Genomic DNA, 57,671 nt, shown 5'->3' on the forward strand with positions numbered 1-57,671 from the left:
ATCCTGCCATTTTCACTTTGTAAACATACCAATAATTTTGTCCATTATTCCACCCATATTTGCTTCAGCTTGAGTATACTCTATTTTACCACCGTGCAAGATTAGTTTAATATCTGATCCAGGTAATATATTAACAAATTTACTACCAACAACTCCACTGCTAGTGATCAGAGCTGAACTATCAATTGGCAATTTTATGTCTCTGCTTATACACATGTCGATTCGTGCTACGTAGGTAGCTTTGTCAAGTGATACACCAGTTATGCTTCCAACGTCCACACCAGAGATCTTGACACTATCACCAACTCCTATACCGTTAGCGTTAGCAAAAAGACCATATATTTTATTGCAATCCTTATAGTTTTTCTTTATGTAAGATAGCTTATCAATAGCAAAGAAAATCAGAAAAATAGTGAAAATTAATACAAATAATCCAGCGGTTATTTCAAGTATATTTGACCTTCGCATCTTTAGTTATCAGGACTCCAGCTTTTATAGTAATTTTTCACTTTTTGGTTTGGATAGTATGCACCTTTTGTACCCGTTAAATTAGGAGTATGTTTTACTTTTCTTTTTTTATTATTAACTGGTACTACATTATCAGTATAGTGAAGCCATATATGCCATTCCGGAGGCACTGTTGTAGGCTCAGAGACACTGCTATACATAACCCACCTTTTTCCTTTACTTGATTCATAGTAAGAATTTCCATTTTCATCTCTTCCTACAAATTTATCTTCTCTTCGTAATAGGCGTTTTATTGCGTTACAAATTTTAGATAACATAAGGGTATTAAAACAAAAAGTATTATATATACTAATACTTTAACGATATATTAACAACAATTTAATGCAATTACCAATTTTACAAGTTATTATCCCAATAATTGCATCAATGTTTTGCTTTCTTGCCAAGAAACACAAGGTATCTTGGTTTATTTCTTTTATTGCAACAACAATCACTCTTATCATTTCATCAATACTACTCATTAAAACATATAAAGGCGAAATTATAACTTATCACCTTGGGGATTGGGCTCCCCCGTACGGCATAGAGTTAAGAATCGACGTGTTGAACTCCTTGATTCTAACTTTGGTGAATTTTATAGCGCTGATTAGCGTGCTTTATAGCTTTTATATTAACGAAAAAGAAATTAGCAAAAACAAAATCACTGGTTTTTACTCTCTATTTCTACTGTGCTTAAGCGGACTGTTCGGGATTCTGGTAACAAACGACATATTTAACCTTTACGTTTTCTTGGAAATTTCATCTCTTTCTTCTTATGTATTAGTTTCAATGGGAAGGGATAAAAAAGCCTTGGTTGCAGCATTTGAATATCTAATTAGTGGAACAATAGGTGCAACATTTTATTTATTTGGCATCGGGCTCTTGTATTCAATGACTGGAACGCTCAATATGTCTGACATGGCTGAAAGAATAGTTCCATTATACGATAACAACATCATAAAACTTGGCACGTTGTTCATTTTTGTTGGTCTCTCAATCAAAATGGCACTGTTTCCATTAAGCAGGTGGCTGGTTAATGCATATAGTGAGGCGCCAAGTTTCATTAGCATATTCTTTTCAGGCACAGTGACAAAAGTGATGATATATGTTTTCATCAGAATCTTTTATACTGTTTTTCATCAAAATTTTTTCTTGTTTAAGCCGCTACTGGACAATGTGATAATTATCCTCGCACTTTGCGCTATTGTATTTGGGTCGATATTTGCAATAACCGCAAAAGACATAAAAAGACTGCTTGCTCACTCTAGTATTAGCCAAATTGGTTATATAATTTTAGCACTGAGTTTTAACTCAAAAACAGGTGTATTTGCAGCAATTCTTCACATAGTAAACCACAGCATAATAAAAACATCTTTATTTATGGCTGCAGGATGTATTTCTTACAAATTTGATACAACAAAAATAGAGAATTTATCGGGACTCAAGAAATCAATGCCTTATACAGCACTTGCGTTCACTCTACTCAGTTTAGCATTAATCGGTGTGCCTTTAACAAATGGCTTTGTAAGCAAGTGGTATATAATGAAAGCAATTATCGAATCTCGCGCGTGGATTTCCCTGATAGCTTTTGCTGCCGGTTCTTTTCTTGCACTAATATACATGTGGAAGATGGTAGAGAAAATGTATTTTGAAAATGATGCAACGTCACGCACTAGAATGACACTAGGCAAAATTAATGATGTGCCATTTCCTATGCTTTTCTGTCTATTGTTTATGGCAGCTTTAACAGTAGTAACTGGAATATATAGCACTCCAATTCGGTTAGTAGTTGAGAAGTTGGTTTTTTGATTTTTATCTTTGTTTCATATTTTACTATACTTTAAGGTTATAAGGTCTTTATTGTGGGTAGGCTGAAGAAGATTCATTGGTTATTAGTCATTAACGTGATAGCGCTGTTTTGCGTTGGCATTGTTGTTCAATACTCTTCTGCTGGAGGAAAGTGGGTGCCATTTGCGATTCACCAACTGGTCATATTTTCCTTCTTTTTCCTACTCGCTATAGCTATGTCATTCATAGAGCTAGATTTTTATTTGAAGTACGCCTACTTTTTTTATATAGCAGCAGCGATTTCACTATTAGCAGTAAATTTTTTTGGCTCACACATAATGGGTGCAACAAGGTGGATAAGAATTGGATCAATTAGTTTGCAACCATCAGAATTTGCAAAAGTAGGCTTAATACTTGCGCTTGCTCGCTATTTTGATAAGCAGAGTATGTATAAAATGATGGAATTTAAAAGATTGCTTAAGGCACTTATAATTATTTTCTTACCCGTGTTCTTGGTGTTAAAGCAACCTAATTTAGGCACAGCTATGATAATGTTATTTATAGGGATATCAATTATATTCACAACAATAATAAAAAGATCTCATTCAGTAATATGTGGAACTCTTGGCATTTTTGCAGTACCGGCTATTTGGCCTTTTTTACGTCCTTATCACAAGCAAAGGATATTGTCATTTTTGGATTCATCAGTGGATCCACTTGGAATAGGTTATAATGCGCAGCAATCTCAAATAGCTATTGGTTCAGGAGGTTTGCTTGGTAAGGGCTTTGTTAACGGAAGTCAAACTCAACTTGGATTTTTGCCGGAGAAACGTACAGATTTTGCTTTTGCAGTGCTGAGTGAGGAATGGGGCTTTTTAGGTAGCATGGCTTTAATTTTGCTTTATACCTCATTACTTGGAGTAATTTTCTCTATCGCTTATAGGTCGAAAAATTATTTTTCTAAGTCGGTATCTATCGGCATTTTCGCCTTTTTTAGCGCTCATTTTTTTGTAAACATTGGAATGTCAATAGGCCTCTTGCCTGTGATAGGCGATCCACTGCCATTTCTTTCCTATGGAGGAAGTACAACTGCTGCAAGCTTGATATGCATAGGATTATTGCTGGCAATAAAAGCAGATGAACAACAAAATGCTTGTATTTTACCTATGCTAAAGTAAAATTAAACTTTACTTAATAGTTTTTATGCTAGATGAAATGCGTGAGGAATGTGGGGTATTTGGCATAAGTTGCAACCAAAGTGCTGCTTTTAACTCTATACTTGCTCTCCACGCTTTGCAGCATAGAGGTCAAGAGTCTTTTGGCGTAGTAACCAGTAACAACGATAAGCTGCACTCTTATCACTTTCAAGGTCAAGTGAGCAGCGTATTTGATGATATAGATGAAATAAAGAAATCCTTACCTGGAGATTGTGCAATAGGTCACGTTCGATACTCAACAAGTGGTAATAAGTTTGGAGTGCAGCCCATGCTTGGCAAAAGTGGCAAATTTGGGGATTTTGCCATAGCACATAATGGTAATTTAATTAATATTTCTCCAATACGCGAACAATTAATTAAACAAGAGTGCGTTTTTCAGTCAGATATTGATACAGAAGTAGTAGTGCATCTGACAGCAAGCGGTGAAAAAGATAGCTTCTTAGAGAGTTTTATATATGCATTAAAGCAAATACAAGGTGCTTATTCTTTTGTGGCAATCAATCAAGAAGTAGTTATTGGAGTACGTGATCCGTCTGGAATCAGGCCTCTTGTTTTAGGGAAGTTAAACGGTTCTTATGTTCTTGCATCTGAAACTTGTGCTCTTGATATAGTAAATGCAGAGTTTGTTAGAGAAATAGAACCAGGTGAGTTAGTCACCATTGATCGAAATGGTAATCTAGCTTCAGCATTTCCTTTCCCACAGCAAAAATCAAGTTTTTGTATTTTTGAATACGTTTATTTTTCAAGACCAGACAGCATAATGGAGAATAGGTCCATATATGATATAAGAAAAGAAATAGGAAGAATACTTGCAGAAGAGAGCCCACCAAAAAACAATATGGATATGGTTGTACCAATACCTGATTCTGGAATACCTGCAGCTATTGGATATGCAAAGCATTCAGGGTTACCTATGGAACTGGGAATAATTCGTAATCATTACATAGGAAGAACTTTTATACAACCAACCGCTGAAGTACGTAAAGTTAGAATAAAATTAAAATTCAATGCTAATAAGCACATTTTGAAAGGTAAAAACATAATTTTAATAGATGATAGTATAGTGCGTGGTAGTACGTTAACAAATATAATAGTTATGTTAAAGGATGCAGGAGTAAAAGAGATTCACCTCAAAATTTCAAGCCCACCAATTAAGCATTCTTGTTTTTATGGAATAGATACGCCAGAGTGCAAAGATTTAATTGCTGCAAATAAATCTGTAGAGGAAATTAAGGAAGTTATAGGAGTAGATAGCCTAGCCTTCTTGAGTATTGATGGACTATATCAGGCTGTTAAAGCAGAAAAGCGTAACAATGCTACACCACAATATTGTGATGCTTGTTTCACTGGTGATTATCCGATTGGCAAATAGTCTACGCAAGGTCTTAAGTTTAGAAAATCTTAAACCGCCAAAATTTCTCTTGGCCTTTACTAATTCCGATTCTCGGGGTGCAAATATAATCTGGTTTGAGGTAAGATTCATAAACACAAAATTCGTGGCTTATAGTAAGGTCCTGTTTGTTATGTTCTTTTGTAATATTTAATCTTTTACACAATATTCCTGGCCCACCTAAATTTGCCTCAAGCGGTTCAATGAGCTTTAATCCCCGTATTAACACTGCTGCTGGGAACCCTTCTGCTTCTGTTACAATATTTAAACAGTAATACATTCCATATATAAAGTACACATATGAAAACCCCGGCATACCAAACATTACTGAGGTTCGGTTAGTATAACCCTTAGCTGCATGACAAGCTGGGTCACTCATTCCTATATAGGCTTCAACTTCGGTTATTATTCCACTAAAGTTAGAAAATTTCAGCATCTTTCCTAGTAACTCCCCGGCTACAACCAAAGTTGGCCGCTCGTAGAAATTTCTTGGTAGTATTGTGTTGCTCATCATAAAAGTATAAGTTACTTGCAGATGCAAGCAACTTATACTGAATTTTCACTACTTTACCTATTTTGAAGCAGCAGGAGCTTGATGCTTTTGTGATGCGCCGCTCAAGTCTTCTACATTTGTTGAATGCTGCTCCAAAAATTTTACTTCTTCAGAGCTTTGTTGTAATTGTGTTTGTGGCAATTGTGATGCTAACACTTCATGTAAAGGCTTTGCTTCATATTGCCTTCCTACTTTTACTTCTTTATGTGCAGCTAATTGCTCCATAGTAACACCATTACCCTCAATAAGTTCTACGGAGCCATTATCATGAATATTAATTTTAATATTACATTCTTTTCCTTGAGCATTCCACTTTAAAGTCATTTGATATGACCCATTAGCTACTTCATAAATTCTTGTTCCATGTTCATCAACCCGGCAACGTAGCCCCCTTGCTTTACTTTGAGGTAGCAATAATGTAATTGCTTTCACGCCATATTGTTTACACAAATCGTTATTTAGAATGTCACTCATGCTTATTTCTTTTGTATTACTACCTATCGCAATTCTTACGGCAGGCTCAATAATATTATCTTCATTTTTGCTTTCTTTAAGTTTTATAAATTCTATATCATTATTTTCTATATTTTTAGATATCTCTTCTTTAATTTGTTCAGCAATTTTGCCTATAATGTTCTTACCACCATATTTATTCTCATCCCGAGCAGTATATGTACATATACCATTACTATCCTTATGAATATAAGGTTTTGGTTTCTTTTTATTAGTGGTATTAGTAGAAGTGTTGTTCTGCATTATTAAGAGTGACGTATTTAGGTACATTCTCATCTAGTGTTGATTTAGGTACATTTTTAGTATCCGAAATCGAATTATTATCAGAAGGACTGATATTTAGATTAGAAGAAGTTTCAATTAAAGATACAGTTTCAGTGCTATTAGTTAACATATATGCCTCCATTATTTTTAATATATAAATGTTAGCATATAGATACCACGCCAATTAGTCAATATAAATTATGATGTTTAATGTTGAAAGCTCAAATACTCCTTTGCTTGATCGGTTAGAACGCGCCCTCTTGGTGTGCGCTTTACAAAACTAATTTTGATTAAATAAGGTTCTACTGTTTCTTCAATATTGCCAACATCTTCGGATAGCGCAATAGATATGGTGTCAATTCCAACAGGGCCTGAAGTGTTGAATAAAAATCTTAGATAATTCATATCAAGTTTATTGAGTCCCATTTTATCTACACCCAATTTTAGTAATACAGAATCAGCGACTTCATAAGTAATTTTTTTATCATCTTTCACTTCAACAAAATCCCTTATTCTTCTGAGTAACCTCAAAGCAATTCTTGGAGTGCCGCGCGCACGGCAGGCAATTTCCCGCGCAGCACCCTCTTCAATTTCAGCAGAAAGAACTCTTGCGCCTCTTTTTATAATATTAACCAGCTCCTCAAAGGAATAAAACTCAAGATGCAAAGGAATGCCAAAACGATCTCTGAGTGGCGCAGAAAGTAATCCAAGCCGTGTTGTTGCTCCAATTAGCGTAAATGGTGGTAGATCTATCCTTAAAGTGCGAGTAGATGGACCTTCACCTACTAATATGTCCAAGCAAAAATCTTCCATAGCAGTATATAAAACTTCTTCGATGCTGCGATTTAATCTATGGATTTCGTCGATAAATAGAACATCTTTTGCATTTAAAGTGGTAAGCACTGCGGCCAAATCTCCAGCTTTACTAAGTAAAGGACCAGAAGTTGCGCGAAAGCTAACTCTTAATTCTTTAGAAACAATTTGTGCTAAAGTTGTTTTGCCAAGCCCTGGAGGACCGTACAATAAGACGTGATCTAAAGCTTCAGTTCTCGTCTGTGCAGCGTTTATAAACACTTTTAAATTTTGTATTAAGTCTTTTTGCCCGACAAAATCATCAAGTTGCTCAGGCCTGATGTTGATATTGCGCACATCTTCAGTATATTCTTTACCGCACGATATTGATTTCATAATGTTAAGAGCTCCTTAAGCGCTATGCGAATAATATCCTTAGTGTCCAGATTTGACGATTCGTCTTGTATTTTCTTTATCGTATCATAAGCTTTCATTTTTTCATATCCAAGATTGATCAATGCTGAAAGGGCATCTTCATTAATTGGATTAAAGTTATTGTTATTTATTTCTAGTTTACTTACTTTGCCACTCAATTCAGTGATGATTCGATTTATGAGTTTCAAGCCAAGTCCACTCATCTTGAGTGCTACTTTATCTTCATTCATAATTGCCAAAAATAGCTGTTCTGGAGTTAATTTACTCAAAATTGACATTGCAGTTTTATAGCTAACGCCGCTTACTTTGACAAGCAACCTCAAGCACTGCTGTTCTTCTTTGCTTATAAAACCATATAGCTGAGCGACATTTTCTCTGTTATTTGCATAGGTTTCGATAAGTAATTTAACTCTACTTCCGATGGAACATGCATTTAAAGTTTTGGCTGAAAGATACACCATATAGCCAACATCATTCACATTCAGGATTATGTGATCACTGCGCACTTCATCAACTATTCCGCTTAGATTTCCTATCATTTTTAGCACTGTATAGGGTTCAGTTTAAATACTCCTGGATCTTAGGTCAAGCAAACGAACATTATAACAGGGAAACGTGGCTAAAAAACCACTTGACAAACTCCGCCAGCCCCCTTATCATAAACACTGAAGCTATTTATTTATCTTCTCTGTACAGATTAAATGACAAAAAAACTCACGTATCTGGCGTATCATGTTTAATTTTTTGCACTATGTGCACCTTATGTCTTATAAAATTTCTACCTACATAAGCTGAAACGCGCTTATAAAGCGTTTAAAACATAAAAAAACGCCAACTTAAAAAATGGATAGTGAATAACTAGCTAACCTAGGGTTTCTTTTGCCTTTTTTTCTGTTTAGTAAATTTCTTAACGTTTATAATTTAGATTAGTTGCGGTTTAAAAGTAGCTGAATCGCGGTTATTAAGTGTTTAGAATAAAAAAACGCCATACTTGAAAGTATAATGTAAGTAATTAGCCAATCATGGGGCTTTTTTTGCCTTTTTTTTCGTTTGGTAAATTTCTTAATGTTTATAGCTAAACGACAACCGTCATCCCGCTGCTTGTTAGCGGGATCTATGCTAAGAGATACCGCGGATGAATCGCGCGGTATGACGGTTCGTGGTGGCATCTCGTCATCCCGCTACGTGTTAGCGGCTAAGAGATACCGCGGCGGTATGACGTCTTAGCCATAGATTACCTGATCTCACCATCTTTCCGGTTGTTTTATACATAATTCTCGGATTTTGAAAGTTCACTTTGAATAAATTGCTCATATTCTTTATCCTCTAGTTCTTCAAAAATCTCAGGATAATGTTTACTGGAACGAGTAATTATTGAAATTAGCTCTTGCTTTGTTTTTCTTAGTAAAACCTTTCAAAGAGAGTCTGTTCATCTGGGCGCGCAGACGATCGATACTCCTTTCTATCAAGTGCAACCAAAGCAAAACCTGTTGCAGCCATATGCTTACATGGACCATAATACACAAATGCAGGACAGGAACATGTTCCACTCAAAAGAGGACCATCGTGCTTTAGTGTTACTCGATATACATTTGATCCAACTACCTTTGATTTAGCTTGAGATTCATTAACAGATATAATCTGTACCTTTCTTTTGTCAAAATAATCCCTTCCTCTGGAGCGGTAGGGTTCTTTGATAAGACCTGTGATATCTTTATAATACCATACGCGTCAAGTTAAGGAAATAAAGGTATGAAAGAGATAGAATAATAAGGTATAAGTTCTCCCAGATATACTTTTAGTGAGAGAACCAATGAATAAAATAACTTGCTTATCAAAAAAGCTCAAAGAATTTTTTAATGAAAAAGCAGAGAAAATCTCAATTACAACAAGGTTTATAAAAAGAAAGAGAAAGCTAAAAGGTTCATCATTCGTAAAAGCCATGGTCTTGGGTAATATAGGAGTTGATAATTGTAGCGTAGAAACAATGTGTCAATTACTAAACGAGGACTCGATAGATATAACAAAACAAGGTTTGGATTTTAGATTTACTGAAGAAGCAGTGGAATTTATGAAAAGGATGTATAATGAATCTGTGATTCTCTTTAAAAATATCTTGCAAGTTGATTGCAAAATCTTACAGCAATTTAATAGTGTTAAATTATTGGACAGTAGCTATATTACTCTACCTAACAGTATGGAAGAGATGTATAAAGGTTATGGTACTAGCTACAGTGGCTATGAAAGCAATACTAAGTCTGGAATAAAGTTACAATTAGTTTTCGACTACATGAATCAGATAATAGACCAACTTAATTTAACGGAGGGGGTAAGATCAGACCAGGGATATAGGAAACATTTAAGTAATATATTAAGCAATGATTTGCTAATATCTGATCTCGGTTATTTTGTGCCAAGTTCTTTTAAACAAATCAATGAAATAGGAGCTTATTTCATAAGTCGTTATAAATCCGATACCAACATATATGATGTAGAAACAAATCAAAAAATGGAGTTATTAGAATGTTTAGAGGATAAGTTATTTTTAGAAAACGAGGTATTGTTAGGAAAAGAAGCAAAAATTAGAGTAAGAATTATATGTCAGAAACTAACTGAAGAACAGTCTATGGCCAGAAGAAGGAAAGCTAATAGATTAGCAAGATCGCAGGGATATACATCCTCTAAAAGAAATCAAAAATTGTTGAACTGGTCAATATTTATAACTAATGTTCCAGAAAATAAAATTAGTGCTGAGCAAGTATTAACGATTTACAGAGTAAGGTGGCAAATTGAGTTATTATTTAAATTGTATAAAAGCCATATCAGGCTTGATAAGCTAAAAGGAAAGCCATGCAGAGTATTATGTGAACTATATGCTAAATTGTGCGCAATTCTTATATTTCGCGGCATAGTTGGTTGCACAGAAGTGAAAAAGAATACAGAACTTAGCTTAACAAAGGCATTTATTGAGCTAAAAAGGCGGGTTAGAGAGTTATTTTTAGTATTAACCAAAATTAATAGTTTAAAAGCATTTCTTAAAAAACTCACTATAACTTGGTCGCGATTTTCATTAAAAGACAAACGTAGAAGGGCTAGAGTATCCACTTTAACCTCTCTAAATTTGCTCACAATCTCTTAACTTGACGCGTATGCTTTATAATACAGTCTCATTTTTACCTCCTTTAAAACCCTCAATTTTCTAATATATCCTTTCTTCCATAAAAATTTATTAACTCACCACGACTTTTATATGGCCCTGCGGACAATTTTATAGTGCTATAGCTAACTCAAGAAAGGTTTCCCTACGTCATACCGCGATTCATTCCATAACTGTATGAACATTCATTTTTGAAGGTAAATTGCACAGCAAATGGTGTCATGAAAGTAGCTGACACTGGAATCCAGCCTTGCCGTAATCTCATCAAGAACGTTGTGTTTTAACATAAAACGGCTACTTTTATACTTACCAACTTAATAAAATTCCTGGATCCCAGTGGGCTTTGTTGCATCGCTCTTCGGATAGTAGGTAACGCACAATAAATTTATGAAGCTATCTCAAATTTAGCCATACCAATATCAGTGAACTTATTGAGCAAATAGCATTTAACAAGTAGTTCCTTCTCTCTATTTGTCTCAGATTTATTCCTAAAACTAAACCCGAATGTTTGTTTCAGTCGCGAGAAAAAACTTTCTATATAAGATCTTTTTCCATAACTCATCTCTTTTTTCCACTTCTTTATACCATCTTCATCATATGACTTTATGAGCTTGACTGCAGAATTTCTCTCAGCCATATAGTCTAACTTTGGATGCTCTGCTGCGTTGTTTTTCGGAGGAATTTTCGTTTTTATACCATATTGATTACACAGCTTATAGAGCTTTTCTCTGTCATATGCCCTATCTGCATATAGTACTTTTATGACATACTGAAAATCGACTTCTTTTAGCAAATCACAAGCTCCATAGTGATCAGCCGTTACTGTATTTTACAGCTATGGCTTTTTTGCTGTTTGTATTCAACATTACATGCAATTTTCTTGTCTGTTCATAGCTGCGATACTTTCTATCTTCGCTATTTTCTTTGCTATGACCAGGAGTGTTGTTGTATATACTAATTCCTGTACTGTCTATAGCAATTTCGATATCTTCCATATTATTTTCTGCAATCATTGATCTTAATATTGAGTTTCTTAAACCTTCTTGATGATTGTGAATAGCTGATAACTTGCAAATTTTTCCCAATTTGCTCAAGGTATCCTGCTATAAACCCAACTGTTTGCCTCAGGCCTATTCTAAATAAACAAGTTATTATGTGCACCAAAATTACAACTTTATCGCTATAAATATTGTTGCCACCTGGTATTTTTGGACCATTCTCGTACCACTTTTCTATGGCTTCGTTGATATAATGAAAAATATTTCCTCTTTTTTCTAGAAATTTGTTATATTCGCTATGGTTACTGACCCTCATTTTTTGTGGCATATTTTTTCTTTCAAGGTTAAATGGCTATTTTATAATGAATTTTGTCAGTAGCCACCAGATTTTTTCAGTTGCTATGCAACAAAGCCATCCCAGTGTCAAGCACTGGGATGACAAGAAGAGGGTACTTGGATAAGAGGCATTGCCCTCCTGGTAGGCCCAAATTGCAATGTCCGTACAGTTATGGATTCATTCGCGGTACAGATTCCGCTAATGAGTAGCGGAATGACGAATTTGTTGTTTTTCAAATTGTAGGTAAACCTAAGCCACTTTAGCTATATATAATAGAATTTCGCTTTCTACTATCTTTCCAGTTGTTTTATACATAATTCTCGAATTTTGAAAATTTGCTCCATATCTAATTTCTCACTTGTATAAAATTTGTTTTCTTACTTCGAGACCTAATCTACCACAACTTTTATATGGCGTTTCTTTCCTGCAGATAATTTTATAAATGGCTGATCTTTAAAGCTTTCGAAATTTATTACATGATCAATATTGTTTACAACATTATCATTAATCTTGCATCCGTTGCCCTGTATTAAACGCTTTGCAGCGCCTTTTGAAGGTTCAAAACCGGTGTCATGTAGTAGGTCTACTAAGGATATGCCGCTTGCAACTTGTTCTTTTTTTATGATGTAATCAGGAAGTAGTGAGCTATCTTCATTCTCAAAAGCAGAAATTGCAGCAAATTGTGCAAGTTCCGCTTCTTTGTCACCATGACATATTTTTGTCACTTCTGTTGCCAAGACCTTTTTTGCTTCATTTATTTCTTGATCCTTTAAAGACTCTAATTTTCTAATCTCATCAATTGGCACATCAGTGAGCAATCTTAAAAAACGTCCAACATCTTGATCATCAACGTTGCGAAAATATTGCCAGTAGTCGTAAGGCTTTAGCATATTATCATCAAGCCACACTGCTCCACTTTCAGTTTTGCCCATTTTTTTTCCTTGTGCATTTAATAAAAGAGGCATGGTAAGGCCAAATAGCTCAGGTAAATTCAACTTTTTTCCAAGTTCAATTCCGTTTACTATATTTCCCCACTGGTCTGACCCTCCAATCTGCAGACGACAATCATATTTTTTGTTTAATTCAATAAAGTCGTAAGCTTGCAATAGCATGTAATTAAATTCCAGAAAGCTTAAGGTTTGCTCTCTATCCAGCCTGGTTTTCACACTATCAAAACTTAGCATACGATTTACAGAAAAATAAGCTCCTATATCACGCAAAAAATCTATGTATTTTATGTTATCCAACCAATCTGCGTTATTTACTATCATTGCACCAGTCTTGCTGTCATTAAAAGACACCATTTTCTCTAATATTCTCCTTATACTGGATGTATTTTGATTGATGTTCTCTACAGGCAAGATGCTTCTTGCTTTATCTTTGAAGGATGGGTCACCAATTTTTGTTGTGCCACCTCCAAGTAAGACTATCGGCTTATAACCAAATTTTTGTAGGTGACAGAGCATCATAATCTGAATTAGGTGACCAGCATGAAGACTTGGTGCTGTGCAATCAAACCCAATGTATGCAACTATATAATTGCTCTGCAATAATAATTGATCTAGTCCTTCAATGTTTGTGCATTGGTATAGGTACCCTCTTTCTTGGATGAAATTTAAAAATTCAGATGCGTGTTTCATTTTATAAACCCCAGTCTATCCTGTCATTAATGCTGAAGGTAACCCTAATAGAGAAGCCAGTGCCCAGACACTGGAACTTAATTATAAACAAGCACACTATACAACGTTTTCGATGAAATTGCATGAAAAACTGGATTCCAGTGTCAGCTACTTTCATGACACCACTACCTGTGCAGGAGTTGCCTTCAAAATTACAACGTTTGTGCAGTTGTGCACCAGCTATCCAGGCAATCAGTTCCATAACTCTTCTATTTTATAATACTCCCTTACTTCCGGCCTGAATATGTGAACCATTATGCCTTGAAAATTCAAAACTACCCAATTGCCTTCATCCATACCTTCTACATCTATTTTATCATGTGGCTTGAGGCTTTTTATTACGTGCTCAGCTAAAGCTTTAACGTGACGGCTTGAATCACCAGATGCAATAATCATATATTTTGCAATAACGGTTTTATTCTGCACATCAAAAGTTACTATATCATGACCTTTATTTTGATCTATTATCTCTTCAATTGTACTTCTTATCGATTCCATATCGCTAAGCATTGTTTACAGGTTATATGATTCATTTATAATTATATACTCAAAATTTCTAAATATGAACTATTTTCAACGCAACTACTTGTTAAAGGTATTACCTGCATCTATTTTATCATCATGTTTTTAGCATGTACAATGTATATACTTTTTATATAATTGAAAATAGCTTTTTACTAGTATTCATTATGGGCAAGACTCTCATCTACTTAATCGGCTTTCCAGGCAGTGGTAAGTTTACTACTGCAAAGGAACTGTGTAAAATCATTGGTGCAGTAATAGTAAGCAATAATCTATTCAATAATATTATATTTGATATTGTTAAATTACAAAACGCTGAAGTTCCAGATGACCTATGGGAAAAAATTTTTGCAGTTAGGGAAAATGTATTAGCAATACTGGAAAAACACTACGTAAAATCAAAACATTATATATTTACAAATGAATTGATAGAGGGTGATCCCTATGACCAAAGATTATATAACTCAGTGGTAAATTTAAGTAAAAAAATGGACATGGAAATTTTTTCTGTAGTATTACATTGTAATAATGAAAAACTAGTAAGACGTGTCCAATCAGAAGAGAGATATCAGGAAAATAAAATTACTGATCCGGATTTTGCTATAAAGAAAATTGAAGGGAAAAGGCTATTTATACCTGAGGGTTCGCTTGAAATTGATAACTCGAACTTGAATGCAAAGGAAGTTGCAAAGAAAATTGTTGAAGAGATGAAGAAAGAAAAAAATGGAAAATTAATTAAAACTTCTGTAACAAATCATTTAAAAACAGAGCGTACTCGTGGTTGAGCAGAAAGATAAGTACCGTCCTTGTGTTGGCATAATGCTATTTAACAGACAAGGACATGCCTTTATTGGAAAACGCTTTGATAGCGATTCTTACTGGCAGATGCCACAAGGAGGTGTTGATGATGGTGAGGAACTGGAACAAGCAGCGTTACGTGAGTTGCTAGAGGAGGTTGGTACTAATAAAGTAAAGGTTATAACTAAAAGCAAGGATTGGATATACTACAACTTGCCTGAAGAAGTTATACCAATATGCTGGAATGGAAAATATTCTGGTCAAAAGCAAAGGTGGTTCTTAATGAAGTTTTGCGGAGAGGATGAGGACATTGATATTAATTATACTGGTCATCCAGAGTTCAAAGAGTGGCGTTGGCAAGGTATAGATAGTTTAGTAGCCAGTGCTATATCATTTAAAAAAGAAGTTTATAAAACAGTGATAGAAGAGTTTTCTTCTATAATAAAAGCCTCAACAATAAGCTCATGATAGTAGATTCTCATTGCCACTTGATTTATTTTTCTGACGATGAAATACCAAAAGTAATTTCAAGGGCAGAGCAAAATGGTGTAAAGGTTTTGCATAACATATGCGTAAGCATTGACGATGTTCCTAAGTTATTAAAAATTTCTTCATCCTATGATCAGGTCTACTCCTCTGTTGGTATACATCCGCTTGATGCTGCTATAGAAAACGGTGAGTGTATACATGTTGATGAATTAGTTGAATTTACCAAAAATCAAAAGGTAATTAGTATCGGTGAAACCGGGTTAGATTTTTATAAATCTGACAACAAAGACAATCAGAAAAAAAGTTTTGCATTACATATAGAAGCGTCAAGAATAACTGGACTACCTTTAGTTATTCACACAAGAAGCGCTGATAATGAGATGATCGATATGTTAAGGTCAGAAATGAAAGCCGGTGCTTTTAGTGGAGTAATGCACTGCTTTGCTTCCTCTAAAGAACTTGCTGATCAATCTATAGATTTGGGGTTATATATTTCATTTTCTGGAATTATTACTTTTAAAAATGCGAGCTTACTCAGAGAAATTGCACAAAATGTACCACGCGAGCGTGTTTTAGTCGAAACTGATGCACCATATCTATCACCTGAGCCTTATAGGGGAAAAAAGAATGAACCAGCAATGGTGAAATACGTTGTTGATTGTTTGGCAGAGTTGTGGAATGAGTCACCAGAACAAGTAGCGAAGGTAACCACAAGCAACTTTTTTAGGCTGTTTGAGCTATAAAGAAGCTCTATAAAACCATTAATTTGCTTATGAACCTAAAGATTTCACCAGCTCTCTCACCGAGTTTACAGACTTATTAAACATTTCTTGTTCACTATCATTCATTTTAACTTCTAGGATCTTTTCAATTCCGTTTTTTCCAATAATTACAGGAACACCAATAAACAACTCTTCTACACCATATTCACCATTAAGGTAAGCAGCACATGGTAATATGCGCCTCTTATCTTTTAAATATGATTCTAACATGCATATAGCTGAAGATGCAGGAGCGTAGTATGCAGATCCAGACTTAAGCAGATCAACTATTTCTTTACCGCCATTGCGAGTGCGTTCAACTATTTCATCGACTTTTTTCTGTGTGATAAGACCCATATCGATAATTTGAGTAAGTGGAACTCCAGCAACTGAAGCACAATTGATTAGTGATACCATAGTGTCGCCATGTCCTCCAAGCACAAAAGCAGATATATCTTCAACTGAGATATTTAACTCACTTGCAAGAAAGTAACGAAAACGGGAAGAATCAAGCACTCCTGCCATGCCAACAATCATATTAGTTGGAAGGTTTGAAAATTTATGCACCACTGAAACCATGGCATCCAAAGGGTTGGTAACCACTATTACAAACGCGTTTGGAGAATATTTTTTAATATTTTCGCCAACCTCCTTCATTACTTTAGCATTGGTTTGCAGGAGGTCATCCCTGCTCATTCCAGGTTTTCTAGCGATGCCAGCGGTTATTATAATTGCATCGGAGTTTTTTATATCTTCATACCTATTTGTGCCAGTAATATTGACATTAAATCCATCAATAGGGGATGATTCTGCTATGTCGAGTGCTTTACCTTGTGGTATTCCATCACTAATATCAAGTAAAACAACATCACCGAGTTCCCTTAGTGCAATCATATGGGTGAGAGTTCCACCGATATTTCCTGCACCGATTAAAGATATTTTTTTTCTTTGTACTGTCATTTTCTACTCCTTTGTATTTACTTTTATGGTTTTACCTTCCCAAGGCGATAAGCTATCAAACATACGAAAATCTTGCGGTAAATCTATAGGATTATACACAACCTTTTTTGTCTCTATATCATATCTTACTTCCTCATAACCAGTGAGAGGGAAATCTTTTAACATTGGATGACCTTTGAATCCATAGTCTGTTAGAATCCTACGCAAATCAGGGTGATCAGAAAACTCTATTCCATACATATCAAACACTTCACGCTCAAACCACAAAGCCGTACTAAATATCTTCGCTACACTTGGAGGCATGTCGCTTTCACATAACTGAAGCTTTATGTGTACTCTAATATTATGCACAATGCTGAGCAGATTGTATATTAGCTCGAAACGCTTCTCTCTATTTGGATAGTCAACCCCAAAAATATCAACTAATAGTTCAAACCTACACTTTTCATCATCACGTAGAAAGAATAGGTACTTTTCAATTTCATCTAAAGTTGAATATATTACAATAATGCCATCATCTTTTTGAATGCACTCGCATTTGGTCTTTTTTTGTATATACTTTGCAGTTTTATCCATTCCGAGTCCGTTTTATTTTGTTTTGTAGGCATAGCATTCCATATAGCAACGCCTCAGCGGTTGGTGGGCATCCAGGGACATACACGTCAACTGGCACAATTCTATCACAGCCTCGGACTACTGAATAAGAGTAATGGTAATAACCACCACCATTTGCACAACTTCCCATGGAAATAACATACTTCGGGTCTGCCATTTGATCATAAACCTTGCGCAATGCTGCTGCCATTTTATTAGTTAGTGTGCCAGCAACAATCATCACATCTGATTGACGTGGGCTTGCACGAAACATTATACCATATCTATCAAGATCATAACGGCTGGATGCAGTATGCATCATCTCAACTGCGCAACATGCAAGACCAAATGTCATTGGCCACAATGAACCAGACCTTGCCCAATTCATTACATAATCTGTTAAATCACCAAATTTAGTGACAAGAAACCCTTCTTTTTTATAACGACCCCAGTCATCATTAGATAGAATTTGATTTGTCATAAACTACTCCCACTCTAATGCACCTTTACACCATTCATAGATAAAACCTATAGTGAGTATTGCAAGAAATACCATCATAGACCAAAATCCACCATAGCTTATCTTAGATAAAGAAACAGCCCAAGGAAAAAGAAAAGCAATTTCTAAGTCAAATATTATAAATAATATTGAAACTAGATAAAATTTAATGTCAAAATTTTTTCTTGCACTGGATAGTGGATTGAAGCCACACTCATATGTGGAAAGCTTTTCACCATCTGGCTTACTCACTGCAAGAAACATAGGCAATATACCTAAAGCAAAAGATACTACAATTGATACGCAGATAAAGATTACTATGGTTAAATATTCGCTCATTTAACAAAACATATAACACTATGAGTTTACATGCTTTCCTAACTTTTTACCACCTAAAATATGCACGTGAAAGTGTGGTACAACCTGCTCTCCATTTTCACCGTAGTTAGTGACTAATCTATATCCTGTTTTTTCTAGATTATATTTGTGTGCTATCTCTCTTACAGTTTTGAAGAAATCCGCTATTTCCTCTTCAGGAGCTTTTAGAATGAAATCATCATATGAAATATATTGATTTTTTGATATAACTAAAATATGAACTGGTGCGTCAGGGTACTTATCATGAAAAGCTAGTACATTTTCATTTTCATGTACCTTCTCACAAGGTAACTCACCTCTTAATATTTGAGCAAAGATGTTATCGCTATCATAAACTTCATTGCTCATATTTTAAGAGCGACCTTTCCCTCTTTCTTCGTTTTTCTCTACATTAGGTGTAGATAGTGGTTTTATCGCTTCACCAGAAGGATCTTCAAGATTTAAGGAGCTTACAAGTTCCCTTACTTTTACCATGTCCTGCTGTTCTTTCAAAAAGGGTTCTATTCCACTTACCCTTTTTCCAGTAATAACTCCTGGTTGTAAGTGATACATATCCCCAGGAACAGTTAGACTATGATGTCTTTCCTCTATTTTTTTAGCTTCACTCATAATACTCCCCTATAACTTATTTTTGCATTCCACAACTTTGCGACTTACCTGCTTTTATAGCTTCTTGCGCCCATTTTTTCTCACCTGAAGCTATAGTTTCTGAAGGCTGACCAACATCAGACTTCACAACTTTGTCTGATGACTGCTTTTGATCATCATATTCCTTATACAATTTTTCTGCAATACCATACAGCAATTTTAAGTCTGTGTGAACTTTAAATTCTCCGCCAGTAATTTTTGCTAGCTTTTTAAGGTTGCCACCAACTCCTTCAGCTCCTTCAGCAATTTTTTCAAGAGCAAGCTCTTTTATTCTTTTCTCATCAATTCCTGGATTGTTCTTTTTGATGTCTTCAATTATTTTTTTAACATCAACTTCAATTACAACTTTGTTTTCTTCTTTAAAGATAGTTACATTTGGCAGGTTTTGCTTTATTTCACCTAATCGTTCCGGCGTCAAATAGGGTATATCCCCTGTCAGAGTCCTTGATGCTAAAAAAGTTACCTTTCCTGTTCCTTTCTTTTGCTCCATTATTTGGACACCAAGATCCTCACTAGCTTGTGTGGTTTCTATAGGTGGATCATATTCTTCAAGTGGGTTGCCAATAATAGAACGTCCGCCATTTTTTATGTCGTGCCGCATTTCATCCCAGGACTTAAACCAATTCTTTGGCCATATAGGGTACACTGCACCCTTGACTAGAACTTTTACACCTCTACCCAGAAAACTTCCTACTCCCGAAGCTGCATTACCAACTTTAGCTAGTATAGAAGTAGATTTTTCATTTTTTCCTGTGAACATACATACCTCCAAGGTACTTTCTACAACTAAATACATTTTAATTATAGACGAAAAAATTTAAACTTCTATATCCATTATAAGATAGAATTATAGGGATTGCAACCATTATTTGTACATTGTCTAAAACATGTAGTATTTTCGCTACTTTTATTGTTCAATTTATTATAAAGAATACTCTCTAAATTATGCTTAAATGGAGCACAAATAATATCATTGATGCAACTGGCGGAAGAGACGTAAATGGTTGTAATTGGATACATAGCTCAAATATTTCAACGGATACAAGAAGCATAAAAAAAGGTGATTTATTTATTGCACTCAAGGGAAAGAATTTTGATGGCCATAATTTTTTGCATGAAGCGTTTTTAAAAGGGGCAGTAGCTGCAATAGTAAGTGAGGGTAAATATAAAAATTTTCCTCTCGTTATTGTACAAGATACCCTGAAAGCTTTGCACGATATGGCATCATACTATATTAGAAATGTTCTTGTTGACGCTAAAGTTATTGCAATTACAGGCAGTGTCGGGAAAACTACTACAAAGGATATGCTGCACACTGTTTTATCGCAATATGGAGTGTCCCATGCAAACGAAGGTAACTTAAATAATAATATAGGATTGCCTTTGACAATTCTAAAAGCTCCAAAAAACTGCCAGTACTTAATCCTTGAAATGGGAATGAATAAAGCTGGTGAAATAAAAGAATTATCAAAGATTAGTAATCCGAATATTGCAGTTATTACCAACATCGAACCTGCACATACTGAAAATTTTTCATCACTATTTGACGTTGCACAAGCGAAGTTAGAGATTCTGTATGGTATGAAAAATAACGGTACTTTGATTTTGAACAGAGATAATAAATATTATGATTATCTCTCATCACATGCCAATAGAAATGTAATAAGCTTCGGTAAAGATAAAAATGCTGAAGTTTGTTTGTTGGACCTAATAAGAAATGATGACGGGCTAAATTTAAAAATCAGGCTGAGTGATAATCAAACTATAAACTGTAATTTACGTGTGCAAGGTGAGCATTTTGCTTATTCGCTACTTGTTGCAGCAGCAGTTGTGCAGAGCCTCGGACTTGATTTATCAAAATTACCACTTGCACTTAAGAATTTTAGTGTAACGAAAGGTAGAGGCAATATTCATAAGGTCAAATACAATAGAAAATATATACATTTAATTGATGACTCCTATAACGCCAGCCCTGCTTCGATGAAAACTGCGATAAAAACTTTGAGTACATATTCTAATCAGAGAAAAGTAGCTTTGCTTGGTGATATATTGGAACTTGGTGATGAAAGCATAAAATTTCATACAGATCTGGTTAAGGTTATCACAGAAAATAATGTAGATAAAGTTTATACAGTTGGTAAATTTATGTTAGAATTGCATGAGTTTTTGCCAGATAATATAAGAGGCACGCATTTTAATGATTCTAATCAATTGAAAAGTGATTTAGCTAACATTATTCAGAATAATGACGCAATTCTAGTTAAAGGCTCACGAGGAATGAAAATGGATCTTATTGTACGGGAATTCGTAATAAAATATTAAGCGAAATCATTGTATTAATTTACAGTAACAAATTATTAGGAACTTTAATTGTGATAAAACGTGTAATTATTTTTGGTGGAACGGGGTTTATAGGGAAACACATCGTAAGACGCTTGGCAGCAGAAGGATATTTAATAAAGATATTCACTCGTAATCAGGAAAAAGCTGCTTGTTTAAAATTGTGTGGCAATTTAGGACAAATATCAATATTTAAAGGCGATTTTTTTGATGAAAAATCAGTTCTGGATGGTATGGAAGAATGTGATGTAGCTATAAACTTAGTGGGAATATTATATGAAGCAAAAAAGCACGATTTTTACGCTGTTCACGTTAAAATAGCTGAAAGGATAGCAAAAGCTGCAAAAATGAAAAATGTACCTATGATGATACATTTTTCTGCTATGGGAATAGAAAATAGCAAGTTGTCAAAATATGCCAAAAGTAAATTGGAAGGTGAAAAAGCTGTAACTTCAGCATTTCAAAAAGCAATAATAATTAGGCCAAGCCTTGTATTTGGTAAAGAAGACAACTTCTTTAATAAATTTGCAAGATTAGCAACTATTCTTCCTTTCTTACCACTAATTGGCAATGGAACAACTAAATTTCAGCCAATATGTGTAACAGACTTAGCTGAAGTAGTATATCGTATTATCAGTTTTAATAAGCAAGACAAGAAAATTTATAACATGGGTGGACCAAAGGTTTACTCTTTCAAAAGCTTATTGAAGTTTATTCTGAATGTTACTAACAGAAAGTGTTTGTTGATCAATGTATCTTTTCCAATGGCAAAGTTAATAGCTTTCTTTTTAGAAAATAAAATTATTTCTATGCTGCTAAAACCAATAACCGGAGATACGAACCCTATGCTTACTCAAGATCAGGTGAAAGTTATGATGAATAGTTCAATCGAAAAGTCAGTTGACCTTGAAACAATGAAGGTTCGACCATTAGCAATTGAAAATGTGGTGCCAGAGTACTTGAAGATTTATAGAAAGTATTGATAAAAGAGTGTGCCCGGTGGGATTCGAACCTACGACCCACAGCTTAGAAGGCTGTTGCTCTATCCAGCTGAGCTACGGGCACACAACATATATAAAATGCTTCTTAGTACAAGTGAAGTCAAGTACTTCGTGTGAATATGATGTTTATCTTACAAAACCTTGTCATTGCAGTTGTGTGTCGCGCGCTACCGAAATTGGATGCGAGAAGTCTATTTATTTTAGAAAATATTATATAGAAAGTTGCTTGACAAACTCCGCCAGCCCCCTTATCATGAAACTGAAGCTATTGTATTTGCTTTCGCCAATCTGCAGATTAAAAGGTAAGGATTACTTAATGTATCGGCGTCTTATGTTCAATTTTTTGCAGTATATAGATACTGTATGTCTTTACAAAACTTCATCTACATCTAGATTTTTATCTAAATAAGCTGAACGCGCTTATAAAGCGTTACAAGACATCAAAAAATGCCAATACTCGACAGAGATAGTAAAAGACTAGCTAACTCGGGGATTCTTTGTCTTTTTTTCTGCTTAGTAAATTTCTTAAACATTTGCAGCGTAGGTTAGTTGCAATTAAAAGCGGCTGAATCTCGCTTGTCAAGCGTTTAAAACATAAAAAACGCCAATATTTTAAAGCGGATAATAACCCCAGGGTTTCTTTTGCCTTTTTTTTCATTTGGTAAATTTCTTAATATTTATAGCTAAACAACAACCGTCATCCCGCTACGTGTTAGCGGGATCTATGCTTTGAGATACCGCGAATGAATCGCGGTATGACGGTGTAGATGATGGTTAAGTAATTCGTCATCCCGCTGCTTGTTAGCGGGATCTATGTTAAGGTATAGTAGGGGATCTATGTTAAGAGATACCGCGAATGAATCGCGGTATGACGGTGTAATGATGGTTAAGTAATTCGTCATCCCGCTGCTTGTTAGCGCTTACTATTACCCACAAATAAAAACATAGTATTGTATTTACTCAAATAATTTAATTTTATTAACCTGAAAGCTTATTAGATTAAAATTATTAAACTAAGAGTTATAATTTTAGCAACTAAAAGCTGTAAATTGCACCATATAAACAGTTATTTCAAGCAAAAGTTATGCCATTAAGAGCTATGCAACAAACATTTATATTTGTGGGTAATAGTAAGTTGTTAGCGGGATCTAGAGATACCGCGACGTCTCACCTATAGCCTTCAGTGCTCCTTTTTTTGTCATCCCAGCGTCACGCGTTGGTTTCAACATTATATCATGAACTTTCTAAAATTCATTGAACTGTGCTTTCAAACGGTAGTGCCGGGGTGTGAGTATAACGGTTATCAGTATATAAAAGTCATAGCAGACAGGCTGGAAGCAGCGAGCGCTGGTGAAGTGAAACGAATAATATTCAATATGCCTCCGCGCTCGATGAAGTCCATGTGCATAAGCGTTGCGTGGCCCGCATGGATACTGGGAAACCAACCAACTGCGAGAATAATAGTTGCAAGTTATTCTCAGCGGCTCAGCGAAAAGCACTCGCTCGACACCAGGTGCGTGATGCAGTCTAGTTGGTATAGAGCGCTATTTCCAGAGATAGAACTATCCAAAGACCAGAATACAAAATATAAATTTCAAACAGTGCAGAGAGGATACAGAATCGCAACATCAGTTGGTGGAACACTAACTGGTGAAGGTGGTGATTTTATCATTGTGGACGATCCGCTCAGTTCTGCTCAAGCTTTGAGTGAAACGCTTAGAAAGCGTGCCACAAACTGGTTTGATCAGACTTTAGTAACCAGGCTGAACGATAGAAAAAAAGGAGTCATCGTTCTTGTAATGCACAGGCTACACCAGGAGGACTTAACTGGACACCTTCTCTCCAAGCCAAAAAACATATGGCATCATATTTGTTTGCCAATGATTTCTGAAAATAAGCAGGTTATTTATTCAATCAAAAAGCCAATACCTCCCGTTCCTATCATCCGAGTAGCTCAGCACTGTGCGACCAGGCGATTATATAATAAACCAGCGTCACCTGTAAGGATATTATATTCAAGAGAAGAAGGTCAGTTGTTATATCCCCTCGATGGAGGAAAAGAAGAAGTTGAGATAATAAAAGCTGAACTTGGGAGTTACGCTTTTGCTGCTCAATATCAACAAAACCCTCTGCCGCTTTCAAGTGGTATAATTAAACCAGAGTGGTTGAAACGCTATAAAAAATTTCCTGATAATCTCTCGCATATAACACAAAGTTGGGATACTGCGGTTTCAACAAGTAACATGAGCAACTTTAGTGTCTGCACCACCTGGGCAAAAATAGATAATAAATTCTATTTACTTGATGTATATCGCGCAAAGCTTGAGTATCCAAAGCTTAAAGAACAAGTTTTATCACTAGCTGCAAGATGGTCACCACACGCGATTTTGATCGAAGCCAAAACAAGTGGTCAGCAATTAGTACAAGAGCTAAAGACAAACAGTGATTTACCGATTATTGAAATAGTGCCACATGATGACAAACTCACTCGATTTTATCAAATTGTTCCGACTATAGAGTCTGGCAAGGTTTTTCTGCCGCACCAAGCAGTATGGCTGAACGATTTTGAGTATGAGATTTTAATGTTCCCAGAAACGCGCCACGACGACCAAGTGGATAGTACCGTGCAATATTTGCAGTGGGTGAGAAACAGTACCTCTAGGGTCGCAGCTTTACGGGCATTGTGATTTGAGAGCAATTTCCACAAGGGAGGATGTCATCCCAGCGCTCCTTTTTTTGTCATGCAAGTAGCTGACACTGGAATCTAGCTTCTCGTTGCTGCTGCGATCATATACTATTGTAATGAGCCTTCAAAGTCACTTAAAAATAGCAACGTCCAAGGGTTTTCTGAAAAGGTCCCACAACCCGGTTCGTAAAATTCACAAGAACCATTAAAATATTTTTTTACTTTTCATTGTATATTTCTCAACATATTATCTTTAAGTACTAAAATAATTAACAATATGGCATTATTAATAGTTGAATCACCTGCGAAAGCAAAGACAATAGGTAAATATTTGAGTAAAGAGTTCAAAGTAGCTGCATCCTTTGGACATGTGAGGGATCTTCCAGCAAAAAACGGCTCTGTCGATCCGGATAATGATTTTGCTATAAAGTATGAAACCATTGAAAAAGCAGAAAAATATATAAAAGAGCTAGTAAAAGCAGCAAGCAAAACATCAGATATATATCTTGCAACAGACCCAGACAGAGAAGGGGAAGCAATGGCTTGGCATGTGATAGAGACATTAAAAGAAAAGAAAGCAATCAATGATAAAAGCAACATTCATAGAGTAGTCTTTAATGAGATAACAAAAAGAGCAGTTCAAGAGGCTATAAAAAATCCACGTGAAATAAATATGGATTTAGTGCGTGCACAACAAGCACGTAGAGCTTTGGATTATCTAGTTGGGTTTAGTTTGTCACCACTGCTGTGGACAAAATTGTCGGGGAGCAAGTCTGCAGGACGCGTGCAGTCTGTTGCATTAAAGATTATATGCGAACGAGAAGATGAAATTAGTAAATTTATAACACAGGAGTATTGGAGCATAAAGGCAGAAATGCAAAATAGCAAAGATGAGGCTTTTTTTGCTATGCTAAGCCACTATGACAATAAAAAGCTAGAAAAATTTGATATTAAGAATGAAGAAGAAGCAAAGAACTTAGTCAGGGAGATTGAGTCAAGGCAATATGCTGTAAGCACAGTAGAACGCAAGCAAGTTAAGAGAAACCCACTTCCTCCGTTTATTACTTCAAGTCTTCAGCAAGATGCAGTGAATAAACTGTATTTTAATGTGAAAAGTGTTATGCGCATAGCGCAAAATTTATATGAAGGTATCGATATTGGTGGTGAAACTGTAGGGTTGATAACTTACATGCGTACAGATGGGTTTCATATTGCAGATGAGGCTATAAACTCAATTAGAGGGTCAATTAAGTCATTATATGGTGATAAATATTTACCGCAGTCTCCTCGTAAATATGTAAAAAAGGTCAAAAATGCTCAAGAAGCACATGAAGCAATTCGTCCAACTGATATAAGTAGAACGCCGGGTAGTATTAAGGATTATCTAACGCCAGAGCAATTTAAATTGTATGATTTAATCTGGAAAAGAACCATTGCAAGTCAAATGGAATCGGCGATCCTTGATCAAGTGGTAGTCGAAATTAGTTCTACTGACCAGAAAGTAATTCTGCGAGCAAGTGGATCAAGTATATTCTTTGATGGTTTTTATAGAGTCTATCAAGATAACATGGAAGCCGAAAATGAAGGCCTGCTACCTGCCATGAAGGAAGGGGAAGCATGCAAGCTGATTTCAGTTGAGCCAAAACAACATTTCACTCAACCACCACCTCGTTATAGTGAAGCAAGTATCGTAAAAAAAATGGAAGAAATCGGTATAGGTCGACCATCAACTTATGCAACAATTATTTCGGTATTACAAGATCGTGAGTACGTTTCATTGGATAGCAAAAGGTTTATTCCAAGCAGTCGTGGTAAAATCGTTACTATATTTTTAGAAACTTTTTTTCAGCGTTGTGTAGAGTATGATTTCACAGCACAAATGGAAGAAAAGCTTGATTTAATTTCAAATGGACATGCAGATTGGAAAAAAGAATTAGGCCACTTTTGGGTGCCATTTTTTGGTCATGTAAACTCTGTCAAGCAAATGACGCATGATGAAGTTTTCAGCGGCATTCACGATTTGGTAATCGATTGGTTTTGTTCAGAAGAAGGAAGAAAAGAGGTGAATACGAAATGCCCTGACTGCTTAGGTGGCATATTGAAATTGAACTTTGGAAAAGCCGGGGTGTTCCTTGGATGTTCTAACTATCCTGAATGCAACCATACAAAAGAAATTACGGGCAGTAACGACAATTCAGAATATCCAAAAAGTTTAGGTGTAGATGATATAACAAACCAAGAAGTGATGATCAAAAAGGGTCCTTTTGGACTTTATCTGGAGTTTAATAACGAGTTAAAAAAGAAAAAAACGGTTTCCATACCAAAAGATATAAATGTTAATGAGATTGATCTGAGCACCGCTACTCAGTTACTTTCCTTGCCAAAAGTAATCGGAGAACACCCTGAAACCGGAAAGGAAATAAAAATAGGCCTTGGGCGATTTGGGTACTATATTTTCTATGATGGTAAATACTTTTCTCTTAAGAAAAGCTCCAAAGAGGTGCTGAATACAGAATTGAGCGAAGTTGTACAAATTATTGCAAACAGTCCACGCAAAGAGTTAAAATCTCTCGGGGTTAATGAAAAGGGAAAAGAAGTTTTTATCTGCAACGGTAGGTACGGATTCTATATAAAATGCGGTAAAACAAACGTTGCTTTGGGCAAGAGTGCAGATATTGAAAGTATAGATTTGGAGAAGGCTTTAGAGTTGATTAAGGGCAAGAAATAGACTTCTTGCATAACCATTATCTACGTTAAAAATCAGCTTTTTTGTCATTCCAGCGTGTGACGCTGGAATCTAGAAAAAAAGAACCTGGATGCCAGTGTCTGGGCACTGGCATGACACCCTTTCTGGTAGAGGTTGCTCTCAAATCACAACGTGCATACAACTGCAGCAGTATGATGTTTTATTTATTATAGCTATAACACTGAAGTTTACAATCAGAACAAACCACTTGGCCACGTGGAACTGATTTCAGTTTATCAGTTGAAACTTGATTTGAGCAGAATATGCATTTTATTGTGTTGCTTGGAGTAAGTGAGTTATCAACAGCAATTCTATCATCAAAAACAAAACATTCTCCTTTCCAATTACCATTTTTATTATAAGTTTTTTCAAGGTAAGAAAGAATGCCGCCTTTAAGATGGTAAACATCACTAAATCCAAGGCTTTTCATATATGCTGTAGATTTTTCGCATCTAATCCCACCAGTGCAGTACATAGCCACTTTCAGGTTTTTACTCTCAGAAAATGACTCTGTCCACTGAGGAAACTCACGGAAACATTGTGTGTGTGGATTAATTGCATTCTTAAACTTGCCTAATTTCACTTCATACTCGTTTCGTGTATCTATTACTAAAACGTCAGGTTGAGAAGTAAAATCATCCCAATGCTCTGGATCAACATATTTACCCTTAAGGGAAATATCAAGATTGCTTACACCAAGATTCACAATCTCTCTTTTTAATTTTACCTTCATCTTGCTAAATGGTTGATATTCTGCTGCACTCTCTTTCCATGTAAGGTCCCTTAGCCTGTAATCAGAACGTAGAAAATCGAATATTTTATCAATTGCGTTTCTTTCACCAGATATTGTTGCATTAACACCCTCTTCTGCAAGGAGTATAGTGCCCTTTAACTCAACGTTGTTGCATGCAGCTTTTATTTCGTCTTTCATGTCATAATAATTAGAGAGTTCTACAAAGTGATAGAAAGTTGCAATGACGAAGCTCATGATTATTCACTTATCAACTAAAAACATGATATACAAAATTATAAAGATATTCAATAGTACGGCTGTTAATTACTGGATATCTTCAGTTTTTACATATAACATTTTAATATAAAATATAGATTCAAATTAATGTTTTTAAGAGTATTTAAAAATATATTCTTATTTCTAGTAAGTATATTATTCGTCTGTCCAATATTATCATTAATATCAATTCTATTTACAGATACAGCAAATTCCGGATGGGTAATCAGCACACTTTTCCCTGAATATATACTGAGTACGTTAATTTTGATGATAGGAGTGGGGGGAATATCTTTCATATTTGGAGTAATTCCAGCTTGGCTCACCACATTTTTTTCATTTCCTGGAAGTAAAATTTTTGAGATTGCTTTGTTCTTTCCGATATCGATTCCTGGATATATAGTAGCGTTCGTCTATGTAAATACGCTAGAGTTTTCAGGTCCGGTGCAGAGCTCATTAAGAGACATTTTAGAGTGGAGCAAAGGTGACTATTGGTTTCCTGAAATAAAATCCCTAGGTGGTGGAATATTAGTAATGGGATTCAGCCTATATCCATACGTTTATATGTTAGTCCGCTCAAGTCTAAAGAATGTTAGTAACTCAGTCACTATTGCGTCAACACTTGGGTTCTCCTCATTGAAGAGCCTGTTTTCTGTCATCATACCCTCCATACGCCCATCGATTATAGCTGGGTTGTCTTTGGTACTAATGGAAGTAATTACAGATTTCGGCACACCACAGTTTCTTGCTATCGATACTTTTACGACAGGAATATATCGCACCTGGTTTTTACTGCATGACAAATATTCAACTACTGTTTTAGCAGTTGCAGAGTTGATTTTCGTTGCAACACTAATAGCTATCGAAAAAAAACTACAAAAAAAAGGAATATCCTACTCTTCAATCAATACCAATTCAGATTATCACAACAAACGGAGTATAAGTGGCACTATACCATTGATCTTTGCTTATCTTATGTGTGTATTGCCGATATTAATAGGTTTTATTTTGCCAATGATTCCGCTCATATATTGGAGCATAGAGAAGGGGTTTTTCATATATGAAGCAAGATTCTATAACATAATAGCAAATAGCGTTAGTTTATCATTCATCACTGCACTAATCTCAATTAGCATTGCAATAATTATTGGATATACGGCGCGTAAAAATAAGGTAATCAATAATGTAGCACGTCTCATTTCTTTAGGCTACGCAATTCCAAATGCAATTATCGCAATTAGCATAATAATATTTTTAAGCAGAATATCCTCTTTCATTACTCAATATATTGTGGAAATTAGCTTGGTAGGAACTATTGGCGCATTAGTTTACTCATATTTATTTCGTTTTTTTGCTATATCTTTCAAGGCGGTAGAGTCAGGGCTCAAAAAAACACCAAATGAAATTGAGTGGACTGCATATACTATGGGTCATGGACCTATTTCCACATGTTTGAATGTTCATATCCCTCTCATCAAGAAGAGTATATTATCGGGATTTTTGCTCGTATTTATGGATACTATCAAAGAGCTCACAGCAACACTTATTATAAGACCATTTAATTTTGAAACTATATCAACTAGAATATATGAACTTGTAAGCGATGAGCGCTATAGAGAAGCTGCCCCATTTTCGTTAATAATAGTTATAATAGGCTTAATCTCTACAATAACCTTATTTACACTTGATGATAAGGATAAAAAATAAACGTAACCGTTCACAGATTTCCACTTAATTCTTCAATCTCACTAATAGAAAGGCCAGTAAACTTGACAATAGTGTTGACATCAACATTATTAGCCAGCATTGCTTTTGCGACTTCAATTTTCCCTTCCTCTTTACCAATTTTTTTGCCTTTTTCAGTAGCAAGATCAAGTCTGTATTCAAGAATGGCTTCTTCTTTGCGTAGATCCATTATCCTTTCTTCATAGGCTACTAAATCTTTTTCGTTCCAACGAAACTTGTCTAACTCATCATACGCCAGCTTTATTATTGGTGCTTTTTCTGCTATCTCTTTTAAGTCCTCTTCTGTTGTTTCTTCTGCATATTTAAAAAAGAAACACCACCTTTCTATTGTACTTTCTAGCTGCTCTACTTTACTTTTTGAAAATTTGGGCAATTCTATAAAGATAAATTGAAAATCTTTTAAGTAATGGCCGTTAGTTTTTATATCACGTATATTGTGAGTAGAAATATAATCAACTTCTTCAGGAAGTAAGTTACAATTTGATATAGCAATAAAGAAGACTTTCTTTAAATCAATGTAGTTGCCAGATTTATCTAATTGTCTTGAGTAGGCTTTAGCGGCATATAATTGAGCGCGTTTTTCGAAGCCCTTGTCTCTAGCGAGCTGCATTTCTGCTATATATCTATTTCCGTGAGAATCCTTGCAGAGAACATCAACAATACTTTGTTTATCAGAGGCAACTTCGGGATCCATAATAGTGCTAAGAAACTCAACTTCTTGTATTGCATTTATCTCAGTAAACCCTAAAATATCGTTCAAAAAGTGGATCAGGATATTCTTATTTTTTTCCGTTCCAAAGATTTTTTTGAAACACAAATCATTGCGAGGATCGAGAAATTTTGAAAGAGCCATGGCAAAAATGCTTGAAAATATTAATAATTATACACTATTATTAACAATTATTCAACCATATTTTTGAAGATAGCTAGTTTCTGTATTTATTTTAAATTGAAGAAAGCTCAAATGAAAGATCGTGCTTTGCTAAAAATCACAGAATGCAGTCTGGTTACAAATAAACTATTTTGACAGTTAATGGGGTCTAGTTTTGATGTATGGACTATCCAAAGAAAAGGGTGGTATCATAACTTCAAAAACTTTTATGCTTTCTTCATTCAGAAATTCATACTTACCCTGCATTATTCCTGACGGTACATTTAAGTATGTTCCACTTGTGTATTTAAATACCTCTCCAGATTTTATCACAGGTTGTTCTCCGATAACACCAACTCCGGCAATTTCATTTACTTTTCCCTTATAATCTATTATTTGCCAATGACGACTTAACAATTGAATAGTTGATTGGCTTTTGTTTTTTATCTTAACGTTATACATCCATACATAGCAATTTTCATAAGGAATGGATTGCTCTTCAATATAAATTGGTAAAACTGTAACTTCAACAAAGTTGGTAGTTAGTGTGTATTCTATCATTATAAAATATTCATGATAAGAAAATAGTATCTTAATTATATACTTTTTTCATAGATTTTTCAAGTATACTTTAATTAGGAAGTATCAATTTATAGTATGAATGAACCAGATGCGCTTAGCAAAAAAGTAATAGGAATAATAGGTGGTGGACAATTAGGTAAAATGACTGCTATCGCTGCAACAAAACTTGGACAAAAAACACATGTTTTTGCCAGTGCTAAAGACGATCCGGCTTGCTCTGTTGCTGATGATTTCACAATAGCAGATTTCTCTAATAAGAAAGCTCTTGAATCTTTTGCACAGAGTGTGGATTTAGTTACTATTGAGTCTGAAAATATTCCATGTAGTGCAATTGATATCGATGTAAATTTCTATCCGGGTAAAAAAGCGTTACACATTTCGCAGAACAGACTGAGAGAAAAGGATTTTATTAAAAACTTGGGTATAAAAACTGCTAACTATAAGAGTATACAAAATTATAATGAGCTACTGAAAAGCAGTAGAGCTTTTGGCTATCCAACAAGGCTGAAAACAACAGAAATGGGTTATGATGGAAAAGGGCAATATGTGCTTGAGAATGATTCTGAAGTGAAGCAATTTGCTTCCTTTGATTGGAATACAGAGTACATTCTTGAAGCAAGTGTTGATCTACTGAAAGAGGTTTCAATAGTCGTTGCAAGAGATAAAAACGGTAAAGTAGCTTTTTTTCCTATAGCAGAAAATTACCACGTTGATGGAATACTTGATACTTCAACAGTGCCAGCTAAAATAGATAGTAAATTAACTCAAGAGGTACAACGAGCTGCAAAGAAAATAGCAAATGCGCTTGATGTAATAGGAATTCTGGCTATTGAATTTTTTGTTACTAAGGATAACGAATTGTTAGTTAATGAACTAGCTCCCAGACCTCACAATTCTTGCCACTGGAGCTTGGATGCATGTAACGTTAGTCAATTTGAACAGCTAGTTAGGATAATATGCGGGTTACCTATGCAGGAAGTAGTATTACGCTTTCCTTGTATGACGAAAAATATAATAGGTAATGATATATATGATTCTCATAAGTATTTGAGCAACGAAAAAGCTAGTTTAACCATATATGGGAAAAAAGAGGTTAGGGATAAGCGTAAAATGGGACATGTCAATATAGATTTAAGTTAACAGTTTTTCTACGTCATACCGCCACAACTGTACGAACATTGTGATATGATGAGATGTTACATAGTAAACGGTGTCATTCTAGCACCTCTTTTCCCGTCATCCCGCTGCTTGTTAGCGGGATCTCATTTCACTTTGTGAAGGTGTCATCCCAGCACCTCTTTTCCCGTCATTCCGCTGCTTGTTAGCGGGATCTCATTTTACTTTATGAGGGTGTCATCCGAGTAGCCCCTTTCTCGTCATCCCGCTGCTTGTTAGCTGGATCTCATTTCACTTTATGAAGGTGTCATCCGAGTAGCCTGACTACTTGGATCCAGGAATTTTATTAAGTTGGTAAGCATAAAAGTGGCTGATCTTATGTTAAAACACAACGTTCTTGATGAGATTACAGCAAGGCTGGATTCCAGCGTCAGCTACTTCAATGACAGCAGTCCTACGTCATGCCGCCGCGGTATCTCTAGATCCCGCTAACACGTAGCGGGATGACGGTTGTCGTTTAGCCATAAATGTTTAAGAAATTTACCAAACGAAAAAAAAGGCAAAAGAAGCCCCGTGGTTGGCTAGTTACTTACATTATACTTTCAAGTATGGCGTTTTTTTATTCTAAACGTTTAATAACCGCGATTCATCTGCTTTTAAGCCGCAACTAATCTAAATTATAAACATTAAGAAATTTACTAAACAGAAAAAAAGGCAAAGAAAACCTAGGGTAGCTAATTACTCACTATCCATTTTTTAAGTTGGCGTTTTTTGATGTTTTAAATGCTTTATAAGCGCATTTTAGCTTGTATAGCTAGAAATTTGATAAAGACATAAGGTGCACATAGTGCAAAAAATTAAACATGAGACGCCAAATACGTTGAGTTTTTTTGTCATTTAATCTGTACAGAGAAGATAAATAAATAGCTTCAGTTTCATGATAAGGGGGCTGGCGAAGGGTGTCAAGTAAGTTTTTTCGTTTCTATTTCCAATAAAAGTTTGTATGCAATAACACAGAAGCATGCACTGCTATTCCTTCATTTCTTCCAATATAACCTAATTTCTCTGCAGTGGTTGCTTTGATATTTACAAATTCATCATCAATTTCTAATGCTTTTGATATGAATTTCTTCATTTCTACTTTGTAAGGCGATATTTTAGGCTCTTCACAAACTATAGTAATATCTAAATTAGACACGCTGTACCCTTTTTCTTTTGCTTTTTTAGCAGCAAAGTCAAGAAAGTGAGATGAATTGCAATCTTTCCATTCAGAGGAACTAGGAGGAAAGTGCTCTCCTATGTCGCCACATCCCAGTGCTCCGAGTATTGCATCAACGATTGCATGTATTGCAACATCACCATCAGAGTGCGCTTCTATTGCCATGTTGTGTTCAATTTTCACACTGCAAATTTTTATAAAGCTTTCAGCACCATTTTGAACTTTAATGAACTTATGTATATCATAACCGGCTCCGACACGAAATTTTGGCTCTTCAAAAAGAAGCTTTGCCATATTGATATCCTCTTTTGTGGTTAACTTAAAATTGCTTTTCTCACCTTTAATAATCGCAACATGTTTTTTGTGCTCTACCATTAGTGATGAATCGTCAGTAAATTCTTTGACTGATTGATGGCATGATAATAATTCTTTGAAATTAAAAATTTGAGGGGTTTGTATGGCTCTGAGCTTTCCTCTTGAAATCGTAGATTCAATAAAACTATTACTCACCAATGACATAGTGTCTTCAACTTCTATTGCTGGAACTACTCCTGTATATTGATCATTAATCATAGATTCAACCAAGTTATCTATCAGAACATCTGACACAAAAGGCCTACAAGCATCGTGTATAACTACAAAATCTGGGTTAATTTTTTGTAAGCTTTCAAGCCCTAGTTTAACTGAACTTTGCCTGTTTTCTCCTCCGTATACAGGGCTTAGTAATTTAGTGTCTGTAATTAGTGATATAGCTTTCTCATAGAAACTTTCATGGTCTCTATTAATTGCTATTCTTATGTAATCTATATATTGGTTAGCCAGAAATCTTTTAATTGTATGAAATAAAACAGATTTACCTGCCAGTTTTATATATTGCTTAGGAATCGTAGAATTGCATCTACTGCCTACTCCCGCTGCAACTATTAATGCTGCTATTTTGTATTTCTTAGCGCACATATTTCTTTTTGTAGAAGCTTTCCTCTCTATCCAAGATTCTTTCCGAAAAATAAAATTTCTGACATCATATAAAAGTTACTTCCCCTATTAACTAGCATAATTATAATAGCAAAAGAGATATTTAGAGAGCTCAAAATCTATCTTTGCCTGCGGATTAAACAACTAAATTTTAGTAAAAAACGATAGTATTACAAATCGTAAAATACTTTCAACATAGGAAAAATAAATTGCATATTTTTCAGTAAATTAGCTATGCTAAACACATGCAAAAACGTCATATAACTATTTGTTTCATACTGCTTTTTATAATAGGGATGTTATTCCTGATGCGTCCTATGATTTTTCCATGTTTAATATCTATTATTATTGCATATTTGTTTAATCCGCTAGTAGTCAAGTTTGAAAAGTATAGAATACCACGTTCATGTTCTGTAATTTTTATAATACTTATTTTATTAATAGCTTTTATACTAGTCATAACATTTGTTTTACCTATTATATATGTTCAAATTACTTCAATATTAAATTTCTTAGTGAGTAAAGTGCCTTCATTAAAGCTTAAAGTAATCCCCTCTGTATTAGAATTTCTTAATATGAAAATCGAGGATAGCTTATTTGATCATTTATCTAAAAATCTAGCAGAAAATTACAGCAACTATGTATCTTATTTCATGAATGCTCTTGATATTGCTAGTAACTTTATAATCCAAGTGTTAAGTTCAAGCTTTAACACGGTATCATTAATGGTGATTACTCCTGTAGTGTTTTTCTATATATTACGTGATTGGCCTTTAATTATAGAAAAAGCTAGTAAATTAATCCCTATTCCTTACAGAGGAAAAATTGCAGATTATTTTTCCAAAGTGGATTTCATTATATCTAATTATCTAAAGGGGCAGGTAAATGTATGTATTGTCATGATGGTCTTTTACTCTGTGAGCCTGAGCATAATCGGATTGGAACACTCTATTGTTATTGGAATTTTATCAGGAATGTTAACGTTCATACCTTACGTAGGGCCATTATTATATACCATTATTGGGTTTTTGAGCGCTATCACTCAATTTAGTGGATGGTTTGAAAGTGCTGCTGTTTTGCTATTATTTGGTGTTGGACAATTAATAGATTCAAATATATTAGTTCCTTTATTAATAGGAAAAAAAGTTCATATACATCCAACTGTAATTATTCTGGGAATTACTATATGCGCTTCATATTTTGGATTTACAGGTATATTACTTTTTATTCCAATAATAGCAATGTTCAATGTATCAGTAGAATATGCAATCAATAAATATTTTAAAAGTGAGCTTTATAAAAACGGCTAACAGACCTTTTGCATAATCAATTTATGGTAAGAGGAGAAATGAGCCCAGAATACCTGACACATTTGAGGAGCGTAAGTAAATTTCTGCGCAAAAATTACTACCAGAAAGAGGTTACGTAAGAGGTTCAACGTGCAATTAAATTTATTTAACAACAATCAAGCTGATTATAGCCGGCAAAATTACATCATCTTAGATGAAAATAAGCACGTATATAATTCGGTAGTTAATGATTTATCTTGGAAATGTCTGATTCTTTTTGGACCTAAAAGCTCCGGTAAAACTCATCTTGCTCATATTTGGCAATCAATAAACGATGCAATCTTTATCAATGTGAATAACTTCGTAAGCGAGATTAGGTATAGCGATGCTTTTATTTTAGAAGACGTACAAAACATTAAAGATGAAGCAATGTTATTACATTGTTACAATTACATGAAAGAAAACGACAAGAGGCTGCTAATCACTTCTTCAATTTCACCAAAAAAGCTTAACTTCAAACTAAGAGATTTAAGTTCTCGAATATTATCAACTATCAGCGTAAAAATTTTGCCTGCAAGCGAGGAATTATTAAGAATTATGCTAATAAAACGATTTTCAGATAAACAGTTAAAAATTGATTTAAAAGTGATTAATTATATTTTAGCAAGAATAGAACGTTCTTTCTATAGCATTGATAAAATTATAGAAAAGATAGATAATGAATCTATAGGGTCAAATGTGACCGTTCCTTTTATTAGCACTTTATTAAAAAAAGATGCCATTTGATTTCTTCTTTTGTAAAGGTGTATATTAAAAATTTATTAACACCCATAACACTAACGTAATTGGAATCTCTATCTGTCCATGTTAGAATTATAATCAATGTTATGTTATAATAAATATAGATAGATACAGCTAAGAAGTATTCTATATTTATAGTAGAGCTCACTTTATAAGGTGTTTTTTATAGATTTAACGTTATAATTTAACTATGATAAGAGTAAGATTAAATTTAAGAAAAAGGTTAAAGCAAAAGTTTGTGATGTTCACTTTATTGATAAATGCTTTATTTGTCTCATATTTTCTCATAAGAAACACAGGGAACACTTCTAATCAAATTATAGCCAAAGAAATAAATATAGGAACTGATAATGAAAAATAAACAGTCGCAAAATAAAAAAGAAAATCTTTACATAACATATTACATAGATGCTTTAGCTTCAGAGAGGTCCGCTGCACAAAATACTCTGGAAAGTTATCGTTCGGATTTACACCAGTTTGAAGAATTTTTATTGGAAAGCGGCACTACCTTGGTTGGTGTAAACAAAACCAATATTAAAGATTATGTGAAATCTTTATGTACACAAAAAAAATATAAAAGTAGCTCTATATCAAGAAAAATATCCGCTATGAAAAATTTTTACAAGTGTCTATTTAATGACGGAATAATAGATTTTAATCCAGCGCCGGCTAATGATGCTGAATTAAAGAATCCAAAAGTTTCTCGTCCTTTGCCTAAGTATTTAAGTGTCGAAGAAATATTTTTGCTAATGGACACAGTGAGAAAATCAGCAAGCGAATCGAATAAAGAGATAAGCAGTAAAAGGCTATGTGCGATTTTAGATATCCTTTACTCTTCTGGAATGCGTGTTTCTGAACTAATTAGTATGAAATTATGTGAAGTGTCACATTTAATAAACAGTAATAACAAAGAATGCTATATAATAATAAAAGGAAAAAGTGGTAGAGAGAGGCAAATTCTTTTTAATGAACAAGCATTGCAGAGCCTTAGAAATTATTTATCAGTTCGTGATAATCTGATCTCTAAAGAAAAGGAATCCGATTGGCTATTCCCAGGTGATAAACCTAATAAACCAATTACAAGGCAGAGGGTCGGTCAATTAATGAAGGAGTTGGCAAGAAAATGCAATATTGATGAAAATAAGATCTCTCCACACGTGATTAGGCATTCTTTTGCTACCCATCTACTAAATAGCGGAGCAAATATTGTGTTGATACAGAAAGTTCTTGGCCATACTAACCTTTCTACAACACAAATATATACTCATATTGCTAACGAAAAGTTAAAGGACAAATTAGCTGATTCGCATCCTATTACTCAGATGATCAATAATTAAATTTATTGTTTTTAATTTGTAATAAAGTTAAATTTAAATAAATTTATGTGAGTTTGTGATTTCAAGTTTATTGTTTAATTTCTTTCTTATATTATGGGAGGTATTCTATACTTTCATTACTCTCCCTGTAATTTTCTTTTCTGAGTGTGTAATAACCATTTTCCTCGTCTGTTCGGTGAGAGTTGTATTATTCATGCTGCGTTTATTATGTGGCATTAAATATGAAGTGAGGGGAATGGAAAACATCCCTAAGCAACCTTTTATCATTGCATCTAAACACCAATCTCCATTTGAAACATTTATTTTTATACTACTATTTAGAAAAGCGGTTTTTATTTTAAAACGTGAATTGAAATGGATTCCATTCATTGGTTTGCATCTTATAGCGCTGAAAATGATTTTTATTAACCGTTCAGATGGTATCAGTTCTATACGCCATATAATCAAACTAGCAAAAATGCGTATAAAAGAAAATAGAAGCATAATAATATTTCCTGAAGGTACAAGAACAACTATAAACCAAAATATAAAATATCAACCAGGTATTGCTGCTTTATATAGCGTATTATCTGTTCCTGTGTTACCGGTTGCTTTAAACACTGGTTTGTTTTGGCCAAAAAGCATACTTTCTCTGAGAAAGAATCCCGGAAAGGCAGTAATAGAAATATTGCCCCCAATATATCCTGGGTTAAACAAAAATGAATTCTTGCAAAGTTTAGAAAAAATTATTGAAGAGAGAAGCAGTAGATTAACCATAGGAAAAACTGATATTGCAAATTAACAAAAAAACTTTATAATTAAAAGAAAAGTACAGTATTTTAGGTATTAATATATGGCAAATCATAAGAGTGCTAAAAAAATGATAAAGGTAATAGCAAAGCGCACTTTAATAAATAAGATGCGGAAAAGTAAAACTCGCACCTCTATTAGAAAATTGGTTGATATAATCAAGTCTGGCGACAAAGAAAATGTTGTTCTGGCATTTCGGAATGCTGAATCTAATTTACACAAGTGTGTGAATAAAGGTGTTATTCATAGGAATACTGCTGCGCGTAAAATAAGTCGCTTAAATGCAAAAGTAAAAGCATTGATGACCGCTTAATACGGTTAATGTAAAGTTAACTGTATTAATATATACTCCTCAGTTTGTATATTCTGTATAAAATTTAAGTAGCTTAAGTGATGGATAAAAAAGTGCTATTAGAACTAAGTAATGGATTAAAAATCGAGCTACCTGTATTAAGCGGAACAACAGGTCCTGATGTGTTAAATATCAAGGATTTATATAAGATGACAGGATTATTCACTTACGATCCAGGGTTTGTTTCTACAGCTTCATGCTCTTCTACAATTACATTCATTGATGGAGATGAAGGAGTTCTTAAATATAGGGGACATAATATAGCTGATTTGGCAGAGAATAATAATTTTACTGCTGTGATTTATTTATTGCTCTATGGTGAATTACCCAGTTCAGAGCAACACAAAAAATTTCTTCTCAAAATACAAGAATCATCCAAAGTATCAGAGCAAGTTACAAATGTAATTAAAGCATTTCCAAAAACTGCTCACCCTATGTCAATCTTAGTTGCATGTTTTGCAAGTTTGTCAGCATCTTATCATGAAAAGCATGGCAACAATGTCAATGGTGAAGACCTAGATTTTGGAATTTCTGCAATAGCGCAAGTTTCCACAATTATTGCAATGATTTATAGGCATATCAACAATCAGGAATTCATAAATGCTAACAATGAATTAAGTTACAGTGAAAATTTCTTAAAGATGATATTTGGCGATGCTGTTGATAATGATAAAAGCGCCCTTTTTGCAAAAGCTCTGGATAAAATATTTACTCTCCATGCTGATCATGAACAGAATGCTTCTACGGCGGCTGTCAGATTGGTGGGATCGGCTGGTTCTAATCTGTTTGCAAGCCTCTCTGCAGGAGTTGCTACACTTTGGGGACCAGCACATGGTGGAGCTAATGAGGCAGTTATAAATATGCTAAAAGAGATAGAGCAAAGTGGAGATATAGATAAATTCATCGAAAAAGCTAAAGATGATAAAGATCCATTTAAATTGATGGGATTTGGACATCGTGTTTATAAAAATTATGATCCGCGCGCGCGTATATTGAAAGGCGCTTGCCATGAGGTTCTAAGTAAACTAGAACAAAATAATGAACTGCTTAAAATTGCAAAAAAACTTGAAGAAATAGCTTTAAAGGATGAATATTTTATCGTGCGTAAGTTATATCCAAATGTTGATTTTTACTCAGGTATAATAATGAATGCTATTGATATCCCCTCAAATATGTTCACGCCTATTTTTGCACTTGCAAGAACCACTGGTTGGGTTACTCAGTGGTATGAAATGATAAATGATAAAGAAACTAAGATCTGTAGACCAAGGCAACTCTATTTTGGTAAATAAATTTATTTTCACTTCATTAGACTTCTTGCATAACCCAAACTAAGTAGAAAAAAGGTGTCATCCGAGTAGCTGACACTGGTTCCTTTACAACGGAAGTGTCCAGAGGTGTCATTCCAGTCTGGAATCCAGAAAAAAGGATGGTGTCATTCCGTATCCGTTTAGCCAATGGCGTCAACTTAAGAACTTTCATTAGCAAACTCTCCTAAAGACATGATGGCGTTTAGGCTTATCTACTTTATTGCGGCTGTCCCGGTCGGATTTTAACTTTAGCGCGTATACTTAAAAAGGGCTTGAAAGTTTTTTGGCGCAATAAGTACCTGATAGAGTTTCTGCCTCATTACACCAAATAAAACTGAAAAATTTAAACGATACTCAGTAATTTGATCTGGGTTCCAAGGCCCTTGTGCATCACATATATGAAGCGATAATATATTGCACATGACCAAGTTTGCCCAAAATTCTTGTAATACAGCCTCTCCAGAAAAATTCTCTAACTCTGCTCCTACTTTGAGTCGTTTATAGCACTCCTCTATGTGCCACCTTAACACATAAGCTTTGCTCCAAAGTCTCGGTCAAAAACTCTGTTTCTCAGTTGGCTAATGTCAGCACTATAACTCTTACTTTCTGTCCTTTCATTTTATTTTTTAGCTTTTCATTTTCTAATATAAAATCAAAATCTAATTCGCCAGCGTTCCCATAGCTTACTATAATTTCTTTTTTGCAAGCAAAAAATAAAATCTACTTCCAAATCATAATGCTGCTGAATGAATTTTACTGAAGACGATCATAGATAAATAATAATTTCTCTTGATTTAATAAACGCATTTGAGTGATAACTTCGGGTAATTGCTCTGCCGCCAACGTTTGTTCACCTATATTCCAAGCTGCAAGACGAGCACTGCAAATCAATGAAGTACACAAATCAACAAACAAATTGCCAATGGTGCCTGTTGTTCCATTTGGTTCAAACTCGGATACAATTTCCCCAGAGCTGGGTAATCTCATACCAGAACCATCTGCTGCAATAAGTCTATAGCCTCTCCAACTCAGGTTCATCCTGATAGGCTGTTTGGATGCTTAAATTCTTGAGCCTGTATGGCAAATCTTATACCTTGCTTTAGAAAAAGCTTGCTTTGAGGGTACATGTCAATGGCTCCATAAGTTCACATTCTATTCCCAAACTTTTTTTAACTAACTTTAAAATCATAGAAAATACTGTCGAAAAAGCTTGTTCGTGTAAAACTCAACACAATGGATTTTCTGAAAAGTTTTCGAGTATATTATATTTTTAATTTGTAGAATAAGGTTTTTTCCTTTTTGCATATTTCACCTAAAAAGGACACATTTTAGACTTCTTTGTTGAAATAAAACAGAAACAAAAGTGCTGTCCCTTGCACTCTTTGGATAATTTAATGATAAAAAATTTAGAGAGAAATTTTATACACTATCGCTGATATTTTTCCTTAAGTTGACGCCATTGCCTGAACACTTACCTAATGATGAAGCTATCGAAAACATAGCAAAGAGACTTCAAAAATCTATAGACGATGCAAAAAAGCACAAGGTCATGTTCAGTGTTGATGTATTCCAAGGAGAAAAAAGTCATCAATAATAGATTATTCGATACTGATCTTATACCACCTCATGGAGCAAGATAAAAATGTTACTGAGACTGGAAAAGAAAAACTACGGCCTCTTATGTTAGAAATGTTTAATCTAGTTTCAACAGGCACTGATGTGAGCCAAGAAGTTCGGAGATTATTGCCAGAAGATATACTGAAAGAACGCGGCGAATATTTGTCACGTCTAAAACAAATTGTAAGTGATAGTATTGAAAATGACAAAAAAAAAGAAATTGTAGTAGAAAGAGATAATAAATTTTATTATGTACAGTGTCCAGAAAAAAGTGTGATCACTCCTGCAAAATTTATGAACTCCCCGGAATTTAAGGACTTAGAATATGGTGCATTGCGAATAGGAGAAGGAGATAATCTAATCTGAATAAAAAGCTGGCAATATCATGATATGCAAGGCAAAGTAAAAATGACCTTTAGGGTAGGCGATGAAAAGATCGAAATGATTTTATCTTCTGAAAAAGCTGAAAGTTTTGGTAAAATAATGGTACATATGGATGACAAAAGTTGTGAAATCTTCTCAAAGTACCTAAAAGAGCTAGAAAAAGAACCTCGTATAAGCAAGGTTGTTGAAGCTGCTAAAAGTTTTGCACAAACGAAAAGCAGTGCAGTTATTCCACCTCTTTCTAATATGAAAAGTGTTGACACATCGCAACATTTTCAAAGTAGTGACCATGAATCACCAGAGCATTAACAATTATCATACATACATTGTTGCATATAGCAATAGTGTATGTGTATAGTTAGTAGGGTTTGTAAACTTAATAAAGTCTACAACTAATTTGAAAACTACTTTATTGTATGCAAGACTTTAAAATACTAGAAAATCTAAAAACCAAAGCACTAGAAGCTGAAAAAGGAGGCGGTTCTGACAGGATTACCAAACAACATGAAAAAGGGAAATTAACTGCTAGAGAAAGGCTCAGTATATTGCTCGATGAAAGTTCTTTTGCAGAATACGATAAATTCGTAAAACATCATGCAAATGATTTTGGCATGCAAAATGCTAATTTTTTAGGTGATGGGGTAGTGATTGGTCATGGTACTATTTATGGCAGAAAAGTTTTTGTTTATTCTCAGGATTTTACTGTCTTTGGTGGATCACTTGGTGCGTCACATGCAAAAAAAATATGCAAAATTATGGATATGGCAATTAATGCCAGGGTTCCAATTATCGGACTAAATGACTCTGGTGGAGCCAGAATTCAGGAAGGAGTAAATTCCCTTGCTGGTTATGGAGAAATTTTTCAAAGAAACGTAAATGCATCAGGTGTTATACCACAAATTTCTTTAATTATGGGCCCATGTGCAGGAGGTGCAGTTTATTCCCCAGCATTAACTGACTTTACTTTCATGGTGAAAAACAGTTCATATATGTTTATAACCGGGCCAGATGTAGTAAAAAAGGTTACCTACGAAGATGTAAGTTTCGAAGACCTCGGTGGAGCAAAAATTCATACAAGCAAAACAGGAGTAGCGGATTTTGCATTCAATAATGATGTTGAAATGCTGCTAAAAATGCGTAAATTCTTTACTTTCTTACCAGCAAATAATCAAGAATCACCAAAATCTGCACCAATCTGTAATGATGTTGACGACATTGATGAATCCTTAAACACTCTAATTCCTACCAATCCTAATACTCCTTATGATATGTATGAACTCATTGAAAAAGTTTGTGATGAAAGGAATTTCTTTGAACTGAAACCTGATTTTGCTCGTAATATCATAACTGGTTTTGGTAGAATTGGAGGAAATACTGTCGGTATTGTTGCAAATCAACCTATGCACCTTGCAGGATGTTTGGATATTGATTCTTCAAGAAAAGCTGCGAGGTTTGTAAGGTTTTGTGACGCATTTAACATTCCGATCATCACACTTATTGATGTTCCAGGATTTTTGCCGGGTACAAATCAAGAATACAATAATATAATACAACACGGAGCGAAACTGCTTTACGCTTACGCTGAAGCGACCGTGCCGAAAATTAGCCTTATCACTAGAAAAGCGTATGGTGGTGCATACATTGTTATGAATTCGAAACATCTAAAAGGTGATATAAATTATGCCTGGCCAACTGCTGAAATAGCTGTGATGGGCCCTGAAAGTGCAGTTGAGATTATATTTCGACACGAAAAAGATCAGCAAACGTTAATTAAAGAATATAAAGAAAAATTTGCTAACCCATTTTTTGCTGCATCATATGGATACATTGATGACATTATAGTGCCAAGTAAAACAAGGTATCACTTTTGTAAAGCATTAGAGCTACTCAAAAACAAGAAGGTAGAAAGGATATGGAAAAAGCATGACAACTTACCTCTGTAACTTTCTTCTAAGCCTTGCTTACAAGTTATGCAATATTATAAGTATAATCAGTGTGCCGTTACCAAGACTCGAACTTGGGACCTCGTCATTACCAATGACGTACTCTACCACCTGAGCTACAACGGCAAGTTTATATATTATGATAATGAATAACACAAAAAAGAATAAGGAAAAAGAAGAGGAGAAAAAAAGATTAGCGAAAGCTTTAAAGCAAAATATTTTGAAAAGAAAAAAGCAGCAACAGAGTAGACAGAGAACCCTTTCAAAACTCGTTTGTGGTGAGGAATTTTTAGGAGAAAGCACCGCAGAATACTCGAATGTATTTGAGAACGACAAAATTACCATCAGAAACTTAAGTTTTGAAGGAGGTATCATGCCAGAACTACCGGAAGTGGAAGTAATCTCTAATTTTTTGCTTGATAAAATTAAAAACAAGCAAATCAGTAATGTTATAGTGAATAATTGGAATTTACGTGCCCCAATAACAAAAAATATTGATGATATGCTAAAGGGCAAAGTCATACGCAACATCAAGCGTAGAGGTAAGTATACCATCTGGAATACAGATGGTAGTGTGGCTGTAATCATACATCTTGGCATGAGCGGAAAGCTTATATATGCTGACCACGATCAAATGCGGAATAAGCATGATCACGTGGTATTTTTATTTTCTGACAATACTTCAATAATTTTTAATGACCCAAGAAGATTTGGATTAGTTATCGTTTTAAATAAAGAACAAGAAACGGATTTTTTTAGCGATTTTGGAATAGAGCCCCTCACGGATGAATTCAGTGGAGACTATTTACAGGAGTTGCTGAAAAACAAAAAAGTGAATATCAAATCAGCGTTAATGGACAATAAATCAATAGTTGGCGTAGGCAACATATATGCTTCTGAGAGCTTGTTTAGAGCCTGTATATCACCACTCAGGTCAGCAAAAAACTTGACCTATAGAGAGTGCGAAAAACTTGCTGCTGAAATAAAAAATACTCTGAGTGATGCAATTGCTGCAGGCGGTTCAACACTGAAAGATTATGCACAGCCATCTGGATCTGCTGGATACTTTCAAAATAACTTTTACGTATATGGTAAAGTTCAAAAACCTTGCAAGATTTGCAATAATATCATAACACTTATACGACAAAATGGCCGTAGCACTTATTTTTGCAACGCGTGCCAGAATTAAGATTTTATTTTTTGATATGATATTTTCACTTGAAAAAGATCCATTTGATTTGTTTTCAAAGTGGTACAAAGCAGTACTTAATTCTCCGTGTGAACAACCAACTGCAATGACGCTAGCAACTTGTAGCAAAGACTGTATTCCATCTGCAAGAGTGGTATTACTAAAGGAATATAGCAAAGAAGGTTTTGTGTTTTTCACTAACGTAAACAGTAAAAAAGGGAAAGAATTGACTGAGAACCCCAAAGCTGCGTTAGTGTTTCATTGGATAGAATTTGCTAGGCAAGTGCGAATTGAAGGAGAGGTTAAACTTCTAAACGATGAAAGAACTGACAAATACTTCTCTTCTCGAGCGCTGGGTAGTCAAATTAGCGCATGGTGCTCAAAACAATCGAGCATTCTGAAAGATTGGCAAGATTTTGAGCAAGCTATAAAATTGAAGGAAAAAGAATTTCATAATACACAAGTTTCTCGTCCTGATTTTTGGGTGGGATTTTGCGTAATCCCAAAAGTAATTGAATTTTGGCAAGAAGGTGAATATAGGAAGCATATTAGATTTAGATACACTCTTGTTGAGGGAAGCGATTGGAAAGTGGAACAACTATATCCTTAAAAATGGTTGCGGGAGTAGGATTTGAACCTACGACCTTCAGGTTATGAGCCTGACGAGCTACCGAGCTGCTCCATCCCGCGTCGTTGCTTATTTAGTTATTATATATACAAATAATGAAAAAAGAAAAATAAAATTTCACCACATGCAAATATCGACACACTTATTAACTTTTCTTGACATAATAGTTAGTTATATACGTAACAATCTGCGCAATGAACAATATAACTTGATACTGTGGTTTCGTGTTTTTCAGTGTGTAGGAATTCTAACCTATTTTTCCCTAAGTTTTGAACCAAGCTGCATATCTATTTTTCTTTTGCTTTTACCCACACTAATTTTGATTGCAATATTGTATAAAAGGTACGCGATATTGTGTATCGCTTTAATTGCAGTGCTCATAGGATTTACAGCTAGTAAATTAAGAACAGCTTTAGTTGATACTCAAATTCTTGATAAAGAGAGATATGTAAAAGATATCGTTGCCACAGTGAAGGATATTAACGACAGGGGCTCATATAAACAATTTCTACTTTCTGTTGAAAAATCCCCTACTATCTCAAAATCCTCTCCTGTCATCCCAGCGCCCCCTTTTGTCATCCCAGTACTTGATACTGGGATGGCTTTGTTGCATAGCAACTGAAAAAATCTGGTGGCTACTGACAAAATTCATTATAAAATAGCCATTTAACCTTGAAAGAAAAAATATGCCACAAAAAATGAGGGTCAGTAACCATAGCGAATATAACAAATTTCTAGAAAAAAGAGGAAATATTTTTCATTATATCAACGAAGCCATAGAAAAGTGGTACGAGAATGGTCCAAAAATACCAGGTGGCAACAATATTTATAGCGATAAAGTTGTAATTTTGGTGCACATAATAACTTGTTTATTTAGAATAGGCCTGAGGCAAACAGTTGGGTTTATAGCAGGATACCTTGAGCAAATTGGGAAAAATTTGCAAGTTATCAGCTATTCACAATCATCAAGAAGGTTTAAGAAACTCAATATTAAGATCAATGATTGCAGAAAATAATATGGAAGATATCGAAATTGCTATAGACAGTACAGGAATTAGTATATACAACAACACTCCTGGTCATAGCAAAGAAAATAGCGAAGATAGAAAGTATCGCAGCTATGAACAGACAAGAAAATTGCATGTAATGTTGAATACAAACAGCAAAAAAGCCATAGCTGTAAAATACAGTAACGGCTGATCACTATGGAGCTTGTGATTTGCTAAAAGAAGTCGATTTTCAGTATGTCATAAAAGTACTATATGCAGATAGGGCATATGACAGAGAAAAGCTCTATAAGCTGTGTAATCAATATGGTATAAAAACGAAAATTCCTCCGAAAAACAACGCAGCAGAGCATCCAAAGTTAGACTATATGGCTGAGAGAAATGCTGCAATTAGACTAATAAAATCATGCAGCGAAGATGGAATGAAGAGGTGGAAAAGGCAAACAAACTACGGAAAAAGATCTTATATAGAAAGTTTTTTCTCGCGACTGAAACAAACATTCGGGTTTAGTTTTAGGAATAAATCTGAGACAAATAGAGAGAAGGAACTACTTGTTAAATGCTATTTGCTCAATAAGTTCACTGATATTGGTATGGCTAAATTTGAGATAGCTTCATAAATTTATTGTGCGTTACCTACTATCCGAAGAGCGATGCAACAAAGCCTACTGGGATCCAGAAAAAAAAGATATGGATTCCAGCGTCACGCGCTGGAATGACACCGGATAGAGCTCTAGATAACATCAGAATATCAGTTAGAACCAAAGTGGAAAAAGGCATTAAAATAGGCGATCAAGTAAAATTATCAGCAAAACTCTTCCCTCTAAAGATTGCGCCCTCGGAGTATGCATACGATTTTGCAAGAATAGCATATTACCAGAAAATAAGTGCAACAGGCTTTGCAACAAGCAAAATAGTCCTGCACAAAAAGGCTGAAGCAAGGAAATTTCAAGAATATATAGAATCTTTCCGTCAATACATTTATGAAAACCTGCAGCAAAATATCAAGAAACCACATGCGGATATAATCTCTGCATTACTGATCGGTAAAAAAGATGGCATAGATCAAAAAACTATGGACGCGATACGAGATTCAGGTATAGCACATTTGTTTGCCATATCTGGTTTGCATTTATCATTCGTTGCTGGTCTGTTTTTTGTAGTGTTTCGTAATTTATTCGCAATATCTGAAACTTTGACTCTTAAGTATAACACCAAGAAAATATCTGCATTCCTTACTATCTTGCCAACCACGTTTTATTTGTTGATTACCGGTATGCAAATTTCTGCTCAGCGTGCCTACATCATGGTGATTTTAGTACTCGTTGCAATAATGATAGAGAGAAAATATCGAGGGTTAATAGCAATTGCGTTTGCTGCTGCAGTGATACTTATCATAGAACCTGAAGCAATTTTAAAGCCAGGCTTTCAGATGTCATTTTCTGCTGTTTTGGCACTGGTTGCCAGTTATCAAATTAATGCTAATAAATTATTCAAAATAAAAATAATGAAATATTTTGTGTCGATAATGATCAGCTCAGTAATAGCAAGTTTAGCAACTGTTCCGTATACGATATATAATTTTAATTATTTTTCAATTAGTGGCATTATCACAAATTTAGTTGCTATACCAATAGTTACATTAATTATTATTCCACTTGGAATAATTTATGTCTTATTGATTCCTTTAGGTATTGAATGGATTATAGCGCCATTTATAGAGCGCCCAATTGACAGCATTTTGTATATAACAAACGCTATCGCTAGTCTTCAGTATTTGGTTATTCCCATTCGTACTTTTCCTGCCTCATCAATTATTATAATAACATTTGGGTTATTGTGGCTGTGCTTGTGGGAAAGAAATTGGCGTTTTTTGGGATTTTTTTTTATTGTACTAGGTATTTGCTTTAGCGCTGCATATAAAACCCCCGACATCCTAATAAATGCTGATAATGTTGCTGCAAAGGAGAGTGATAACTTACTATATTCTCTCACTAGAAAAAGCAGAAATTTTGTTATCAAAACGTGGGCAAAGCAAAACGGACAGAACCAAATTTTGAATCATACAAAATATAGCAATCCAGATAAAAGACTAAAGTATGGCTGTATATATAATAAAGGAAATAATCAATCAGTACTGCTTGCTTATAAAAAAGAAGATATCTTGAGAAACTGTAATAGTGTTGATCTGATAATTCAATTAAGTGAATTCGACTATTCAGCTTGCAACGCTAAAATTATTAAACATGCTGATCTAGAAACGTATGGCACACATTCTGTTTGGTTAACAAATCGTTACGTAAAGATTAATACAGTGCGCTCCAATAGGCCTTGGCACATGTTGAAAAATTAAGAAACTTGATTTTAAGGTTTGGTTAATGTATACCTAAATAAGTTTAAACTAGAAAAATGTTATGGTTACAGACACTAAAGATCCTTTCAAAGACTATTTTGATTTTTTAGGATTTAGAAAACTTTCTGACCAGCCCAGTAGAATTTTGAGCTCTATAAGAAAGTATTCTGGTACTATATCGATAGCAAGTACCATTGCTACTCTTATAGCATTTGCTGCCTTTTCTATTCAGCCTGTTACAGTAAGTATTGCTGGGTTTGCGTTCACGCCAGCACCTCTTGCCTTTATTCCTCTTATAGTTCTCTTATTTACTGCTGTTATAAACTTTATAAATACACAAAAAATAAAAGAGAATGAAATAGATAAAAAAATAGGAAACTATCAAGTTGATGAACAGTACAGCCAGATTGCTCAAGAAGCTAAAAAAATTGAAATTGTAACAAATTTAGATCGTAAGAGGAAAAAGCTTTCAATAGTTTTACCAAATTCTAAGACGCAGAGAGAAATACTAGAAGATATAGAAGCAGAAAATAGAAATAGGATTCTCTTGTTTACTGGATCATATGTATTTGGTACTATTATAGTAGTTTCAGCAATATCACAATCCATTAATGCTCCAATAATATTAATAGCTTTATTAGTCGCTATTCTTTTATGCATCATATCAACACTTAGCAATCTAATAAGTAATAGCGTGGATCATGAAAATCATACTATTAGAAAACACAGTTCTTTAGGTCTTCTATTTCCATACTGGTCTGGAAACTTACTATTACCCACAAATATAAATGTTTGTTGCATAGCTCTTAATGGCATAACTTTTGCTTGAAATAACTGTTTATATGGTGCAATTTACAGCTTTTAGTTGCTAAAATTATAACTCTTAGTTTAATAATTTTAATCTAATAAGCTTTCAGGTTAATAAAATTAAATTATTTGAGTAAATACAATATTATGTTTTTATTTGTGGGTAATAGTAAGCTTCAAAACCTTACTATTACCCACAAGTATAAAATTCATGAGCAAGTTTCCATCCTTCTGCTAAATCAAAGAGACGTTTCCATCCCTTCCACAAAGCTATAGGGCCTGGTTCTAAGTCATTTTTGCGAGCTAAAAACCCTCCTAACTTGGCCACCCACCTCACAATTTCTCTTATAGGTGGTGGTGTCTCAGGATAGTTTTTTGTCTTAAGCATTTTGGTATATAAAACCTTCCATTCGTCGTCAGTCAGTATGAAAGTGCAAGAAAGATTTGGATTTGTTCTAGCTACTAGTGTGATAAAAAATATTCTCCATGCAATTATACTCATTATTGTAAGAAAGCGGATTAATCTATCTGCTGCTTGGAGCCTACATTCTTCAACTTTAAGACCAGATTTCAAAATTTTATGAAAAACCTCTATTCTCCATCTTAAGCAATACCATTGTATTTTTTCTACTGCTTCTTCAAAATTATTAATATTTATATTTGTCAACAAAATCCAGTTCACAGGCTCTTCGCCAAATGGGGGGTATTTTTCTATAGCATAGACAGCATTTAAACTTAAATTAGGAAGTTTTTGGGTTTTACGTCTAGCGTTATTTTTTGATGCATTCATCACAAAGTTGCTAAACTTTACTTCTAAAACTGTTGTTCTTTGAGGTTTATCATTGCGAGCAGGAATATTCACTTGTATTTCTCCTTGACAAGACATGCGATTCATCAGATCCCACAACCTTTCACCACCTTTTTCAGAATAAGTCGACTTCTTATTTATTGTTCTGTTTTGATTTCCTCTTACTACAAAAAGAGATTGATTAGTGGAAGCAACTTCAAATAAATCATACATATCTGCTTCTCTGTCACAGACGGTAACTACCTTGATATCCTTTAATCCAGGATGATTAGTAGAATATTTAAGTGATTCTATCCACCGTATGCTTTCTTTCTCTTCTATGGGAACAGCAGTATTATGGCTTCTTCTTTTCAACTCTTTTAGGTCTTCAGCTAAGGAGGGTCTAGTACTAATTTTTTGATCCAATAATCCTATAGGCAGTCCTTCTGTTGTAACTGCAAACGTTGTATGCATCACTAATCCATGTGTTTTAAAATTAGTTGTTTTAGATGTTAATCTTGCTGCTATAATCCCTAATCCTTCGGTCTTTTTATGATTTTTATATGAGATATAACTCGTGTCTTGGATAGCTAAGATAGTTGAGTATTCTTTAGCTCTTTCAACAGTTTTAATTATATGACTTTCTAATATCTTTCTCTCAGAAATGGCATCGTTTTGGAAAAATCTATAAGCTGCTTTACTTTGATGCCAATCTTCACAAGCTTGATTTATTGAACGCTCAGGCGATTCAGCAAAACTATTAACTATTTTTAGAAGCCTTTTACTTAATCTTATATCACCAAAATTAACAATTCCAAATTCACTTTCTGCCCATTCGCCAGTTGAAGTATTTATAGTTCTTTTCATCATATATTCCATTTTTAGACCATAGATCCATTTATAATAGAAAGTTGAATTAGTAAAATATCAGCTTTTTTACTATTTATATACTTATGGGTAATAGTAAGGTCTGGAAAGGGCATGGTTGTATCAGTAGTAGAAAATAAGCTTGGTAAAAGGGAAAATGAACTAATATCTCTAATGAAAAAACTACTTAGTCCGCTTTGCAACTCATTTGACAGTAACCTTAAAAAAGCTTGCGATTTACTTGATAATAGTCTTTTAAAGCCTGCAAATATTAACATTAAAGAAACGCTTGATCACCTAAAAAAAATCAGAGAAGACATCAAAAAAGATTTAGATTGGCTACATGCAGAAATTTCAGAAGTTTTAAACAACACTAAAGAATTGACAAAAAAAGCACATTCACTAGATATTGAAGGTACTTTTTCTAGGTTAGAGAATGCTATTAAAATTGCTGAAGATAAAATTGAACGATTTGAACCAAGCCGCTTTGTAGGCTGGCTTCAATCAACTACGCAGTCTAATAATAACGAGTTCCTTAGCATGCTAAAAAAGTTAAAAGAGGATACAGAAGAGGAAAAAACGGAATTGAAGGAGCAATTAAACGTAGTAAGGAATGAATTAGAAGAAATAAAAAAGAAGCAAGCTCAACCAAGTACGCCTGATTTAGAAGCTAACAATGGAAATAATACTAATAAATTATTAGTATTAGAAAATAAAGTCAAAGAACTACGTGACACAGTTAGAAAGTTAGAGCTGGAAGCAGAACAAAATAAGCTGCAGCAAAAGAAGGAAAAGTTAGAGCAAAAAAAATCTGAACAAGAAAAAACAGATGAATGGAAAGAAAAAATCAACGGCAAACCAAGTGACTTTCTATATTATTTATTAGAATCTATTAAGCTGGAAGAAAAAGATAATAAAGAAAAAAAGGTTGAGGCAACATTACGAGATTTTGATAATAAAGTTACAATCCACTGGAAAGATGGCTCTCAAACAATTTGCCATATTAAAAAACAAGGTGATCTGCAAATTGAGTCTAGTGCAACAATGTTTACAGACCCAAATGTTCAAGCAGCATGGGAAATGGCGCGGGGTAAATCACTATAGATCACTCAATAATAACCTTAAGTGTTAATAATGATAAAGAGAAATTAAGGTTAGACACCTATATAGCTGAAAAATGCAACATATCACGCAGCAAAGCGCAAAGATTGATACAAAATGAGCAGGTGAAATTACTTGGCACACCGATAATTAATAATGACTACATAGTAAAACCAGATGAAGAGTATGTGGTGCATCTCGTTCAACCTGACATATCCACATCAATTGAGCCTAATTATGACATAAAACTTAATATCGTCTATGAAGATGAAGACATTATAGTTCTGAGTAAACAAAGTGGATTAACAGTGCACCCAGGTGCTGGGACAAACAATGATACGCTTTTGAACGCAGTTATCGCTCACCTTAATGTAAGACCAGGAATTGTTCATAGACTCGATAAAGATACTAGTGGGCTAATGGTAATTGCAAAAAATGAAGCAGCCCATAGTTTTTTGTCTGAATTGTTATCGAATCGCAAAATAAAGCGGGAATACTTAGCAGTAGTTTGGGGAACATTATCTTCCCAGCAGGGAACTATAGAAACTAACATTGCTCCAAAGCGTGGTAATAAAGAAATGATGTGTGTTACAAAAACAACGGGCAAATTAGCAATCACTCATTACTCAGTAGAGAAAGTTATAGGACAAGCAAGCCTCGTTAAATGCACTTTAGAAACAGGTAGAACGCACCAAATTCGAGTCCACATGAGCCACATAGGACATTCTATAGTTGGTGATCAAGTTTATGGGAAAAATAGTAGTAAAAGCACAAAATATGCTAAAAACTCTAGTTTTATTCGTAATTTCAATAGACAAGCACTACATGCTTATACACTGGGCTTATATCACCCCAAAAGTAAGGGATACATGGAATTTGTCTCTGATTTACCGCAAGATATAAAAACTTTAATTGGTGAGTTTGACAACATATCTTAATAACATTCGTATTAACCTGTCAATATTATCATCCATGTTATCAGGAAGTTAATTAATGAAAGAAAAACTGCTGCACTACCTAGATCTTTCACCTTTTTTGAAAGTATGTGTTGTTCACTGGAAATACGCTCAATTGTCGTTTCAAAAGCAGTGTTAACAATTTCCACAATTAACACCAGGAATAGACTGCTTATCATTACTGCACGTTCTAGATTACTTACATCCAAAACAAACAAAATTGAGACACATACTATAAAAAGCAGTAACTCCTGTCTGAACGCAATTTCTGATATAAAAGCTGATTTTATTCCTTCACAAGAGTATTGAATTGCTTTTATTAGACGAATAATGCCCTTCTTCATTATTATTCACAAAACCCTTTAATCAAAATTTTAACTTATTTGGATTTGCTACACCCTATAGCATTTTTATCATTTGTTCACCCTATTGGTTTTAAAATTAAGATTTACCGCAACTACAATAAGTACTCTTATCATCACATTTTGGTGTTAAGTCAGGATAGAACGTGAGTATAGCATCATTCTTTCTTACAAACACTGATTGATAATCGTCATCTTCCATTTCATATAGACACATTCCATCTTTTCCTAATTCCTTAAACGCCTTAGTTGCAGAAATTATCGGCATGAAGGTTATATGCGTATCCATTTGGGCATTTAACTTTCACTTCCCCATCCTTACCTAAATATTTCATTCCAAATGTATAAACTGGCGGCTTAATATCTGATTTATTGCATAGGGACTTATCATTCCAAATTGCACCTGCCCATTTATCTTCTTGAGCTTCAACATATCTACCTACAAAATGCATACCACCTAGTTTATCGTTTGGCTCACCACAAAAAATATGTCCAAACCCTATAGTTTCTTTTTCACTTCCACTATTTGTAAACCAAATGTTAGCCAGTTCATCTTTAAGTAACTCCAAATCCGCATCTGGCGTAATCACTTATATATTCCTTTCACTACTTCTTGATGCTGCGGACAACTAAGTAAAATTTTGAAATCTTCTTTATCTGGATGTGCTCCCCAATCTCCACAAACTTTCAACACTCCTCTATCGAAGTCAGTTAATTCTGAAACGGTGGCTGGTTGTGAACTGAAAAATGGTTCAAGATTGACTTCAACATTTTCTTCTACATAGCCGGTGTGAAAATAATGATCCTTAATATAAAAAATAAATCCTATTATTGGTATTATTAAACACAAAATTAGTTTAACTGTCTTCGACATAATCACGTTCACAAAAAAGCTAGCCTATAAGAAATAATTTAAAAAAGTTTTAATCTAATCGTTTTTGCAGAGCAGCAACTCCCGGCATTTCATCGCCACTTAACCAATCTAAAAATGCTCCTCCACCAGTGGAAACATATGTAAAATCCTTATCGGTAAGGCCTGCAGCGCTTATTGCAGATAGACTATCGCCTCCCCCTATTATGCTGGTTAACTTTCCTTTGTGCGTTAAGTCACTTACGATTTTCATTACCCCTATTGTACCGCTTGCAAAAGCTGAATGTTCAAAAACACCAATAGGTCCATTCCACAGCAGAGTCTTACTGCTTGCTATTATACTGCTTATTGTACTCAAAGTTTGTGGTCCGATATCCAAAATTATATCACCGTCCAAAATGGACTCAGTTCTTCTTGAAATACTAGTGCTGTAATCAGAGTTTACTGCAACCAGAACGTCTTCTGGCACAACTATTTTGCAATTGTTTTTATTTGCTGTTTCAACAATATTATGTAGAAGGTCGTCAACACCATTTTGAAAGAAAGATTTCCCTATATTTACTTTGCTAAATGACAAAAAATTATTGGCTATTGCACCACCTAGAACTAGGTAATTAACCTTTTCTGTTAGCTTCATAAGCACTTTTATTTTAGTTGATATTTTAGCTCCCCCAACTATCGCAGTAATAGGTTTAGCTTTAAACGATACAGCTTTTTCAAGATACTTTAGCTCATCTTGCAAGCAAAATCCTGCATAGGAAGGTAAAAATTCTGTAATGCGTGAAATAGAAGCGTGAGCTCTGTGAGAGCAAGAAAATGCATCATTTACATATATATCCACTAGAGATGCTAATTGTCTGGCAAAGTTTGCATCATTCTCCTTTTCCCCTTCATAAAATCTTAGATTCTCTAGTAATATTATATCTCCTGCATCCATAACACTTACTGCTCTTTGTACTTTTTCACCAACGCAATCGTCAATAAATTTCACTTTTTTATTTAGTAACTGCGATAAAGTGTCAATTACATTTTTTAGCGACAGATTATTGTCTCTGGCCTTTGGGCGTCCGAAATGTGATATAATAATAATCTTTGCACTCGCATTCACTAAATAGTGAATAGTAGGCAATGCTCTCAAAATACGAGTGACGTCACGAATTTCTCCATCTTTTATAGGAACATTGAAGTCAACTCTGAGTAAGACGGTTTTATTGTGAAGATCACAATTTTCTATACTAGGTATATTCATTACAAAATTGAAGCTATAAAGTCACTATACAGCAGTTTGATCTAAAGTAAAGTTTTAAGCTTACGAACGTTTAAGGAAATTTGCATGCCAAACGCTTGACAC

At 34.5% G+C, this 57,671-nt stretch carries 56 protein-coding genes, 3 tRNA genes and 6 pseudogenes; 33 read left to right on the forward strand and 32 right to left on the reverse strand.

What is annotated here, in order from left to right; genetic code table 11:
• Positions 1-12: 12 nt before the first annotated feature.
• Both mlaD and OM961_RS05250 read right to left on the reverse strand, forming a co-directional pair.
• Positions 13-468 carry an outer membrane lipid asymmetry maintenance protein MlaD gene (gene mlaD, locus OM961_RS05245; RefSeq protein ID WP_264339538.1) on the reverse strand — a complete coding sequence of 152 codons (456 nt, stop codon included), beginning with the start codon at positions 466-468 and terminating at the stop codon, positions 13-15.
• A 2-nt stretch (positions 469-470) separates the two neighbouring features.
• Positions 471-785 carry an NADH-ubiquinone oxidoreductase subunit NDUFA12 family protein gene (locus OM961_RS05250; RefSeq protein WP_182309790.1) on the reverse strand — a complete coding sequence of 105 codons (315 nt, stop codon included), beginning with the start codon at positions 783-785 and terminating at the stop codon, positions 471-473.
• Between the two features lie 64 nt (positions 786-849).
• On the opposite strand from OM961_RS05250, the gene OM961_RS05255 reads away from it, so the two are divergent.
• From OM961_RS05255 to purF, 3 genes are read left to right on the forward strand one after another with little or no spacing between them, the layout of a single operon-like run.
• On the forward strand, positions 850-2,316 hold the full coding sequence (locus OM961_RS05255) for a proton-conducting transporter transmembrane domain-containing protein (protein WP_155969254.1): 1,467 nt from the start codon (positions 850-852) through the stop codon (positions 2,314-2,316).
• A 53-nt stretch (positions 2,317-2,369) separates the two neighbouring features.
• Positions 2,370-3,473, forward strand: coding sequence for a rod shape-determining protein RodA (gene rodA, locus OM961_RS05260; RefSeq protein WP_151807632.1), 1,104 nt, complete (start codon positions 2,370-2,372; stop codon positions 3,471-3,473).
• Between the two features lie 25 nt (positions 3,474-3,498).
• Positions 3,499-4,884 (forward strand): amidophosphoribosyltransferase, encoded by a 1,386-nt coding sequence (gene purF, locus OM961_RS05265; RefSeq protein WP_065094852.1) that lies wholly within the window; start codon positions 3,499-3,501, stop codon positions 4,882-4,884.
• A gap of 19 nt (positions 4,885-4,903) precedes the next feature.
• On the opposite strand, the gene OM961_RS05270 is transcribed toward purF, so the two are convergent.
• From OM961_RS05270 to OM961_RS07400, 6 genes are all read right to left on the reverse strand, one after another.
• Entirely contained in the window at positions 4,904-5,413 is a 510-nt protein-coding gene (locus OM961_RS05270) for a DNA-3-methyladenine glycosylase (protein ID WP_264339539.1), read from the reverse strand.
• A 60-nt stretch (positions 5,414-5,473) separates the two neighbouring features.
• On the reverse strand, positions 5,474-6,211 hold the full coding sequence (locus tag OM961_RS05275) for a hypothetical protein (protein WP_182282721.1): 738 nt from the start codon (positions 6,209-6,211) through the stop codon (positions 5,474-5,476).
• Positions 6,189-6,416: a hypothetical protein gene (locus OM961_RS05280; protein WP_264339540.1), complete on the reverse strand. Its 228-nt coding sequence runs from the start codon at positions 6,414-6,416 to the stop codon at positions 6,189-6,191. The genes OM961_RS05275 and OM961_RS05280 overlap by 23 nt, the downstream gene beginning before the upstream one ends.
• A gap of 23 nt (positions 6,417-6,439) precedes the next feature.
• A complete protein-coding gene (gene ruvB / locus OM961_RS05285; protein WP_182309817.1) occupies positions 6,440-7,420 on the reverse strand; it encodes a Holliday junction branch migration DNA helicase RuvB in 981 nt (326 codons plus the stop codon).
• Positions 7,417-7,998 carry a Holliday junction branch migration protein RuvA gene (gene ruvA, locus OM961_RS05290; protein WP_264339603.1) on the reverse strand — a complete coding sequence of 194 codons (582 nt, stop codon included), beginning with the start codon at positions 7,996-7,998 and terminating at the stop codon, positions 7,417-7,419. The genes ruvB and ruvA overlap by 4 nt, the downstream gene beginning before the upstream one ends.
• 862 nt (positions 7,999-8,860) lie before the next feature.
• A complete protein-coding gene (locus OM961_RS07400; protein ID WP_405196812.1) occupies positions 8,861-9,169 on the reverse strand; it encodes an SWIM zinc finger family protein in 309 nt (102 codons plus the stop codon).
• 103 nt (positions 9,170-9,272) lie between these two features.
• On the opposite strand from OM961_RS07400, the gene OM961_RS05300 reads away from it, so the two are divergent.
• Positions 9,273-10,598: an IS4 family transposase gene (locus tag OM961_RS05300; protein WP_264339205.1), complete on the forward strand. Its 1,326-nt coding sequence runs from the start codon at positions 9,273-9,275 to the stop codon at positions 10,596-10,598.
• Positions 10,599-11,001: 403 nt separating this feature from the next.
• On the opposite strand, the pseudogene OM961_RS07700 reads toward OM961_RS05300, so the two are convergent.
• Positions 11,002-11,942, reverse strand: a pseudogene (locus OM961_RS07700) (IS5 family transposase).
• Positions 11,943-11,983: 41 nt separating this feature from the next.
• On the opposite strand from OM961_RS07700, the gene OM961_RS05320 reads away from it, so the two are divergent.
• Positions 11,984-12,160, forward strand: coding sequence for a hypothetical protein (locus tag OM961_RS05320; protein WP_264339542.1), 177 nt, complete (start codon positions 11,984-11,986; stop codon positions 12,158-12,160).
• Positions 12,161-12,340: 180 nt separating this feature from the next.
• On the opposite strand, the gene tyrS is transcribed toward OM961_RS05320, so the two are convergent.
• The 3 genes from tyrS to rsfS are packed head-to-tail and all read right to left on the reverse strand — an operon-like array spanning position 12,341 to position 14,140.
• Positions 12,341-13,591 (reverse strand): tyrosine--tRNA ligase, encoded by a 1,251-nt coding sequence (tyrS, locus tag OM961_RS05325; protein ID WP_007548582.1) that lies wholly within the window; start codon positions 13,589-13,591, stop codon positions 12,341-12,343.
• A gap of 1 nt (position 13,592) precedes the next feature.
• Positions 13,593-13,832, reverse strand: coding sequence for a hypothetical protein (locus tag OM961_RS05330; RefSeq protein WP_182309670.1), 240 nt, complete (start codon positions 13,830-13,832; stop codon positions 13,593-13,595).
• Entirely contained in the window at positions 13,823-14,140 is a 318-nt protein-coding gene (gene rsfS / locus OM961_RS05335; protein WP_006279567.1) for a ribosome silencing factor, read from the reverse strand. Before rsfS ends, OM961_RS05330 begins: the two co-directional genes overlap by 10 nt.
• A gap of 179 nt (positions 14,141-14,319) precedes the next feature.
• On the opposite strand from rsfS, the gene OM961_RS05340 reads away from it, so the two are divergent.
• Genes OM961_RS05340 through OM961_RS05350 form a run of 3 tightly spaced genes read left to right on the forward strand, consistent with a single transcriptional unit; the run spans position 14,320 to position 16,182 of the window.
• Positions 14,320-14,937: an AAA family ATPase gene (locus OM961_RS05340; protein ID WP_264339543.1), complete on the forward strand. Its 618-nt coding sequence runs from the start codon at positions 14,320-14,322 to the stop codon at positions 14,935-14,937.
• The gene (locus OM961_RS05345) at positions 14,930-15,418 is read left to right on the forward strand and encodes an RNA pyrophosphohydrolase (RefSeq protein ID WP_006279569.1); all 489 of its coding nucleotides are present in this window, start codon (positions 14,930-14,932) and stop codon (positions 15,416-15,418) included. Before OM961_RS05340 ends, OM961_RS05345 begins: the two co-directional genes overlap by 8 nt.
• Positions 15,415-16,182: a TatD family hydrolase gene (locus OM961_RS05350; RefSeq protein ID WP_264339544.1), complete on the forward strand. Its 768-nt coding sequence runs from the start codon at positions 15,415-15,417 to the stop codon at positions 16,180-16,182. The genes OM961_RS05345 and OM961_RS05350 overlap by 4 nt, the downstream gene beginning before the upstream one ends.
• 27 nt (positions 16,183-16,209) lie before the next feature.
• Here the strand turns inward: OM961_RS05350 and mdh are convergent, their stop codons facing one another.
• Genes mdh through OM961_RS05385 form a run of 7 tightly spaced genes read right to left on the reverse strand, consistent with a single transcriptional unit; the run spans position 16,210 to position 20,039 of the window.
• Positions 16,210-17,160 (reverse strand): malate dehydrogenase, encoded by a 951-nt coding sequence (mdh, locus tag OM961_RS05355; protein ID WP_264339545.1) that lies wholly within the window; start codon positions 17,158-17,160, stop codon positions 16,210-16,212.
• 3 nt (positions 17,161-17,163) lie between these two features.
• Entirely contained in the window at positions 17,164-17,736 is a 573-nt protein-coding gene (locus OM961_RS05360) for an NADH-quinone oxidoreductase subunit C (RefSeq protein WP_006279573.1), read from the reverse strand.
• Positions 17,729-18,235: a NuoB/complex I 20 kDa subunit family protein gene (locus OM961_RS05365; RefSeq protein ID WP_006279574.1), complete on the reverse strand. Its 507-nt coding sequence runs from the start codon at positions 18,233-18,235 to the stop codon at positions 17,729-17,731. Before OM961_RS05365 ends, OM961_RS05360 begins: the two co-directional genes overlap by 8 nt.
• A 3-nt stretch (positions 18,236-18,238) precedes the next feature.
• Positions 18,239-18,592: an NADH-quinone oxidoreductase subunit A gene (locus OM961_RS05370; RefSeq protein ID WP_006279576.1), complete on the reverse strand. Its 354-nt coding sequence runs from the start codon at positions 18,590-18,592 to the stop codon at positions 18,239-18,241.
• Positions 18,593-18,610: 18 nt separating this feature from the next.
• Positions 18,611-18,979, reverse strand: a complete 369-nt coding sequence (locus OM961_RS05375) for an HIT domain-containing protein (protein WP_010082356.1) — start codon at positions 18,977-18,979, stop codon at positions 18,611-18,613.
• A gap of 3 nt (positions 18,980-18,982) precedes the next feature.
• Complete coding sequence (locus tag OM961_RS05380; RefSeq protein ID WP_264339546.1) at positions 18,983-19,240, reverse strand: hypothetical protein; 258 nt, start codon at positions 19,238-19,240, stop codon at positions 18,983-18,985.
• Between the two features lie 16 nt (positions 19,241-19,256).
• Entirely contained in the window at positions 19,257-20,039 is a 783-nt protein-coding gene (locus tag OM961_RS05385) for a hypothetical protein (RefSeq protein ID WP_155969270.1), read from the reverse strand.
• A 185-nt stretch (positions 20,040-20,224) separates the two neighbouring features.
• Here OM961_RS05385 and OM961_RS05390 point away from each other — a divergent pair, with 185 nt between their 5' ends.
• Together OM961_RS05390 and OM961_RS05395 are read left to right on the forward strand one after the other, a co-directional pair.
• Positions 20,225-21,601, forward strand: a complete 1,377-nt coding sequence (locus tag OM961_RS05390) for a UDP-N-acetylmuramoyl-tripeptide--D-alanyl-D-alanine ligase (protein ID WP_264339547.1) — start codon at positions 20,225-20,227, stop codon at positions 21,599-21,601.
• A gap of 50 nt (positions 21,602-21,651) precedes the next feature.
• Positions 21,652-22,602 carry a complex I NDUFA9 subunit family protein gene (locus tag OM961_RS05395; RefSeq protein ID WP_264339548.1) on the forward strand — a complete coding sequence of 317 codons (951 nt, stop codon included), beginning with the start codon at positions 21,652-21,654 and terminating at the stop codon, positions 22,600-22,602.
• A gap of 8 nt (positions 22,603-22,610) precedes the next feature.
• Here OM961_RS05395 and OM961_RS05400 read toward each other — a convergent pair.
• A tRNA-Arg gene (locus OM961_RS05400) sits at positions 22,611-22,684 on the reverse strand.
• A gap of 1,171 nt (positions 22,685-23,855) precedes the next feature.
• On the opposite strand from OM961_RS05400, the gene terL reads away from it, so the two are divergent.
• The 3 genes and pseudogenes from terL (at position 23,856) to topA (ending at position 28,034) form a co-directional block, all read left to right on the forward strand.
• Positions 23,856-25,307: a phage terminase large subunit gene (gene terL / locus OM961_RS05405; RefSeq protein ID WP_264339549.1), complete on the forward strand. Its 1,452-nt coding sequence runs from the start codon at positions 23,856-23,858 to the stop codon at positions 25,305-25,307.
• Between the two features lie 90 nt (positions 25,308-25,397).
• Positions 25,398-25,496: pseudogene (locus tag OM961_RS07705) on the forward strand (TomO hydrophobic C-terminal domain-containing protein); the annotation flags it as partial.
• 87 nt (positions 25,497-25,583) lie between these two features.
• Entirely contained in the window at positions 25,584-28,034 is a 2,451-nt protein-coding gene (gene topA / locus OM961_RS05410; protein ID WP_264339550.1) for a type I DNA topoisomerase, read from the forward strand.
• A 178-nt stretch (positions 28,035-28,212) separates the two neighbouring features.
• Here the strand turns inward: topA and trhO are convergent, their stop codons facing one another.
• Positions 28,213-29,040 carry an oxygen-dependent tRNA uridine(34) hydroxylase TrhO gene (gene trhO / locus OM961_RS05415; protein WP_182309660.1) on the reverse strand — a complete coding sequence of 276 codons (828 nt, stop codon included), beginning with the start codon at positions 29,038-29,040 and terminating at the stop codon, positions 28,213-28,215.
• 129 nt (positions 29,041-29,169) lie between these two features.
• On the opposite strand from trhO, the gene OM961_RS05420 reads away from it, so the two are divergent.
• On the forward strand, positions 29,170-30,768 hold the full coding sequence (locus tag OM961_RS05420) for an ABC transporter permease (RefSeq protein WP_182309659.1): 1,599 nt from the start codon (positions 29,170-29,172) through the stop codon (positions 30,766-30,768).
• Positions 30,769-30,778: 10 nt separating this feature from the next.
• On the opposite strand, the gene OM961_RS05425 is transcribed toward OM961_RS05420, so the two are convergent.
• Together OM961_RS05425 and apaG are read right to left on the reverse strand one after the other, a co-directional pair.
• Positions 30,779-31,660, reverse strand: coding sequence for an Rpn family recombination-promoting nuclease/putative transposase (locus OM961_RS05425; protein ID WP_264339551.1), 882 nt, complete (start codon positions 31,658-31,660; stop codon positions 30,779-30,781).
• A 177-nt stretch (positions 31,661-31,837) separates the two neighbouring features.
• Positions 31,838-32,239, reverse strand: coding sequence for a Co2+/Mg2+ efflux protein ApaG (apaG, locus tag OM961_RS05430; RefSeq protein ID WP_007549064.1), 402 nt, complete (start codon positions 32,237-32,239; stop codon positions 31,838-31,840).
• A gap of 96 nt (positions 32,240-32,335) precedes the next feature.
• Between apaG and OM961_RS05435 the strand changes: the two genes are divergently transcribed.
• A complete protein-coding gene (locus OM961_RS05435; RefSeq protein ID WP_264339552.1) occupies positions 32,336-33,400 on the forward strand; it encodes a 5-(carboxyamino)imidazole ribonucleotide synthase in 1,065 nt (354 codons plus the stop codon).
• A 958-nt stretch (positions 33,401-34,358) separates the two neighbouring features.
• Here the strand turns inward: OM961_RS05435 and ispD are convergent.
• On the reverse strand, positions 34,359-35,552 hold the full coding sequence (gene ispD, locus OM961_RS05440; protein WP_264339553.1) for a 2-C-methyl-D-erythritol 4-phosphate cytidylyltransferase: 1,194 nt from the start codon (positions 35,550-35,552) through the stop codon (positions 34,359-34,361).
• Between the two features lie 263 nt (positions 35,553-35,815).
• Between ispD and OM961_RS05445 the strand changes: the two genes are divergently transcribed.
• The 6 genes from OM961_RS05445 to OM961_RS05470 all read left to right on the forward strand — a co-directional run bounded on the left by OM961_RS05445 (position 35,816) and on the right by OM961_RS05470 (position 41,430).
• Positions 35,816-36,880 (forward strand): AI-2E family transporter, encoded by a 1,065-nt coding sequence (locus OM961_RS05445; protein WP_151808091.1) that lies wholly within the window; start codon positions 35,816-35,818, stop codon positions 36,878-36,880.
• Between the two features lie 129 nt (positions 36,881-37,009).
• Positions 37,010-37,645 (forward strand): DnaA ATPase domain-containing protein, encoded by a 636-nt coding sequence (locus OM961_RS05450; RefSeq protein WP_006280257.1) that lies wholly within the window; start codon positions 37,010-37,012, stop codon positions 37,643-37,645.
• 365 nt (positions 37,646-38,010) lie between these two features.
• Positions 38,011-38,997 (forward strand): tyrosine recombinase, encoded by a 987-nt coding sequence (locus OM961_RS05455; protein ID WP_151808093.1) that lies wholly within the window; start codon positions 38,011-38,013, stop codon positions 38,995-38,997.
• 193 nt (positions 38,998-39,190) lie between these two features.
• A complete protein-coding gene (locus OM961_RS05460) occupies positions 39,191-39,778 on the forward strand; it encodes a lysophospholipid acyltransferase family protein (protein ID WP_010081980.1) in 588 nt (195 codons plus the stop codon).
• A gap of 51 nt (positions 39,779-39,829) precedes the next feature.
• Positions 39,830-40,099, forward strand: coding sequence for a 30S ribosomal protein S20 (rpsT, locus tag OM961_RS05465; RefSeq protein ID WP_012673338.1), 270 nt, complete (start codon positions 39,830-39,832; stop codon positions 40,097-40,099).
• 80 nt (positions 40,100-40,179) lie between these two features.
• Positions 40,180-41,430 carry a citrate synthase gene (locus OM961_RS05470; protein ID WP_015589409.1) on the forward strand — a complete coding sequence of 417 codons (1,251 nt, stop codon included), beginning with the start codon at positions 40,180-40,182 and terminating at the stop codon, positions 41,428-41,430.
• Between the two features lie 16 nt (positions 41,431-41,446).
• Here the strand turns inward: OM961_RS05470 and OM961_RS05475 are convergent, their stop codons facing one another.
• Positions 41,447-41,596: a hypothetical protein gene (locus tag OM961_RS05475; protein WP_264339554.1), complete on the reverse strand. Its 150-nt coding sequence runs from the start codon at positions 41,594-41,596 to the stop codon at positions 41,447-41,449.
• A 23-nt stretch (positions 41,597-41,619) separates the two neighbouring features.
• Positions 41,620-42,753 (reverse strand): annotated as a pseudogene (locus OM961_RS05480) (transposase).
• A 154-nt stretch (positions 42,754-42,907) separates the two neighbouring features.
• Here OM961_RS05480 and OM961_RS05485 point away from each other — a divergent pair.
• The 4 genes from OM961_RS05485 (at position 42,908) to OM961_RS05500 (ending at position 45,392) form a co-directional block, all read left to right on the forward strand.
• Entirely contained in the window at positions 42,908-43,042 is a 135-nt protein-coding gene (locus OM961_RS05485; RefSeq protein ID WP_255324782.1) for a hypothetical protein, read from the forward strand.
• A 32-nt stretch (positions 43,043-43,074) separates the two neighbouring features.
• Positions 43,075-43,431 carry a hypothetical protein gene (locus tag OM961_RS05490; protein ID WP_227738564.1) on the forward strand — a complete coding sequence of 119 codons (357 nt, stop codon included), beginning with the start codon at positions 43,075-43,077 and terminating at the stop codon, positions 43,429-43,431.
• A gap of 24 nt (positions 43,432-43,455) precedes the next feature.
• Positions 43,456-43,758, forward strand: coding sequence for a hypothetical protein (locus tag OM961_RS05495; RefSeq protein WP_264339555.1), 303 nt, complete (start codon positions 43,456-43,458; stop codon positions 43,756-43,758).
• Between the two features lie 107 nt (positions 43,759-43,865).
• Positions 43,866-45,392: an acyl-CoA carboxylase subunit beta gene (locus tag OM961_RS05500; protein ID WP_264339556.1), complete on the forward strand. Its 1,527-nt coding sequence runs from the start codon at positions 43,866-43,868 to the stop codon at positions 45,390-45,392.
• 53 nt (positions 45,393-45,445) lie between these two features.
• On the opposite strand, the gene OM961_RS05505 is transcribed toward OM961_RS05500, so the two are convergent.
• A tRNA-Thr gene (locus OM961_RS05505) sits at positions 45,446-45,518 on the reverse strand.
• A 247-nt stretch (positions 45,519-45,765) separates the two neighbouring features.
• Here OM961_RS05505 and mutM point away from each other — a divergent pair.
• Positions 45,766-46,581: a bifunctional DNA-formamidopyrimidine glycosylase/DNA-(apurinic or apyrimidinic site) lyase gene (mutM, locus tag OM961_RS05510; RefSeq protein WP_015589411.1), complete on the forward strand. Its 816-nt coding sequence runs from the start codon at positions 45,766-45,768 to the stop codon at positions 46,579-46,581.
• Between the two features lie 16 nt (positions 46,582-46,597).
• Positions 46,598-47,191: a pyridoxamine 5'-phosphate oxidase gene (gene pdxH, locus OM961_RS05515; protein WP_022626142.1), complete on the forward strand. Its 594-nt coding sequence runs from the start codon at positions 46,598-46,600 to the stop codon at positions 47,189-47,191.
• 3 nt (positions 47,192-47,194) lie between these two features.
• On the opposite strand, the gene OM961_RS05520 is transcribed toward pdxH, so the two are convergent.
• Positions 47,195-47,271: transfer RNA gene (locus OM961_RS05520), tRNA-Met, on the reverse strand.
• A 62-nt stretch (positions 47,272-47,333) separates the two neighbouring features.
• Here OM961_RS05520 and OM961_RS05525 point away from each other — a divergent pair.
• From OM961_RS05525 to OM961_RS05550, 4 genes and pseudogenes are all read left to right on the forward strand, one after another.
• Positions 47,334-47,810, forward strand: a pseudogene (locus OM961_RS05525) (ComEC/Rec2 family competence protein); the annotation flags it as partial.
• Between the two features lie 85 nt (positions 47,811-47,895).
• Positions 47,896-48,836: pseudogene (locus tag OM961_RS07710) on the forward strand (IS5 family transposase).
• A 53-nt stretch (positions 48,837-48,889) separates the two neighbouring features.
• Entirely contained in the window at positions 48,890-50,569 is a 1,680-nt protein-coding gene (locus tag OM961_RS05545) for a ComEC/Rec2 family competence protein (protein WP_264339604.1), read from the forward strand.
• Positions 50,570-50,630: 61 nt separating this feature from the next.
• A complete protein-coding gene (locus OM961_RS05550; protein ID WP_264339558.1) occupies positions 50,631-51,398 on the forward strand; it encodes a hypothetical protein in 768 nt (255 codons plus the stop codon).
• A gap of 168 nt (positions 51,399-51,566) precedes the next feature.
• On the opposite strand, the gene OM961_RS05555 is transcribed toward OM961_RS05550, so the two are convergent.
• A complete protein-coding gene (locus OM961_RS05555) occupies positions 51,567-53,033 on the reverse strand; it encodes an IS4 family transposase (protein ID WP_264339584.1) in 1,467 nt (488 codons plus the stop codon).
• Between the two features lie 171 nt (positions 53,034-53,204).
• Here OM961_RS05555 and OM961_RS05560 point away from each other — a divergent pair, with 171 nt between their 5' ends.
• Complete coding sequence (locus tag OM961_RS05560) at positions 53,205-54,134, forward strand: hypothetical protein (protein ID WP_264339559.1); 930 nt, start codon at positions 53,205-53,207, stop codon at positions 54,132-54,134.
• Positions 54,125-55,069, forward strand: coding sequence for an RluA family pseudouridine synthase (locus tag OM961_RS05565; protein ID WP_182309806.1), 945 nt, complete (start codon positions 54,125-54,127; stop codon positions 55,067-55,069). The genes OM961_RS05560 and OM961_RS05565 overlap by 10 nt, the downstream gene beginning before the upstream one ends.
• Before the next feature lie 11 nt (positions 55,070-55,080).
• Here the strand turns inward: OM961_RS05565 and OM961_RS05570 are convergent, their stop codons facing one another.
• The 3 genes and pseudogenes from OM961_RS05570 to OM961_RS05590 all read right to left on the reverse strand — a co-directional run bounded on the left by OM961_RS05570 (position 55,081) and on the right by OM961_RS05590 (position 57,569).
• The gene (locus OM961_RS05570) at positions 55,081-55,431 is read right to left on the reverse strand and encodes a diacylglycerol kinase (RefSeq protein WP_151807638.1); all 351 of its coding nucleotides are present in this window, start codon (positions 55,429-55,431) and stop codon (positions 55,081-55,083) included.
• A gap of 97 nt (positions 55,432-55,528) precedes the next feature.
• A pseudogene (locus OM961_RS07715) lies at positions 55,529-56,323 on the reverse strand (EndoU domain-containing protein).
• Positions 56,324-56,372: 49 nt separating this feature from the next.
• Positions 56,373-57,569 (reverse strand): phosphoglycerate kinase, encoded by a 1,197-nt coding sequence (locus OM961_RS05590; RefSeq protein ID WP_264339562.1) that lies wholly within the window; start codon positions 57,567-57,569, stop codon positions 56,373-56,375.
• Positions 57,570-57,671: the final 102 nt, after the last annotated feature.

Source organism: Wolbachia endosymbiont (group A) of Cydia splendana, assembly GCF_947179475.1.
Classification (GTDB): domain Bacteria; phylum Pseudomonadota; class Alphaproteobacteria; order Rickettsiales; family Anaplasmataceae; genus Wolbachia; species Wolbachia pipientis.

Coding starts and splice junctions, on each gene's coding strand:
- OM961_RS05555 (WP_264339584.1), bottom strand. CDS start 53,033: ATGATGAAAAGAACTATAAATACTTCAACTGGCGAATGGGCAGAAAGT.
- rpsT (WP_012673338.1), top strand. CDS start 39,830: ATGGCAAATCATAAGAGTGCTAAAAAAATGATAAAGGTAATAGCAAAG.
- ruvB (WP_182309817.1), bottom strand. CDS start 7,420: ATGAAATCAATATCGTGCGGTAAAGAATATACTGAAGATGTGCGCAAT.
- OM961_RS05560 (WP_264339559.1), top strand. CDS start 53,205: ATGAAAAAACTACTTAGTCCGCTTTGCAACTCATTTGACAGTAACCTT.
- OM961_RS05455 (WP_151808093.1), top strand. CDS start 38,011: ATGAAAAATAAACAGTCGCAAAATAAAAAAGAAAATCTTTACATAACA.
- OM961_RS05300 (WP_264339205.1), top strand. CDS start 9,273: ATGAATAAAATAACTTGCTTATCAAAAAAGCTCAAAGAATTTTTTAAT.
- ruvA (WP_264339603.1), bottom strand. CDS start 7,998: ATGATAGGAAATCTAAGCGGAATAGTTGATGAAGTGCGCAGTGATCAC.
- OM961_RS05495 (WP_264339555.1), top strand. CDS start 43,456: ATGCAAGGCAAAGTAAAAATGACCTTTAGGGTAGGCGATGAAAAGATC.
- OM961_RS05470 (WP_015589409.1), top strand. CDS start 40,180: ATGGATAAAAAAGTGCTATTAGAACTAAGTAATGGATTAAAAATCGAG.
- OM961_RS05570 (WP_151807638.1), bottom strand. CDS start 55,431: ATGAAGAAGGGCATTATTCGTCTAATAAAAGCAATTCAATACTCTTGT.
- topA (WP_264339550.1), top strand. CDS start 25,584: ATGGCATTATTAATAGTTGAATCACCTGCGAAAGCAAAGACAATAGGT.
- OM961_RS05340 (WP_264339543.1), top strand. CDS start 14,320: ATGGGCAAGACTCTCATCTACTTAATCGGCTTTCCAGGCAGTGGTAAG.
- OM961_RS05420 (WP_182309659.1), top strand. CDS start 29,170: ATGTTTTTAAGAGTATTTAAAAATATATTCTTATTTCTAGTAAGTATA.
- mdh (WP_264339545.1), bottom strand. CDS start 17,160: ATGACAGTACAAAGAAAAAAAATATCTTTAATCGGTGCAGGAAATATC.
- OM961_RS05275 (WP_182282721.1), bottom strand. CDS start 6,211: ATGCAGAACAACACTTCTACTAATACCACTAATAAAAAGAAACCAAAA.
- OM961_RS05435 (WP_264339552.1), top strand. CDS start 32,336: ATGAATGAACCAGATGCGCTTAGCAAAAAAGTAATAGGAATAATAGGT.
- OM961_RS05385 (WP_155969270.1), bottom strand. CDS start 20,039: ATGTTCACAGGAAAAAATGAAAAATCTACTTCTATACTAGCTAAAGTT.
- OM961_RS05380 (WP_264339546.1), bottom strand. CDS start 19,240: ATGAGTGAAGCTAAAAAAATAGAGGAAAGACATCATAGTCTAACTGTT.
- OM961_RS05425 (WP_264339551.1), bottom strand. CDS start 31,660: ATGGCTCTTTCAAAATTTCTCGATCCTCGCAATGATTTGTGTTTCAAA.
- purF (WP_065094852.1), top strand. CDS start 3,499: ATGCTAGATGAAATGCGTGAGGAATGTGGGGTATTTGGCATAAGTTGC.
- OM961_RS05490 (WP_227738564.1), top strand. CDS start 43,075: ATGGAGCAAGATAAAAATGTTACTGAGACTGGAAAAGAAAAACTACGG.
- apaG (WP_007549064.1), bottom strand. CDS start 32,239: ATGATAGAATACACACTAACTACCAACTTTGTTGAAGTTACAGTTTTA.
- OM961_RS05375 (WP_010082356.1), bottom strand. CDS start 18,979: ATGAGCAATGAAGTTTATGATAGCGATAACATCTTTGCTCAAATATTA.
- OM961_RS05250 (WP_182309790.1), bottom strand. CDS start 785: ATGTTATCTAAAATTTGTAACGCAATAAAACGCCTATTACGAAGAGAA.
- OM961_RS05350 (WP_264339544.1), top strand. CDS start 15,415: ATGATAGTAGATTCTCATTGCCACTTGATTTATTTTTCTGACGATGAA.
- OM961_RS05255 (WP_155969254.1), top strand. CDS start 850: ATGCAATTACCAATTTTACAAGTTATTATCCCAATAATTGCATCAATG.
- OM961_RS05330 (WP_182309670.1), bottom strand. CDS start 13,832: ATGGAACTGATTGCCTGGATAGCTGGTGCACAACTGCACAAACGTTGT.
- OM961_RS05500 (WP_264339556.1), top strand. CDS start 43,866: ATGCAAGACTTTAAAATACTAGAAAATCTAAAAACCAAAGCACTAGAA.
- OM961_RS05590 (WP_264339562.1), bottom strand. CDS start 57,569: ATGAATATACCTAGTATAGAAAATTGTGATCTTCACAATAAAACCGTC.
- tyrS (WP_007548582.1), bottom strand. CDS start 13,591: ATGAAACACGCATCTGAATTTTTAAATTTCATCCAAGAAAGAGGGTAC.
- mlaD (WP_264339538.1), bottom strand. CDS start 468: ATGCGAAGGTCAAATATACTTGAAATAACCGCTGGATTATTTGTATTA.
- terL (WP_264339549.1), top strand. CDS start 23,856: ATGAACTTTCTAAAATTCATTGAACTGTGCTTTCAAACGGTAGTGCCG.
- OM961_RS05550 (WP_264339558.1), top strand. CDS start 50,631: ATGGTTACAGACACTAAAGATCCTTTCAAAGACTATTTTGATTTTTTA.
- OM961_RS05370 (WP_006279576.1), bottom strand. CDS start 18,592: ATGAGCGAATATTTAACCATAGTAATCTTTATCTGCGTATCAATTGTA.
- ispD (WP_264339553.1), bottom strand. CDS start 35,552: ATGTGCGCTAAGAAATACAAAATAGCAGCATTAATAGTTGCAGCGGGA.
- OM961_RS05445 (WP_151808091.1), top strand. CDS start 35,816: ATGCAAAAACGTCATATAACTATTTGTTTCATACTGCTTTTTATAATA.
- trhO (WP_182309660.1), bottom strand. CDS start 29,040: ATGAGCTTCGTCATTGCAACTTTCTATCACTTTGTAGAACTCTCTAAT.
- mutM (WP_015589411.1), top strand. CDS start 45,766: ATGCCAGAACTACCGGAAGTGGAAGTAATCTCTAATTTTTTGCTTGAT.
- pdxH (WP_022626142.1), top strand. CDS start 46,598: ATGATATTTTCACTTGAAAAAGATCCATTTGATTTGTTTTCAAAGTGG.
- OM961_RS05460 (WP_010081980.1), top strand. CDS start 39,191: ATGCTGCGTTTATTATGTGGCATTAAATATGAAGTGAGGGGAATGGAA.
- OM961_RS05390 (WP_264339547.1), top strand. CDS start 20,225: ATGCTTAAATGGAGCACAAATAATATCATTGATGCAACTGGCGGAAGA.
- OM961_RS05365 (WP_006279574.1), bottom strand. CDS start 18,235: ATGACAAATCAAATTCTATCTAATGATGACTGGGGTCGTTATAAAAAA.
- rsfS (WP_006279567.1), bottom strand. CDS start 14,140: ATGCTTAGCGATATGGAATCGATAAGAAGTACAATTGAAGAGATAATA.
- OM961_RS05360 (WP_006279573.1), bottom strand. CDS start 17,736: ATGGATAAAACTGCAAAGTATATACAAAAAAAGACCAAATGCGAGTGC.
- OM961_RS05270 (WP_264339539.1), bottom strand. CDS start 5,413: ATGAGCAACACAATACTACCAAGAAATTTCTACGAGCGGCCAACTTTG.